At 72.6% G+C, this 57,671-nt stretch carries 47 protein-coding genes and 1 pseudogene (1 of these 48 running past the window's edge); 15 read left to right on the forward strand and 33 right to left on the reverse strand.

Annotation, left to right across the window (positions count from 1 at the left end; genetic code table 11):
• The 6 genes and pseudogenes from ACZ4QV_RS36245 to ACZ4QV_RS36270 form a co-directional block, all read right to left on the reverse strand.
• Positions 1-241: pseudogene (locus ACZ4QV_RS36245) on the reverse strand (hypothetical protein); the annotation flags it as partial.
• A gap of 242 nt (positions 242-483) precedes the next feature.
• Entirely contained in the window at positions 484-645 is a 162-nt protein-coding gene (locus ACZ4QV_RS36250) for a transposase (RefSeq protein WP_467764021.1), read from the reverse strand.
• 397 nt (positions 646-1,042) lie between these two features.
• Positions 1,043-1,285 carry a WhiB family transcriptional regulator gene (locus ACZ4QV_RS36255; RefSeq protein WP_361158813.1) on the reverse strand — a complete coding sequence of 81 codons (243 nt, stop codon included), beginning with the start codon at positions 1,283-1,285 and terminating at the stop codon, positions 1,043-1,045.
• A 216-nt stretch (positions 1,286-1,501) separates the two neighbouring features.
• Positions 1,502-2,530 (reverse strand): SMP-30/gluconolactonase/LRE family protein, encoded by a 1,029-nt coding sequence (locus ACZ4QV_RS36260; protein ID WP_467764022.1) that lies wholly within the window; start codon positions 2,528-2,530, stop codon positions 1,502-1,504.
• A gap of 60 nt (positions 2,531-2,590) precedes the next feature.
• A complete protein-coding gene (locus tag ACZ4QV_RS36265; protein WP_467764040.1) occupies positions 2,591-4,054 on the reverse strand; it encodes an amino acid permease in 1,464 nt (487 codons plus the stop codon).
• 378 nt (positions 4,055-4,432) lie between these two features.
• Positions 4,433-5,779, reverse strand: coding sequence for a DUF5685 family protein (locus ACZ4QV_RS36270; RefSeq protein WP_467764023.1), 1,347 nt, complete (start codon positions 5,777-5,779; stop codon positions 4,433-4,435).
• Positions 5,780-5,977: 198 nt separating this feature from the next.
• On the opposite strand from ACZ4QV_RS36270, the gene ACZ4QV_RS36275 reads away from it, so the two are divergent.
• On the forward strand, positions 5,978-6,112 hold the full coding sequence (locus ACZ4QV_RS36275) for a hypothetical protein (protein WP_361158808.1): 135 nt from the start codon (positions 5,978-5,980) through the stop codon (positions 6,110-6,112).
• Positions 6,109-8,076, forward strand: a complete 1,968-nt coding sequence (locus ACZ4QV_RS36280; RefSeq protein WP_361158805.1) for an ABC transporter ATP-binding protein — start codon at positions 6,109-6,111, stop codon at positions 8,074-8,076. Before ACZ4QV_RS36275 ends, ACZ4QV_RS36280 begins: the two co-directional genes overlap by 4 nt.
• Before the next feature lie 197 nt (positions 8,077-8,273).
• Here the strand turns inward: ACZ4QV_RS36280 and ACZ4QV_RS36285 are convergent, their stop codons facing one another.
• Positions 8,274-9,569 carry a hypothetical protein gene (locus ACZ4QV_RS36285; protein ID WP_361158803.1) on the reverse strand — a complete coding sequence of 432 codons (1,296 nt, stop codon included), beginning with the start codon at positions 9,567-9,569 and terminating at the stop codon, positions 8,274-8,276.
• 338 nt (positions 9,570-9,907) lie between these two features.
• Between ACZ4QV_RS36285 and ACZ4QV_RS36290 the strand changes: the two genes are divergently transcribed.
• The 3 genes from ACZ4QV_RS36290 to ACZ4QV_RS36300 all read left to right on the forward strand — a co-directional run bounded on the left by ACZ4QV_RS36290 (position 9,908) and on the right by ACZ4QV_RS36300 (position 16,098).
• On the forward strand, positions 9,908-10,759 hold the full coding sequence (locus ACZ4QV_RS36290; RefSeq protein WP_361589799.1) for an SCO4651 family lipoprotein: 852 nt from the start codon (positions 9,908-9,910) through the stop codon (positions 10,757-10,759).
• 834 nt (positions 10,760-11,593) lie between these two features.
• On the forward strand, positions 11,594-12,760 hold the full coding sequence (locus ACZ4QV_RS36295) for an exonuclease SbcCD subunit D (RefSeq protein WP_361589802.1): 1,167 nt from the start codon (positions 11,594-11,596) through the stop codon (positions 12,758-12,760).
• The gene (locus ACZ4QV_RS36300) at positions 12,757-16,098 is read left to right on the forward strand and encodes an AAA family ATPase (protein WP_467764024.1); all 3,342 of its coding nucleotides are present in this window, start codon (positions 12,757-12,759) and stop codon (positions 16,096-16,098) included. Before ACZ4QV_RS36295 ends, ACZ4QV_RS36300 begins: the two co-directional genes overlap by 4 nt.
• 22 nt (positions 16,099-16,120) lie before the next feature.
• Here ACZ4QV_RS36300 and ACZ4QV_RS36305 read toward each other — a convergent pair whose 3' ends face one another.
• Complete coding sequence (locus ACZ4QV_RS36305; protein WP_361158790.1) at positions 16,121-16,567, reverse strand: Lrp/AsnC family transcriptional regulator; 447 nt, start codon at positions 16,565-16,567, stop codon at positions 16,121-16,123.
• 121 nt (positions 16,568-16,688) lie between these two features.
• Here ACZ4QV_RS36305 and ACZ4QV_RS36310 point away from each other — a divergent pair, with 121 nt between their 5' ends.
• Complete coding sequence (locus ACZ4QV_RS36310) at positions 16,689-17,558, forward strand: class I SAM-dependent methyltransferase (RefSeq protein WP_361158787.1); 870 nt, start codon at positions 16,689-16,691, stop codon at positions 17,556-17,558.
• A 74-nt stretch (positions 17,559-17,632) separates the two neighbouring features.
• Here ACZ4QV_RS36310 and ACZ4QV_RS36315 read toward each other — a convergent pair whose 3' ends face one another.
• Positions 17,633-19,327, reverse strand: a complete 1,695-nt coding sequence (locus ACZ4QV_RS36315) for a DUF885 domain-containing protein (protein WP_361639741.1) — start codon at positions 19,325-19,327, stop codon at positions 17,633-17,635.
• A 194-nt stretch (positions 19,328-19,521) separates the two neighbouring features.
• Here ACZ4QV_RS36315 and ACZ4QV_RS36320 point away from each other — a divergent pair, with 194 nt between their 5' ends.
• Entirely contained in the window at positions 19,522-20,571 is a 1,050-nt protein-coding gene (locus ACZ4QV_RS36320) for a LysR family transcriptional regulator (protein ID WP_361639742.1), read from the forward strand.
• A gap of 119 nt (positions 20,572-20,690) precedes the next feature.
• Positions 20,691-22,076, forward strand: a complete 1,386-nt coding sequence (locus tag ACZ4QV_RS36325; RefSeq protein ID WP_361639744.1) for a carbohydrate-binding protein — start codon at positions 20,691-20,693, stop codon at positions 22,074-22,076.
• 205 nt (positions 22,077-22,281) lie between these two features.
• On the opposite strand, the gene ACZ4QV_RS36330 is transcribed toward ACZ4QV_RS36325, so the two are convergent.
• Both ACZ4QV_RS36330 and ACZ4QV_RS36335 read right to left on the reverse strand, forming a co-directional pair.
• Positions 22,282-23,691, reverse strand: a complete 1,410-nt coding sequence (locus ACZ4QV_RS36330; protein WP_361158777.1) for a GNAT family N-acetyltransferase — start codon at positions 23,689-23,691, stop codon at positions 22,282-22,284.
• 179 nt (positions 23,692-23,870) lie between these two features.
• Entirely contained in the window at positions 23,871-25,502 is a 1,632-nt protein-coding gene (locus tag ACZ4QV_RS36335) for an alkaline phosphatase D family protein (RefSeq protein ID WP_361158775.1), read from the reverse strand.
• A gap of 260 nt (positions 25,503-25,762) precedes the next feature.
• Between ACZ4QV_RS36335 and ACZ4QV_RS36340 the strand changes: the two genes are divergently transcribed.
• Complete coding sequence (locus tag ACZ4QV_RS36340) at positions 25,763-26,650, forward strand: RNA polymerase sigma-70 factor (RefSeq protein WP_361592693.1); 888 nt, start codon at positions 25,763-25,765, stop codon at positions 26,648-26,650.
• Positions 26,651-26,708: 58 nt separating this feature from the next.
• Here ACZ4QV_RS36340 and ACZ4QV_RS36345 read toward each other — a convergent pair whose 3' ends face one another.
• Entirely contained in the window at positions 26,709-27,497 is a 789-nt protein-coding gene (locus tag ACZ4QV_RS36345) for an aspartate/glutamate racemase family protein (protein ID WP_467764025.1), read from the reverse strand.
• A 219-nt stretch (positions 27,498-27,716) separates the two neighbouring features.
• Between ACZ4QV_RS36345 and ACZ4QV_RS36350 the strand changes: the two genes are divergently transcribed.
• Entirely contained in the window at positions 27,717-28,478 is a 762-nt protein-coding gene (locus tag ACZ4QV_RS36350; protein WP_361158767.1) for a GntR family transcriptional regulator, read from the forward strand.
• Between the two features lie 67 nt (positions 28,479-28,545).
• Positions 28,546-28,914, forward strand: coding sequence for a VOC family protein (locus tag ACZ4QV_RS36355; RefSeq protein WP_361158765.1), 369 nt, complete (start codon positions 28,546-28,548; stop codon positions 28,912-28,914).
• 41 nt (positions 28,915-28,955) lie between these two features.
• Here ACZ4QV_RS36355 and ACZ4QV_RS36360 read toward each other — a convergent pair whose 3' ends face one another.
• Positions 28,956-29,786, reverse strand: coding sequence for an alpha/beta fold hydrolase (locus ACZ4QV_RS36360; protein WP_361591118.1), 831 nt, complete (start codon positions 29,784-29,786; stop codon positions 28,956-28,958).
• A gap of 355 nt (positions 29,787-30,141) precedes the next feature.
• Complete coding sequence (locus ACZ4QV_RS36365; RefSeq protein ID WP_361158760.1) at positions 30,142-31,299, reverse strand: ROK family transcriptional regulator; 1,158 nt, start codon at positions 31,297-31,299, stop codon at positions 30,142-30,144.
• A 305-nt stretch (positions 31,300-31,604) separates the two neighbouring features.
• Here ACZ4QV_RS36365 and ACZ4QV_RS36370 point away from each other — a divergent pair, with 305 nt between their 5' ends.
• Positions 31,605-32,060: a hypothetical protein gene (locus ACZ4QV_RS36370; protein WP_361158757.1), complete on the forward strand. Its 456-nt coding sequence runs from the start codon at positions 31,605-31,607 to the stop codon at positions 32,058-32,060.
• A gap of 161 nt (positions 32,061-32,221) precedes the next feature.
• Here ACZ4QV_RS36370 and proP read toward each other — a convergent pair whose 3' ends face one another.
• The 7 genes from proP to ACZ4QV_RS36405 form a co-directional block, all read right to left on the reverse strand.
• Positions 32,222-33,835, reverse strand: a complete 1,614-nt coding sequence (gene proP, locus ACZ4QV_RS36375) for a glycine betaine/L-proline transporter ProP (RefSeq protein WP_467764026.1) — start codon at positions 33,833-33,835, stop codon at positions 32,222-32,224.
• 240 nt (positions 33,836-34,075) lie between these two features.
• Positions 34,076-34,651, reverse strand: a complete 576-nt coding sequence (gene mug / locus ACZ4QV_RS36380) for a G/U mismatch-specific DNA glycosylase (protein ID WP_361158755.1) — start codon at positions 34,649-34,651, stop codon at positions 34,076-34,078.
• Between the two features lie 12 nt (positions 34,652-34,663).
• The gene (purB, locus tag ACZ4QV_RS36385) at positions 34,664-36,097 is read right to left on the reverse strand and encodes an adenylosuccinate lyase (protein WP_361158752.1); all 1,434 of its coding nucleotides are present in this window, start codon (positions 36,095-36,097) and stop codon (positions 34,664-34,666) included.
• A gap of 196 nt (positions 36,098-36,293) precedes the next feature.
• The gene (locus ACZ4QV_RS36390) at positions 36,294-37,169 is read right to left on the reverse strand and encodes a geranyl diphosphate 2-C-methyltransferase (RefSeq protein ID WP_467764027.1); all 876 of its coding nucleotides are present in this window, start codon (positions 37,167-37,169) and stop codon (positions 36,294-36,296) included.
• 33 nt (positions 37,170-37,202) lie between these two features.
• Positions 37,203-38,267 (reverse strand): family 2 encapsulin nanocompartment cargo protein terpene cyclase, encoded by a 1,065-nt coding sequence (locus ACZ4QV_RS36395; RefSeq protein ID WP_361591115.1) that lies wholly within the window; start codon positions 38,265-38,267, stop codon positions 37,203-37,205.
• 17 nt (positions 38,268-38,284) lie between these two features.
• A complete protein-coding gene (locus ACZ4QV_RS36400) occupies positions 38,285-39,739 on the reverse strand; it encodes a family 2B encapsulin nanocompartment shell protein (protein WP_361591113.1) in 1,455 nt (484 codons plus the stop codon).
• A 270-nt stretch (positions 39,740-40,009) separates the two neighbouring features.
• On the reverse strand, positions 40,010-41,080 hold the full coding sequence (locus ACZ4QV_RS36405) for an alkene reductase (protein ID WP_361591111.1): 1,071 nt from the start codon (positions 41,078-41,080) through the stop codon (positions 40,010-40,012).
• Positions 41,081-41,189: 109 nt separating this feature from the next.
• Between ACZ4QV_RS36405 and ACZ4QV_RS36410 the strand changes: the two genes are divergently transcribed.
• The gene (locus ACZ4QV_RS36410; RefSeq protein ID WP_361591109.1) at positions 41,190-41,558 is read left to right on the forward strand and encodes a MerR family transcriptional regulator; all 369 of its coding nucleotides are present in this window, start codon (positions 41,190-41,192) and stop codon (positions 41,556-41,558) included.
• 169 nt (positions 41,559-41,727) lie between these two features.
• Entirely contained in the window at positions 41,728-42,600 is an 873-nt protein-coding gene (locus tag ACZ4QV_RS36415; RefSeq protein WP_361591107.1) for a polysaccharide deacetylase family protein, read from the forward strand.
• A 32-nt stretch (positions 42,601-42,632) separates the two neighbouring features.
• Here the strand turns inward: ACZ4QV_RS36415 and ACZ4QV_RS36420 are convergent, their stop codons facing one another.
• The 12 genes from ACZ4QV_RS36420 to bioB form a co-directional block, all read right to left on the reverse strand.
• Positions 42,633-43,421 (reverse strand): SGNH/GDSL hydrolase family protein, encoded by a 789-nt coding sequence (locus ACZ4QV_RS36420; RefSeq protein ID WP_361591105.1) that lies wholly within the window; start codon positions 43,419-43,421, stop codon positions 42,633-42,635.
• Between the two features lie 12 nt (positions 43,422-43,433).
• Entirely contained in the window at positions 43,434-44,486 is a 1,053-nt protein-coding gene (locus ACZ4QV_RS36425; RefSeq protein WP_361158714.1) for a hemolysin family protein, read from the reverse strand.
• Positions 44,483-45,826, reverse strand: a complete 1,344-nt coding sequence (locus ACZ4QV_RS36430; RefSeq protein WP_361158712.1) for a hemolysin family protein — start codon at positions 45,824-45,826, stop codon at positions 44,483-44,485. Before ACZ4QV_RS36430 ends, ACZ4QV_RS36425 begins: the two co-directional genes overlap by 4 nt.
• Positions 45,827-46,026: 200 nt before the next feature.
• Positions 46,027-46,455, reverse strand: a complete 429-nt coding sequence (locus ACZ4QV_RS36435; protein WP_361158709.1) for a GNAT family N-acetyltransferase — start codon at positions 46,453-46,455, stop codon at positions 46,027-46,029.
• Between the two features lie 128 nt (positions 46,456-46,583).
• Complete coding sequence (locus ACZ4QV_RS36440; RefSeq protein WP_361591102.1) at positions 46,584-47,486, reverse strand: LLM class F420-dependent oxidoreductase; 903 nt, start codon at positions 47,484-47,486, stop codon at positions 46,584-46,586.
• Between the two features lie 101 nt (positions 47,487-47,587).
• Positions 47,588-50,164: an FtsX-like permease family protein gene (locus ACZ4QV_RS36445; protein WP_361591100.1), complete on the reverse strand. Its 2,577-nt coding sequence runs from the start codon at positions 50,162-50,164 to the stop codon at positions 47,588-47,590.
• 6 nt (positions 50,165-50,170) lie between these two features.
• On the reverse strand, positions 50,171-51,052 hold the full coding sequence (locus ACZ4QV_RS36450) for an ABC transporter ATP-binding protein (protein WP_467764028.1): 882 nt from the start codon (positions 51,050-51,052) through the stop codon (positions 50,171-50,173).
• Between the two features lie 100 nt (positions 51,053-51,152).
• Complete coding sequence (locus ACZ4QV_RS36455) at positions 51,153-52,451, reverse strand: alpha/beta hydrolase family protein (protein WP_467764029.1); 1,299 nt, start codon at positions 52,449-52,451, stop codon at positions 51,153-51,155.
• Between the two features lie 55 nt (positions 52,452-52,506).
• Positions 52,507-53,184, reverse strand: coding sequence for a class I SAM-dependent methyltransferase (locus tag ACZ4QV_RS36460; RefSeq protein ID WP_361158696.1), 678 nt, complete (start codon positions 53,182-53,184; stop codon positions 52,507-52,509).
• A 69-nt stretch (positions 53,185-53,253) separates the two neighbouring features.
• On the reverse strand, positions 53,254-53,946 hold the full coding sequence (bioD, locus tag ACZ4QV_RS36465) for a dethiobiotin synthase (RefSeq protein WP_361158693.1): 693 nt from the start codon (positions 53,944-53,946) through the stop codon (positions 53,254-53,256).
• Between the two features lie 101 nt (positions 53,947-54,047).
• Positions 54,048-55,358: an adenosylmethionine--8-amino-7-oxononanoate transaminase gene (locus ACZ4QV_RS36470; protein WP_361158690.1), complete on the reverse strand. Its 1,311-nt coding sequence runs from the start codon at positions 55,356-55,358 to the stop codon at positions 54,048-54,050.
• The gene (gene bioB / locus ACZ4QV_RS36475) at positions 55,351-56,658 is read right to left on the reverse strand and encodes a biotin synthase BioB (protein ID WP_467764030.1); all 1,308 of its coding nucleotides are present in this window, start codon (positions 56,656-56,658) and stop codon (positions 55,351-55,353) included. The genes ACZ4QV_RS36470 and bioB overlap by 8 nt, the downstream gene beginning before the upstream one ends.
• Before the next feature lie 146 nt (positions 56,659-56,804).
• Here bioB and ACZ4QV_RS36480 point away from each other — a divergent pair, with 146 nt between their 5' ends.
• Positions 56,805-57,671, forward strand: partial view of an 8-amino-7-oxononanoate synthase gene (locus ACZ4QV_RS36480; protein ID WP_361158683.1) — the 5' portion only. 390 nt of this gene lie beyond the right edge of the window; the window shows 867 of its 1,257 coding nt (coding positions 1-867); it begins with the start codon at positions 56,805-56,807; the stop codon falls past the right edge of the window.

The raw sequence follows: 57,671 nt of genomic DNA on the forward strand, positions 1-57,671 counted from the left end.
CGGTCACACCTACAACGAAACGATCGCTTTCCCACAAGCCCCAGCGGAGGTCCAAGCAGCGGCGGCTTGACTTATCCGCGTGGGATGTCTTGTCGGCCAGAACGGCGTCCGGGGTGGTGCGAGGCCGACTACGCTGCCGGGGTGCTCGCAGGCGGGCCATGTCCTGCTCGAAGGCAGGCGCGTCGGCGGCCTGTTCTGCGGTCAGGACGAACACCAGAGGCCGGCAGTGGCCGTCGGCCACCAGGTGGATCTTCGTCGTCAGTCCGCCGCGGGACCGGCCGATGGCGTGATCGTCCAGTTCGCCGGCCGGGGCCCCTATCGCGAGCCCCGGCCGCGTGCTGGTGAGCGCGCACGATGGTGGAGTCCGCCGAGACAGCCCAGTCGAGGTCTTCGTCTCGGCGTCGGCTGGGCCACCACCGCGGTGAACACCCGCTCCCAGGTGTCGTCGACCGCCCACATTCGCAGCCGGTTGCAGATCCCGCGTCAGTTGCCGTACTTGTCCGGCAGGTGGACCCACTGGGCTCCGGTCCGGAACTTGAAGGCGATGGCGTCGATCACCTCACGGTGGTCACGCCACCGGCCACCCCGCCTCGGGGTTCGGTCCGGGAGCAATGGCTCGATCCGCGTCCACTGAGCGTCAGTCAACGGCACACCCGGACCAACGATCAGATGATCCAAACGAAACAGCGTACGTGTGGACGACAGCCTTGGCCAGAGCAGGTGTGATCGCTCCACTGCAAGAGAGCCGTCCAGGGAGCACGGCTTCCATGCCTTGCGCCACTTCTACGCCTCCGAGGAACTGGCGGCCGGCGAGTCCGTCGTCTCCCTGGCGCGGTGGCTGGGGCACTTGGACTCCGGCTTCACGCTGCGGACGTGTTCCCGCTTCCTGCCCCGCGCCGGCGCACGGGGTACCGCCGCCATCGACGCGGTCTTCGCACAGATCGGATTGGGGCGCACCGAGGCCGGCCTTGGCTCGGGGGAGAGCCGGCTGGTCCCGGCCGGTGCGAAAAGTCCCAGAGAAGTCCCACAGCTGCGTCGCCCCTCAGGCTGCCCGGTGTTTGCGCAGGCCAGAGTGCTTGCGGCGTTCCTCCTCGTCCGTGCCGCCCCAGATACCGTAGTTCTGGCCTGTCTGGAGGGCCCATTCCAGGCATTCGCCGGCCACCGGGCATCGGCGGCACACCGACTTGGCGTCCGCCTGCTGCTGGGCGGCGGGGCCCGTCACCCCTACGGGGAAGAAGAGTTCCGGGTCCTCGTCCAGGCACGCTGCTTTTTCCCACCACTCCATGGCTGCCTTCCCTCGTGGAGATCGTCAGGAGGTTGTCTTCTGTCGTCGCAGGTTCCACGGAGTCGCGTACCGGGACAGTGCCCGTACGTGATGACGGCACGCCGGACGGCCCGGCGCCTGGGGCGGCGGGCCGTGGCAGGGCGGCTGGTGTGGCCCCCTGTTGTCCGAGTCCGCACGTGGGAACCTGGATGGCCCGGGTTCCCGTGCGGGCGGGGTTCAATCCCGTGTGGCGGAGGGGAGTTCGCAGACGGCCAGCGCGTGTTCGTGGATGCTTCCCAGGATCAGGTGACCGTCGTGTTCGCAGACGCTGGTCACCATGCGGTAGTCCGGGCTGCGGCGCCGCAGGTCGTGGATGATGCGGCCGGAGGTGTCGACGGCCAGGACGCCTGTGAGGGGGCCGGGCCGGGGGCGGACACGCCGGGCCACGCTCCATGCGGCGTGGCGCAGTGCTGGTTTCGTGCGGTGCAGGCGGTCCAGGCGGGTGGAGCGTGGGCCTGCCAGGGCCACCCAGAACAGGCCGCCGGACCCGCGGGACATGTTGTCGGGGTAGCCCGGCAGGTCCGCGGCGAGTATGTCGTGCTGCCCTGCCTGTGGTCCGGTCAGCCACAGCCTGGTCAGTCGGCGTGAACCGGTCTCCGCCACGGTGACGTAGGACTCGTCCGGCGCCAGGGCGACGCCGTTGGCGAACTGGAGGCCGTCCAGTACGACTTCGGGCTCACCGCCGGGGCGCAACCGGACCAGGTGTCCGGTGCCGGTGTGCTCCAGGATGTCGCCGAGCCAGTCCTCCAGGGGGTAGCGGCGGCTGGAGACGCTGAAGTAGACGGTGCCGTCGGAGGCTGCCGCGGCGTTGCTGCAGAAGCGCAGCGGGGCGCCGTCGACGGTGTCGGCGAGGGTCCGTACCGTCCCGTCGGACGGGTTGACGCGCAGCAGCCCCCGGCGCGCGTCGCACACCAGGACTCCGCCGTCGGGCAGCGGTTCCAGCCCCAACGGGCGGCCGCCGGTACGGGCGATGACTTCGGCGCGGGGTGGGCCGGCGGGGGCGCGGGGCGGCGTACCGGTCGGCTCGCTGCCGGAGCCCTTCGGGAAGGGGTCCAGGCGCAGCACCCTGCCGTCCTCCAGGCCGGTGAGCACCCGCCCGGCCGAGTCCACCACCACGTCCTCCGGCCCTCTCCCGTCGAGCGGTACCGTCCGCAGCGGCGGCAGGGGTTTCGTCATCCGGCTGGTCTCGTCGTATGCGTTGGCCATGACCTGCTGACTACCCGGCGCCGGGGACCTTTACCAGGGGTGGGGGCAGGGGTTGGCCGGTTATTCGGTGGCTCCGTCCGGTGTGTGCTGCGTCGGGGAGCCGGGGGCCGGATCGGGGTCGGGGGCGGTGCCGGTGCCGGTGCCGGGGTCGGGGAGGTGGTAGGTGCGGCGGCCCGCGACGGCCCACCAGACGGTGGCCAGGGTGAGGACGAGGAACAGGGCCACGGGGGCGTAGTTGAAGGTGGCGAGGGAGACGGGATGGCTCTGGGGGAGGCAGAACAGGACGGTGATGAAGGCCACCCAGAGGACGGCGACCCGGCCGACCGGGACGCCCCGGCGGCCCAGGTTCCACGGGCCGGGCCGGAAGGTGCGGCGGTGGCGGAGGCGCAGGTAGACGGGGATCGCGTAGGCCGGGGTGATGCCGATGATGTTGATGGAGGTGACGGCCGCGTAGGCCGCCGAGGAGTAGAGGGAGGGGAGGGCGAGGACGGCGGCGACGGCCACGGAGAGCAGGACGGCCCGGGTCGGTGTGCCGGTGCGCGGGGAGAGGTGCCGCCACCAGGCGGAACCGGGCAGCGCGCCGTCGCGCGAGAACGCGAACACCATCCGGGAGGTGGCCGCCACTTCCGCGTTGCCGCAGAACAGCTGCGCGACGATCACCACCAGCAGCAGCGCCTTCGCCCCGCTGACGCCGAGCGCGTCGAGGAAGATCTGCGCGGGCGGCACACCGGTCGGGGTGTTCTGTACGCCGGTGTAGTCCTGGATGGCGAAGGTCAGCCCGGCCAGCAGGACGAAGCCGGCGACCCAGGACCAGCGGATGGCCCGTACGATCCCGCGGGCCGCGTTCACCTGCGCTCCGGTGGTCTCCTCGCTCAGGTGTGCCGACGCGTCGTAGCCGCTGAAGGTGTACTGGGCCAGCAGCAGGCCGATCAGCGCCACGTACAGCGTGCTGTTCCAGCCGGTGTCGTTGACGAAGGTGGTGAAGACGAAGGAGGGGGACTGGTGGTGGGCGGGCACCAGCCACAGGACGCCGACGATGAGCGCGACCCCGGCCAGATGCCACCACACGGAGACGGTGTTGAGGATGCTGACCAGGCGTACGCCGAAGAGGTTCAGTGCCGCGTGCAGCGCCAGGACGCAGACGTAGATGACCATGAGTGAGCCGGGAGTGGGCTCGAAGCCCCACTGGAGCCCGGCGAACGCGCCCGCGAACAGGGCGCAGCCGTAGTCGATACCGGCGATCGCGCCGAGCAGGCCGAGGAGGTTCAGCCAGCCGGTGTACCAGCCCCAGCGCTTGCCGCCGAGCCGGTCGGCCATGAAGTACAGCGCGCCGGACGTCGGGTAGGCGCTGGTGACCTCGGCCAGCGCGGCGCCGACGAACATGACCATGACGCCCACGACGATCCAGCCCCACATCATGACCGCGGGCCCGCCGGTGACCAGTCCGAATCCGTACAGCGTCAGACAGCCGGAGAGGACGGAGATCACGGAGAAGGAGATGGCGAAGTTCGCGAACGGGCCCATCCGCCGTTTCAGTACGGGGGTGTAGCCCAGCTTGCGCAGGAAGTCGTGGTCGGCCCGGGGGCCGGGCGGGGCCTGGCCGTCGGGGGCGGATCGGCTTACGCGCGTCACGGATGCAGCCTCCAGTACTGGGTGGATGAGCCGTTGGCGCAAGGAAAGGACCAGGGAGGCGGGTGTGTCGAGGCTTTTACGGGTGAGTGTCCGGATCGGTGGCCCGGGGGCGTGATCGTGGCCGGTGGGTGCGGGTCGGCCTGCCCTGTCGGCCCGTGTCGGTGTCGGAAGCGGTATCCGTAGCGGTACGACGCGCCGCACCCGTCACGTCGTTACGTGGGCGTGTCGACGTGACGGGGGCAGCGGAGAAGGGTGAGGCGTCGTGCGGGGTCAGCAGTCGCAGCAACAGCCGTCGCAACAGCAGGAGTCCGGACAGCACGAATCCGGGCAGCAGTTGCAGCATTCGCAGCTGTCACAGCAGTCGCAGTCCCGGCAGCAGCCCTCGCGTTTCTTGCGCGACCACGGCCCCTCGTACTCCTCGGCGCAGCAGAGCTGGCAGGTGCAGCAGAGCCCGATGGCGACCGCGCAGCCGGTCAGGAGGCCGCGGGGCTTTTTCGGCGGGTGGGGGGCGCCGTGTCCGCCCTGCCCGCCGTCACTCCCGTGGCCCCCATGACCCCCGTAACCACCCTGACCACCCGGCGGCACCGGCCCGCCCGCGTACGGGTTCTGCGGCCCGTTCAGGTGCTGCGGGCCGTGGGCGTACGGGCCGCTGGGCGGCGCGTACGAAGGCGCGGCGGGGTACGGCTGAGTCTGCGGCTGCCCGTACGGCTTGCCGGTCCCGCTGTCGTACGGGCCGGCCCCGTACCCCTGGTGCGAGCACGACGCCGTACCGAAGGCGCGGTCGACGGACCGCCGCAGCTCGTGCACGAGCAGGGCGTGCGCCAGTGCCGAGTCGGTGAATTCCACGTCGCGCAGCGCGAGACGGATACCGTGCAGCGCGTCGTCGCACAGCCGGCGGGCCTGCGCGGGAGAGGCGCCGGTGGCGGTCAGCGGGTTCCAGGCGCCCTCGGCGGCGTCCGCGGTACGGTCCTCCACGGCGTCGAGGAGGTGGGCCAGCCGGCCGAAGAGCCGGCCGGCCTCGGCCAGCGGTGCGGCGTTTCCGGGGCGGCCCGCGAGGACCGCCGTGTGGGCGAAGGCGGCGGCGGTCGCCGTCTCGGTGGGTTCGGTGATGACCGTCAACGGGGTGCCGGGGCCCGCCAGTTGCTCGATGCCCACCTGCCGGTCGACGGCGTCGACGAGGACGGACGTGTCGAAGCCGAGGGTCGCGCCGGTACGGGCTCCCGCCCGGTCCCAGCCTGCGGCGACCTTGCGTGCCGCGGCGGCCACCGGGCGGCGGCGCAGCAGTCCGTTCCGGTCGGCGACGTGGTCGCGTATCTTCGCCGAGGCGAGCACCAGCGAGACCGACGCGGCCAGCCGCGCACCCTCGCCCGTCGCCACCGAGGCGGTCCGCATGCCGCGCAGGGGGCAGGGCCCGGCGGTACGGCGCTGCGCCGCCGCCCGGCCGGACTGGGCGTCCGTCAGGACGGACACGATCAAGCCATCGTAATTGGTCACCACCCGGGCGAACTGCCCGTGGTCACCACGCAGGGCGAGGCACAGCCCGCACAGATGGGCCGTCCACTCGGCCTTGAGCCCGTTGGACAGGCGGTGGGTGCAGGGCCTGACGATTCCGAACACGTGAAGAGATCCCCCGTTGGACGACGGTGAAGAACGGTCGTGGCTGGAAATCGTATTACCCGGCGGGACGGGGGCGGCGGTAGCGGCCCGTGCGGCGAGGGTGACCACGGGGTCCGACCGGATCGGGCACCGGGCGTGCCGGGGCGGTCAGGACGGGGCATAGCACGAGGCACGACGACACAAGCCGGAGGAGAAGCCATGAGGGACACCGTGACGGTGACGACCGGACCAGCCGGAGCCCCGGCCCGCCCCGCGCAGGCCCGCCCGCGTACCCGTACCGCCCGCGTCCCCCGCAGCCGCACCGCGTATGCCGCGTGGCCGGAGACACGGTGAAAGGCCGCGGCGTCCGGCCCCGGACCCGGCTGCCCGTCTCCGAGAGCGAGCGGGTGCTGTTCGGCGGTGCGCTGCGCTACGACCTGTCGTTCACGCGGCACGAGATGCCGATCCTGCGGATGGGGCTGTGGTCGATGGCCCGCCAGTTCCCCGCCATGATGAGCGCCGTCGCCAAGGCGGCCTGGCGTGAGGACCGCGTCGCGCTGACAGTGCTGCTCGGCGCCGAGGTCGGCCAAGGTGTCCTGCGGGCCTTCACCTTGGTGGCCACCAACCAGGCGCTCGTGGCGCTGTTCGCGGCCGGGCCCACGCCCGAGCGGCTGCGCCAGGCGCTGCCGGCCCTGGTGGCGGTGGCTGCCGTCGCGGTGCTCTCGACGCTCCTGGCGGCGGTGTCCACGGCGGCGTCCGGGCAACTGGAGCCCAAGATCGAGCGCGTCTGCACGGCCCGCTTCTACCACGGCGTGATCCACGTCGAACTCGCCGCCCTGGAGGACCAGCAGGTCCACCGCACGCTCGACGCGGGCCGGTTCGGCACCGACTCCATCCGGATGATGCTCGGTTCCTCGATCCTGGTCCTCAACGCGCTGACCGGCCTGCTCGCCGCGGCCGGTGTGCTGCTCATGCTGCACCCGCTGCTCGTCCTGATGCTGTTCCTGGTGGCCGCCCCGAAGGGGTGGGGGGCCGTGCTCTCGGCCCGCCGCCAGTACGAGTCCCGGCACACCTGGATCGAGCACCGCCGCGCCATCTCCGTCATCACCCAGAAGCTCACCGACCAGGCGTGCGCCGCGGAGATCCGGGTGCACGGCGCGGGGCGGCTGCTGGTGGACGCGTACGCGGACATGTCGAGGACGGTGGAGCGTGAGCAGCAGCGGCTGGCCCGTGCCGAGGCCGGCACCCAGACCGTCGCCTCGGCGGCCTCGGGCCTGGCGTCCCTGGGCGCCTACGGCGTGCTGTGGCTGCTGCTGACCGGTGGCGGCATGCCGCTGGCCGTGGCCGGTACCGCCGTGATCGCCGTACGGACGTCCAGCGCCGGCCTGATGTCCCTGGTCATGCAGTTCAACCGCCTCTACGAGGAGGCCATGTACCTCAAGGACTGGGAGGACGCGTGCCGCACCGCCAAGCGGCACGCCATTCCCGGCGGGGGTGTTCCGCTGACCGGGCCGCTGGAGGAAGTCCGCCTGGAGAACGTGTCGTTCACCTACCCCGGCGCCACCTCACCCGCCCTGGACAAGGTGGACCTGACGATTCCCCACGGCACGGTCGTGGCGCTGGTCGGGGCGAACGGTTCGGGCAAGTCCACCCTGGCGAAACTGGTGGCGGGCCTGTACCTGCCCAGCGACGGACGTCTGCTCTGGAACGGCACCGACACCCGCGACGCCGATCGTGCGGCGGTCTTCGGTCAGGTGGCGCTGCTGGCCCAGGACTTCCCGCACTGGCCGATGACCGCCCGCGCCAACATCCACATCGGGCGCAGCGACCAGCGGCTCGAACAGTGGCGCGTCGAGCGGGCGGCCGACGGCGCGGACGCGACCGACGTCGTCACCTCCCTGCCGCACGGCTGGGACAGCCTGGTCGTCAAGGGCTTCGAGCGCGGCACCCAGCTCTCCGGCGGGCAGTGGCAGCGCATCGGCACCGCGCGTGCCCACTACCGTGAAGCCCCGCTGCTGGTCGTGGACGAGCCGACGTCCGCGCTCGACCCCAGGGCCGAGGTCGAGGCGTTCCAGGCCCTGCGCGCCCTCACCGACGACGGCACCACCGTCCTGCTGATCACCCACCGGCTCGCCGCCACCGCGACCGCCGACCTCATCTACGTGCTCGACGAGGGCCGCCTCATCGAGCAGGGCACCCATGCCCAGCTGATGGACCTCGACGGCGGCCACTACCGCTCTCTCTACGAGATCCAGGCCGCCCAGTACGCGAGCGCCGTACCCGAGTCCGGGAGCCGCGCCGCGGGGAAGAAGGGATGAGCCTCGCGGGCGGGAGCGGATACGGCCCGGGGACGGGCGCGGCCGGCCGGGGGCGCGAGGTACGCGAAGTACGCGAGGTGTGTGATCGCGGGGCCCCGGGCCGCGCGCGTCCGGGCCCCCGCGACATCCGTTCCTGACGTTCCTGCCGTGCTTGCCGTTCCCGCTGTGCCTGTCGTGCTGTGCCTACGCGGTGGCCGCTATTCGGTCAGCGACTTGGCGAACAGGCCGTAGAGCTTCTTGTACGCCTCGTCCTGCGTCGGGATGAGCACCAGGACGCGAAGGGTCAGATGGCCCTTGGCCGGGACGATGTGGACGCCCTCGGGAGGCGAACCGAGGACGACGTTTCCGTCGGAGCCGTCACTGATGACCATTCCCCAGAAACTCGCTTCGAATTCCGGGGCCAGCACCGAGCCGTCCGGGAGCTGGCCGAAGCCGACGTGCCAGTGTTTCACATCGGTGTCCCCGGCATACAGGGTGACGTCGTAGGAGTGGATGTACTTGTGGGTCTGCCAGTCCTGCCAGGAAGAGTTGAAGGTGCTTTCCACCGTGAGGTTTTTGTTGGCCGCCGTGAAATTCACGGTCTCCGGCGCGGATTCCTGGCTGCCGCGTACGGCCTTCGCCGTCACGCTGTGCTGTCCGAGCGACCAGCCGCCCTCGCGGGCGAAACTCCACAGGTTGCTGGTCACCTTGGCGGTGCCGAGCTGGGTGGCGCCCTCGGTGAGCGTCACCGTGTCGGCGTTGAACGCGACACCGTCGACGGTGGCGCCGCTGTCCACCTCGACGCCTTCCTTGGGGGACCGGATGTCCACGACGGGAGTCGGCAGGACGACGTAGAACCGCAGTGGTGCCTTGCCGGACAGGACGTCGTCGCGCACCGCGATGGCGGCGAGGTCGTGCTGGCCGAGCGGCCAGTCGGTGTCCGGGGTGTACTCCCACGTGCTGTCCTTGACCGGGCAGGTGCCCAGCAGCGTGGTCCCTTCGTAGAGCAGTACCTGCTGGACGTCGGGGGCCGCGTTGCCCTGGATCGCCTGGCGGCGCTCTTGGGACTGCGCGCTGGGCTTCGGCGCGGTGAACACCGGCAGCGGCACCGGCTTGTTGAAGGCCAGGGCGGACTGGGCCTGATCGTTCCAGGTGCTGGTGGGGCTTCCGGACAGCGGAATCCGCGTCAGGTCGGTGATCGAGGAGTTGGCGGGGACGGGTAACTGCGAGCCCCCCTGGTTGGTCCGGGTGAAGAGGATGTTGTCCCGGTCGGTGTTGTTGACGACGCTGCTCACTCCGTCGTCGCTCTGGTCGAACCCGTAATCGCTGAAGTTGTTCGCCGTGCCGTTGGCCGGGATGACGAGAATTTTGGTGCGGGGTCCTCCCACGTTGTAGTTGACGTCGGCGAACAAGGAGAAGGCGTTCTTGGGAGCGGCGTCCTGCCCCCGGCCGGTGATGACATACGGTTCGTCGGCGGACTTGCCATTTCCGTTGGCGGTCACTCGCGTCCTCATCTCGTCGCTGTGGCGGTGAGCGCAAGGCTGCCCGCGGCATGTGGTGGCGTCAATTGCGGAAGGCTTGTTCGACGCTGTTCAGGCCATATGCGGAGCTGGCTCGATTCCGGACGGTGAGGGGCCAGGAAGGAACGTTTGATTCGCCGCTGCCGTCTCATTCGGCGCGACCGGAGGGGCGCGACCGGAGGGGATGGCCGGCAACCGGTATCCGGCGGTCCGCAAAACGCCGCGATTCATCCGTGCACCACGGGGCACCCGCAACGGCACGTCGGCCTGTACGGGTTTGCTACCAGGAGGTCTCAGTGAGAACAGTGAGCAAACGTCCGCGTCTCTTAGCGGTGGCGGCAACCGGGGCGCTGTCCCTGACCTTCGTCACCGGCTGCGGCGGAGGGAACGACCAGGCATCGGACAAGGCCCCCGGGAAGCAGGGCGGAGCGTCGGCCTCGCAGGGCGGGGCGGCGGACGGGCCGCAGGCGGTACGGGCCGCGCACCAGAAGACCACCGCCGCCAAGACAGCCAGGATGACGCTCCTCACGCGGGCCCGGAGTGGCGGCAACAACGCGGAGGTCCGCGGGTCCGGGGTCGTGGACCTGGGCAACGGCAGCAGCGAAATGGTGCTGCGGACCGGAGATCAGCAGATCCGTCAGCGGACGGTGGACGGCGTCCTCTACCAGCAGCCGCCCGCCGCTCAGCGGCAGCAGCTGCCGCAGGGCAAGTCGTGGCTGAAGGTGGATCTGAAGAAGCTGACGCAGCAGTCCGGCGGCAGCTCGCAGTACGCGGATCCGACGTCCTCCTTCAACTACACCAAGGGCATCAGCGACAAGGACGTCACGAAGGTCGGCACCGAGACCGTCGACGGTACGGCCACGACGCACTACAAGGTGTCCGTCGACGTGGCGGAGCTGGCCAAGGGCAACGCCCAGCAGGCGAAGCAGCTCAGGGCGCAGCTCGGCGACCGGCTGCCGCTCGACATCTGGCTGGACGCGCAGGGCCGGGTCCGCCAGGAGAAGGTCGAGGTCAAGCCGCGGGGCGGCACGCAGGGCAGCAGTGGCGCGCGGACCAGTGTCAGCACCACGCTGAAATTCAGCGACTTCGGTACGGACGTGAACGTGACCGCGCCCCCGGCGAAGGACACGGTCGACATCACGGACAAGGCGGCGAAGCAGGGGCAGCAGGCGGCGAAGTCCTGACGGCCCGCTGATGTACCCCGAAGGCGCCGGTGGGTGGACCGGCGCCTTCGGCACGTCCGGAGGCGCTCCGGCGGGCTCCCGGACTCAGCCGCCGGGCACGGATGCCCGACACGGCTGCCCGGCGTGGCCACCGGACGAGCCCCGGGTTCAGTGCAGAAGCTCGTGGAGCGGGCCGAGCATCGCCTCCAGTCCCGCAGGCCGTGTTCCCCCGCCGGACGGGTCCCTTCCGACAGCAGGCCGCGTACGTGCGGCACGATGCCCTCCCCGTACGCGGCGCCCAGCAGCGTCACCGGTTCCCCGCGCTGCTCCGCGCTCTCCCGCAGCAGGCCGGAGAACTCGCGGGACTCCTCGCAGCGCCCGGTGACCAGGTAGGCCGCGCACGGCGCCCGGAGCACTCGGAGGCGGCGCAGGACCCTGAAGCGGTGCGGCGCCAGTGGACTCCCGGACGTATGGAAGAGGCCGAACCTGCTCCCGTGCCCGAAATGGAACAGCGGACGGTGGCGCACGGACGTCCTGGCGCGTTACTGCCTGCCCCTGCCCCTGCCCCTGCCCCTGCCCGGTGCGAGAGCGCGGCTGACATGAACGGGTCAGCGCGGGGCTTCGTCCTCCGGTTCCCGGCGCCGGCGCGATGCCGTGCCCGGCGACGATCCCCGCTGACGAGCCCGCCGACGTTCCCCCCACCGAGCCCGCCGCCCCGGCCCCCCCCCGCAGAGGCCAGTGAGGGACAAGGGGCCCGCAGAGACTAAAGTCGGTCGTGCTGCTATGCAGGCTCGTACCGACCCGGTGCCGAGCCGGTGCCCGAGGAAGGACAACGATGCAGGCCGGAGCGCTGCTGTGAGATTTCTGCACACCTCCGACTGGCACCTCGGCCGCTCGTTCCACCGAGTGAACCTGCTCACCGCGCAGCGCGCCTTCCTCGATCATCTCGTCGAGACGGTCCGTACCCGGCGGGTCGACGCGGTCCTCGTCGCGGGCGATGTCTACGACCGCGCCGTACCGCCGCTGGCCGCCGTGGAACTCTTCGACGACGCCCTGCACCGGCTCGCCGGCCTGGGCGTGCCCACCGTCATGATCTCCGGCAACCACGACTCCGCCCGCCGCCTGGGTGTCGGCTCCGGGCTGATGGACCGGGCCGGTATCCACCTGCGGACCGATCCGGCGGCCTGCGCCACCCCGGTCGTGCTGCGCGACGCGTACGGCGAGGTCGCCCTGTACGGACTGCCGTACCTGGAACCGGCCCTGGTCAAGGACGAGTTCGGCGCCGCGCGGGCCGACCATGCACACGTACTGGGCGCCGCCATGGACCGGGTGCGCGACGACCTGGCGGCCCGCCCCGCCGGCACCCGGTCGGTGGTGCTCGCGCACGCCTTCGTCACCGGCGGCGCGCCCAGCGACAGTGAGCGGGACATCACGGTCGGTGGTGTGGAGTCGGTGCCCGCCGCCGTCTTCGAGGGCGTCGACTACGCCGCTCTCGGGCATCTGCACGGCTGCCAGACGATCACCGACCGGGTCCGCTACTCCGGCTCCCCGCTCGCCTACTCCTTCTCCGAGGAACGGCACCGCAAGTCCATGTGGCTGGTCGACCTGGACGCCGCGGGCGCGGTGACCGCCGAGCGCCTGGACTGCCCGGTGCCCCGCCCGCTGGCCCGCCTCCGCGGCAAGCTGGACGACCTGCTGGCCGACCCGGCGCACGAGGTCCACGCGGAGGCGTGGGTGGAGGCGACGCTGACCGACTCCGCCCGCCCGCACGAACCGATGGCCAGGCTCGCCGCCCGCTTCCCGCACATCCTCAGCCTCGCCTTCGAGCCGGAGGAGGGGGCCGCCCGCACCCTCGCCTCGTACGCGCAGCGGCTGCGCGGCCGCAGCGACCAGGAGATCGCCGAGGACTTCGTCGCCCACGTACGGCCGGGGCGCGGCGTGGACGACGAGGAGCGGGACGTACTGCGCTCCGCTCTCGACGAGGTACGCACCGACGACGTGCTGCGGGAGGTGGCGGGGTGAGGCTGCACCGGCTGTCGGTCACGGCCTTCGGGCCGTTCGGGCGGACCCAGACCATCGACTTCGACCGGCTCGCGCGGGCCGGTCTCTTCCTGCTCCACGGGCCGACCGGCGCGGGCAAGACCTCCATTCTGGACGCCGTCTGCTTCGCCCTGTACGGGACCGTGCCGGGGACGCGGCAGAACGGCCAGGCGCTGCGCAGCGACCTCGCCGACCCGTCGACGCCGACCGAGGTGGTCCTCGAACTGACCGTCGGCGGACGGCGGCTGGAGATCACCCGGCTGCCGGAGCAGCCCCGCCCGAAGAAGCGCGGGACCGGCACGACCCGCGAGAAGGCGCAGAGCCGGCTGCGCGAGTACGTGACCGGCGACCGCGACGGCGGATCGGACGCCGGCGCCGACGGGGCAGCCGCGGACGCGGGCACCGGCGGGACGGCCGAAGACACCGGCGGCGGGGCGGGCAGCCCCTCCGGCACCGGCGGGACGGGCACAGACACCGGCCACGGCGGGCGCTGGAAGGCGCTGAGCCGGTCCCACCAGGAGATCGGCGAGGAGATCGGCCAGCTGCTCGGCATGAACAAGGAGCAGTTCTGCCAGGTCGCCCTGCTGCCCCAGGGGGACTTCGCGCGCTTCCTGCGCGCCGATGCCGAGGCCCGCGCCCGGCTGCTGGGGCGGCTCTTCGACACCCGCCGGTTCGCCGCCCTCGAAGAGCAGCTGGCCACCCGCCGCAAGGCCGCGGCCGACCAGGTGGCCGCCGGGGACGACCGGCTGCTGGCGCTCGTCCACCGGATGGACCAGGCGGCGGGTGAGTCGGCCGACCTCGTCGATCCCTCGGTCCCCGCGCCGGGACGCGCACCGGAAACGGCGCAGCCGGCGCCGGGCCGCCGTGGCGGCACGGGCAGGGGTACGGGTACGGGCCGGGCGGCGCGCGCTGCCGGTACGGCCGCGTCGTCCCGGGATACGGCGACTGCCACCGTGCTCGTACCGGAACAGTACGGGCGGCCGGACTCCGGTAGGACCGCCACCGCTCAGGCCGCCGAGGCGCCCAGCCCCGGCGAGCCGGGCTTCGCCGAGGCCGTACTGGTACGGGCGGCCGTCGCGCGGGCCAACGCGCGCGAGCGGTGCGACATCGCCCGGCTCGCCGTACGCTCCGCCGAGGCGGCGGAGGCCGCCGCCCGCGCGCGGGCGGACGAGGAGCGTGAGCGGGACCGCCTCCAGCGCCGGTACGCCGAGGCCCAGCGGCGCGCGGCGGAGCTGGCCGCGCAGTCCGGTGAGCGGGACCGGGCCCGGGACCGGCTGGCGCGGGCCCGCGCGGCCTCCGAGGTCGCCCCCGCCCTGGCGCTGCACGACGCGGCCTGGCGCGAGCACGGGACGGCGCAGGCCGAAGAGCGGCGCGGACGCTCCCAACTGCCGCCCGACCTGGCCGACGCGGACGCCGAACGGCTCGCCGCCCTGGAACGCGAGCTGCGGCAGGACCTCGGGTCGCTGACGGCGGCCCGCCGGGCCGAGAGCCGCGCCGCCGAGATCGCCGCGGAACGGGCCGGGATCGAGCGGGAGGCGCGGGCCGACGAGCAGACGCTGGTGGACGCCGCCGCGTGGCTCGCGGCCCGGGAGCCGGCGCACCAGGAGAACCAGCGGCGCATCGAGGCCGCCCAGGAAGCCGCGGCCCGCGCCGAACAACTGCACGCGCAGCTCGACCCGGCCCGCCAGCGGCTGGCAGCCGCGCGGCGGCGCGACCACCTCACGGACAGCCTGCGGGCCGCGGACGAGGACGTACTGCGCGCCCGGGAGCGTGCGGCGGCGGCCCACGAACACTGGCTCGACCTCAAGGACCGCCGCCTGCGCGGCATCGCGGCCGAACTCGCCGCCGGGCTGGAGGACGGCGCCGCCTGCGCCGTGTGCGGCGCCACCGAGCACCCCGCCCCGGCCCGTACCGGAGCCGGGCACGTGGACCGTACGGCCGAGGAAGCGGCCCTGGGCGCCTACCGGCAGGCCGAGTCCGCGCGGCAGGACGCCGAGCGCGCCCAGCAGTCCCTGAAGGAGGAACGGGCCGCCGCCGCGGCGACCGCCGGAGACGCTCCGGTCGACGAACTCGCGCGCGCCGAAGAAGAGTTGCGCGCGACCTATGCGCGCGAGCGGGCCGCGGGAGCCGATCTGCATGCCGCCCGGGAAGCGTCCGCGCGCGCCGACCGGGAGTACGAGCGTCGCCGTACCGAGCAGCAGGAGGCCGAGCGCCGCGCTGCCGCGCGTACCTCCCACCGCGAAGCCCTCGACCGTGAACTCGCCTCGCTCGACAGCGTGCTGGAAGAGGCGCGCGGCGGTTTCGCCAGCGTCGCCGAGCGGGCCCGCCGCCTGGAGCGGCAGGTCGCGCTGCTGGCCGAGGCCGCAGCCGCGGCCCGTACGGCCGAGGCGTGCGCCGAGCGCCTCAAGGAGACCGGCGCCCGGCTGTCCGACGCCGCCTACCGTGCCGGATTCGACACCCCGCAGGACGCGTCGGCCGCGCTGCTGAGCGACACCGACTGGAACGCCCTGCAACAGCGCCTCGATCGCCACCAAGCCGAGACGGCCGCCGTGGAAGCCGAGTTGGCCGACCCCGAGGCGGTCGCCGCGGCGGGCCTTCCGCCCGCGGACCCGGGCCGGGCGCACGCCGAACTGGAACACGCCGGCCGCAGACTGCGTACGGCCAGTACGGTCTGTGCCGCCGCGGAGGAACGCTGTGCCGAACTCGACCGCCTCGGCGCACGGGCCCACTCCGACGCCCTCCGGCTGGCCCCCTTGCGTACCGAGTACGAGCGCATCGCCCGCCTCGCCGCCCTCGCCGCCGGTACGTCGGCGGAGAACGAACGGCGGATGCGCCTGGAGTCCTACGTACTGGCCGCCCGCCTCGAACAGGTCGCGGCCGCCGCCAGCGCGCGCCTGCACCGCATGTCCTCCGGCCGCTACACACTCGTGCACTCCGACGAACGGGCCGGCGGCGCGCGCCGCTCCGGCCTGGGACTGCACGTCATCGACGCCTGGACCGGTCACGAACGGGACACCGCCAGCCTCTCCGGCGGCGAGACGTTCTTCGCGTCGCTGGCCCTGGCGCTCGGGCTCGCCGATGTCGTCACCGACGAGGCGGGCGGCACCCGCCTCGACACCCTCTTCATCGACGAGGGGTTCGGCAGCCTGGACGAGCAGACCCTGGACGAGGTGCTGGACGTCCTGGACTCGCTGCGCGAACGGGACCGCAGCGTCGGCATCGTCAGCCATGTCGCCGATCTCCGGCAGCGCATCCCGGCCCAACTGGAGGTCGTCAAGGACCGCGCGGGCTCGACCATACGCCACCGGGTGCCGGACTGACCGGACGGTGGCGCACGCCCCCTCAGGCGCTGACCGGGCGCCGGGGGAGCGGCGAGGAGTACACGACGCTGGTCGTCACCGCGCCCAGCGCCCCGATCCGGCCCGACACCTCCTCCAGGTGTTTCATCGAACGGGCGGCGACCTTCAGGACGAAGCAGTCGTCGCCCGTGACGTGGTGCGCCTCCAGAATCTCGGGCGTGCTCTCCAGCAGGCCGTGGAAGGGCGCGTCGCTGCCGTTCGGGTAGCGCAGCCGGACGAAGGCCAGTACCGACAGCCCGACGCCCGCCGGGTCGACCACCGCGGCGTACCCGGATATCACCCCGGCCTCCTCCAGCCGCCGTACCCGCTCGGTCACCGCGCTCGCGGACATGTTGACGGCGCGGGCCAGTTCGGCGTAGCCCGCGCGGCCGTTGCGCTGCAGGACGTCGAGGATGCGCCAGTCGGTGGCGTCAGGGGAATAGCCGGTCATGGGAGGTGTCTAGCAGTGGAATCCCCGGCGGATCAAGGCTTTTGCCGGTGACCATCACCTCCGCTACCCCAGAAGGGGGGTTCCGGCGCCGAAGCGATGTACCGGTCGCGACCGGGCTGGCATGGTGCTGAAGGTGAGCAATGCGAGCAACGTACGCGAAGTCATCCGATATTACCGTCAGCCGGGATCTCGGCTGGGATACCGTCTCTTTCTGAACGGCACCAAGCATTTCGGCTTCTACCGCGAGACGGATTCCCCGTGGGCCTGGTCGAAAGCGCTGCGCCGTATGGAAGACCGAATGGGTGCGACACTCGCGCAGCCGGCGGGCGCGCGCGTCCTCGACGCCGGATGCGGCGTGGGCGACGTGGCCGGCCGGCTGGCGGGCCGATTCGGGCTGCGGATCCACGGCGTGGATCTGCTCGACGCCCATGTCGTCCAGGCCCGGCGCCGGGCCCGCCGCCGCGGCCTCGACCACCTGCTCACCTTCTCGCACAGCGACTACGCGGCCCTGGACTTCCCCGACGAGAGCTTCGACGCCGTCTACACCATGGAGACCCTGGTGCACGCGGCGGACGCCGAGGCGGTGCTGGCGCAGTTCCACCGGGTGCTCAAACCCGGCGGCCGGCTCGTCATGTTCGAGTACGCCCGGGAGGCCGCCGACCGGATGCCGGCGCCGGCGGCCGAGGTGTTCCGGCAGCTCAACGACTGGGCCGCGATGCCGTCGTTCCAGCGCTTCACCTACGGCACACTGGAACACCTGACCGCCGAAGCCGGATTCTCGGTGCGCGGTGTGGAGGACATCTCCCGCAGCATGTGGCCGATGCTCCGGTGCTTCGCCGTGCTCGGAGCGCTGCCCGGTGCGGGATTCCAGGCCGCGCGGCTGCGCCGGCATTCCGTGAACACCCTGTCGGCCGTGGAATTCTGGCGGCACCGCGCTTTCTGGCGGTACGAGATCCATACCGCCGACAAAGTCCCTACCGCCGGCGAATGAACCGGGCCGGCGGAACGCGGTACGGACGAGTGCGGGGGCAGCGGTGAGCCGCGGCCCCCGCGAAGGCGGGCCCCTCAGATCCGCGACAGCTCGGCCAGCAGATCGTCCAGACCCAGCGAACCCTGCGACAGCGCCGCCATGTGCCACGCCTTGAGGTCGAAGTCCGCGCCGTGCCGCTGCCGCGCCGCCTCGCGCCCCGCGAGCCACGTACGCTCGCCCAGCTTGTAGCCGATGGCCTGGCCCGGCATGCCCTGGTAACGGATGATCTCGCTCTCGACGAAGTCCGCGGGACGGCTGCAGTGCCGGGCGAGGAACCGGTGGGCCAGCTCCGGCGTCCAGCGCTCACCCGGGTGGAACGGCGAGTCCGCCGGAATGACCAGCTCCAGGTGCATACCGATGTCGATGATGACGCGGACCGCCCGCATCATCTGTGCGTCCAGGTAGCCGAGCCGGCGTTCGGCGCTGGTCAGGAAGCCCAGCTCGTCCATCAGCCGCTCGGCGTACAGCGCCCAGCCCTCGGCGTTGGCACTGACCATGCCCACCGTCGTCTGGTAGCGCGAGAGGTCCTCGGCGACGTGCGCCCACTGCGCCAGTTGGAGGTGATGGCCCGGCACGCCTTCGTGATACCAGGTCGAGACCAGGTCGTACGCCGGGAAGCGGGTCTGGCCCATCGTCGGCAGCCAGGTGCGGCCGGGGCGGGAGAAGTCCAGTGACGGACCGGTGTAGTACGGGGCCGCGGCGCCGCCGGGCGGCGCGATCCGCGACTCGACGTGCTTGACCCGCTCCGCCAGGTCGAAGTGGGTGCCGTCCAGCGCCTCGATGGCCTGGTCCATCAGCGCCTGGAGCCACTGGCGGGTCTCCTCGACGCCCACCACGGCCTCACCGTTCTCGTCCAGCCAGGACAGCGCCTCCCACGGGGTCTTCGCGCCGGGCAGGACCTTCTCGGCCTCCTTGACCATCTCGGCGTGCAGCCGGTGGAACTCCGACCAGCCGTACGTGTAAGCCTCGTCCAGGTCCAGGTCGGCACCGTTGAAGAAGCGGGCGAGGAGGGCGTAGCGCTCGCGGCCCACCACGTCCGGAGCGCCCGCGACCGCAGGTGCGTAACGGTCGCGGAACCAGTCGCGCAGCTCCACCAGCGCGCCGGTCGCCAGCGCCGCCGCCGCGTCCAGCTCGCCGCGCAGCGCCGCGGGGCCCGGTTCGGTCAGGTCGGCGAACCAGCTGCGGTTCGTACCGATCCACGTGTCCAACTGGCCGATGACGGTCTCCACTTGCCGCGGCCCGGCGGGGAGGTTCCGCTGCAGGCCGGCCTCCAGCGAGGCGCGGTAGCCCTCCAGCGCGGCGGGCATCGCCCGCAGCCGCTGGGCGAGCGCCGCCCAGTCGTCGTCCGTCTCGACCGGCGTGATCGTCAGGACTTCGCGTGCGGAGTGCAGCGGCGTGTGCAGGTTGCTCACCGTGCGCAGCCCTTCGCCCGACTCGTGCACCGCCAGTTCCGCGGTCAGCCGCTCCCGCAGCAGCCGGGCGCAGCGTCGTTCGATCTCGCTGTCCCCGCCCGGCCGCCGCTCGGCCTCGGCGAGCCGGTCCAGCGTCGTACGGGCCAGTTGGGCCACGGCTTCCTGGCCGGTGGGCGAGAAGTCGGGCAGCCGGCTCGAACTCTCCGGGACGCCGAGGAAGGTACCGGTGATGGGGTCCAGGTCGACCAGGGCGTCGACGTAGGCGTCGGCGACCTGGCGGGGCAGGGGCGCGTGGTCGGAAGCAGTGGTGTGGGACATGCGCCCCATCCTCGTACGGATGCCCCCGGTACGTCATCACCAGCACGCCGTACGTTCCTGTCGGGGCGGCGCGTCCGCGCAGGGCGAACGGGAGCGGAGGGCCGCGGCACCGGCCGCCGCGCCTGCTGACGCGGCCGTCATTGGTCCGGACCGGAGTCTTGCTCCCGCCCGGAGCGGAGCACCAAGCTCACAGAATGGACCTGGAATTGCGGCATTTAAAGACGATCCGGACTATTGCCGACGCGGGCAGCCTGACCAAGGCCGCCGCCCGGCTCGGCCTCGCCCAGCCCGCCCTGAGCGCCCAGCTCAAACGCATCGAGCGCACCCTGGGCGGCCGGCTCTTCGAGCGCGGGCGCTTCGGCGTGCGGGCCACCGCCCTGGGCGAGTTCGTGCTCGAACGCGCCCGCGTGGTGCTGCCCGCGATCAGCGAGCTCCAGCAGGAGGCCGCACGGTTCACCAGCGCGGACGGCGCCGTGGCGGGCCTCCGGCTCGGCGGCACCCACGGCCCGTTGCTCGGCGGCCTGGTGGACCGGCTCGCGACGGTCCGTCCGGGCGTACCGGTGACCACGTTCACCACCTGGTCCGAACGCGAGATCGCCGCGTCCGTCACCGCCGGACGGCTGGACTTCGCCCTGATCGGGGCGTGCGGGGAGAGCCCGGCCCCCGAGCCCGAACGGCTCCGCTGGCGGGAGGTCGCGGTGGACCCGGTCTTCGTCATGCTCGCCGAGGGCCACCCGCTGGCAGGCAGGCGGGAGATCGCCCTGGCGGAACTGGCGGCGGAAGCCTGGGCGGACGTACCGGGCGACGGCTGCTTCGCGGACTGTTTCACCCTCGCCTGCGCCCGCGCCGGCTTCACCCCCACCCGCGTCTACGAGACCGACACCGCGTCCTGCATCCACCTCGTCCAGGTCGGCCGGGCCGCCGGCCTGTGCCGCGCGACGCTGCCCCCCACCCCCGGCATGGTGACCAGACCGCTGGCAGGTACGCCGCTGACCTGGCGCCACCTCGTGGGCTGGCACCCGGCCACCGCCGCCGCCGACTCCGCCGCCGAAGTCGTCGCCCAGGCGCGCGCCGCCCACGCCGACGCCGCCGCGCGCAGCGACAGCTACACGCAGTGGCTCGCCGACCACGGCGAACCGGCCGATCACCGGGACGCGGCCGACCCCGGCCCACCGCGGGGCGCGGAACGCCGGGCGGCGGCTCCCGGCCGCCCCCGCCCGCCGCGGGCCACCGACTACCCATGAGCCCCGCCCGCCATCCATAACACCTGGCAGAAGGACAACTGACATCTTCTCCGGGCCGGCACACGGCACCTACGTTTTCGGCACCTCCACCCCCCCCCGAGACCGAGGAGACCTCCCCCATGCGCCACAGACACGCCCGAACCAGCGCGTGTGCCGTCATAGCCGCCGTCGGCGCGCTCGTGCTGACCGCGCTGCCCGGCTCCGCGACGGCCCAGACCGTACGGGCGGACTCGACGTCCCCGCAGGCCCCCCACCGCTCGGCCGCCGAGACCCTGTCCGTCGGCGCCACGTCCGACGCCGTGTTCCAGGCGATGAAGCGCGACCTCGGCCTCGACCGGGCACAGGCCGAACGCCGCCTGGCCAACGAGGCGGAAGCCGGCGCGGTCGCCGGACGCCTGCACCACGCGCTGGGCGCTTCCTTCGCCGGCGCCTGGGTCAGCGGCACCGAGTCCGCCACCCTCACCGTGGCCACCACCGACGCCGCACGCCTGGCCGCCGTACGGGCAGCGGGTGCGCGCGCCGTCCACGTACCGCACACCCTCGCCCAACTCGAAGCCGCCAAGGACGAACTGGACCGCGCGTCGGCGCGCCGGGCCGCTCCCGAAGCGTCCTCGTGGGCCGTCGACGTCCGGACGAACACCGTGCAACTGCGCGCCGCCGACCCGGCCGCCGCCCGGTCGTTCGTCGCGGCCAGTGGCGCCGACCGCGGCCTCGTCAGCGTCGGCGCGACCGCCGAACGCCCGCGCGCCCTCTATGACATCCGCGGCGGCGACGCGTACTACATGGGCGGCGGACGCTGCTCCGTCGGCTTCGCGATCACCCGCGGCACCCAGCAGGGCTTCGCCACCGCCGGCCACTGCGGCCGCGCCGGGACCTCCACCACCGGATACAACCAGGCCGCCCAGGGCAGCTTCCAGGCGTCCACCTTCCCGGGCCGGGACACCGCCTGGGTCGCCACCAACAGCAACTGGACCTCGACGCCGTACGTCAAGGGACAGGGCGGCCAGAACGTACGGGTCGCCGGCTCCACCCAGGCGGCGGTCGGCGCCTCGATCTGCCGCTCCGGCTCCACCACCGGCTGGCACTGCGGCACGATCCAGCAGCACAACACCAGCGTCACCTACCCGCAGGGCACCGTCAGCGGCGTGACCAGGACCTCGGTCTGCGCCGAACCGGGCGACTCCGGCGGCTCCTTCATCTCCGGCAGCCAGGCGCAGGGCGTCACCTCCGGCGGGTCCGGCAACTGCCGCTCCGGCGGCACCACCTTCTACCAGCCCATCAACCCGCTGCTCCAGGGCTACGGCCTCACGCTGAAGACCACCACGAGTGGCTCCGAGAACCCCGGCCCCGGCCAGCCGGGTGAGACCACCTGGGCCTCCGGCACCGTCTACGAGGCGGGCACCCAGGTCACGTACGACGGCACCACCTACCGCTGCCTCCAGGGCCACCAGGCGCAGCCCGGCTGGGAGCCCGCGAACACACCCTCGCTGTGGGAGCAGGTCTGAGCGACAGCACGCCGGGTCCTCGGCGAGCCGCTGAGGACCGCGGGACGGGCTGAGCAGTACAGCACCGGCAGAACGGCCCAGAGCCACTGAGGTACGGCACCGATCCGCACCGGTCTCCGTACCGCCGGGGCCGGCTGGTACGAGCGCTCGCGTACCGGCCGGCCCCACATTCCTTCGCGCACCCCGGCGCTGCGCGGTCACGCCGTCACGGCACCTGCGGCCCGGGCCCCGGCACGACGCGGGCCGCCGCGTCCGGCCGTACGGGCTCCCGCCGGGCAGGCAGTCCCTGCGGGCGGGCGCTGATCACCAGCGTCCCTTCCTCGACCTGGTAGTCCAGCGGCAGCCCCAGGCCCCGCATCGCCGCCACCATGCCGGTGTTCGACGCCTGCGTGATCACGTACACGCTCGCGCAGCCGGCGTCGGCCGCCATGCCGACCAGCCGGCGCAGCAGAGCCGAGCCGATGCCGCGCCGCTGCCACGCGTCCTCCACCAGCAGTGCGACCTCCGTCTCCTCGCCGTCCCACAGCAGGTGGCCGAGGGCCACCAGCCGCCCGGACGCCGTCTCGACCGCGAGGGTGCGGCCGAAGCGGGGGCTGAGCAGGTGGTCCAGATAGCGCTCGGCGTCGGCGACCGGGCCGTGGTAGCGCATCGCCAGCGTCCGGGCCGAGCAGCGGTCGTGCATCTCACGGGCCGCGGCCAGGTCCGAGGGGTCGGCGCGGCGGACCGTGATGGCGTTGCCCTCGGGCAGGGTCAGCACGTCGCGGCGCGGCGGCACCCGCTGCCCGAGCCGCGCGTCCAGCTCGACGAGCGCCCGTACCCGGGCGAACTCGGTGGGCGTGAAGGGCAACTGCGGGCGTTCGATGGTGACGGTTCCCCCGGACGGGTCACGGAACTGCATGCGGTGCTCTTCGAGAATCCCCTCGTCCGGCACCTGTCCGGCGGGCGGGCGCCCTTTCAGGGCTGCCGCGGGCACCGAACGGATGGTGCAGCGGCCCAGCAACTGGCGCAGCGCGAGCGGCAGTTCGGCGGAGTCCAGTGCCGTACGGGTGGCCAGCCCCAGCATCCGGGTGGGGGCGTCCACCAGGTCGTGAGCGTCCGCGCGCTCCAGCCAGGTGCGGGAGCCGCCCGCCGCGGCGACCGTCCGGGTCAGTTCGGCGGCGGGCAGTGGTACGGGGGCGCGCAGCAGGAACTCGTCCACCGTCCCGTCCGACAGCGGATGTGTCTGCAGGCTGAGGATGTCCACCCGGTGCCGGGCCAGGGCCGTGCACAGTGCGGCGAGGCTGCCCGGCCGGTCCCGCACGGTCGTACGCATCCGCCACAGCGCCGTCTCCCGCGGCTCCCCTTCGGGAACGGCCGGAGCGGTGGGCGCTGCGGCGCCCGTATCGGTCGGCGGCGGAGCGTGCTCGTGGCGCCGTGACCACCAGGTGTGGAACCCGGCCGTGGCGATCAGGACGACCGCCGAGCAGCACAGCAGCACCGGCCCCGACGGGCCGTGCACGATGGTGTTGGCGACGGCGTCCGCCACCGACACCGCGGTGAACAGGGCCGCCAGCTCGACCAGGTCCCGCCGCCAGTGGTGGCGGCGGGCGCTCTTGGCAGATGTCGCGTCAGTCATGCAGACCAGCGTTGCCGACGGGTGTTGCCTGATCGCGAACGCTCTGTGACCGATGGGTAAAGGACGCAATCGCGGCAAAGGCGGCGGGTCGCGGTTCGCGCCGGCCACCTCGTCCGGCGCGGCGCTGCCCGGCACGGCGCCTTCCACCCGCCCGGCGCTTCCTGCCTGCCCGGAGCGTCCTAGCGTCCGGGCTGCCCCACCCGTCCCGGTTGCAGCGACCGGCTGAACAGGACCTGCCCGCTGTCCTGGCGCAGCCGCACGGTCAGCTCGCCGCTGCCCCCGTCGATGTCCACCTCGCCGAAGTACTGCGGACTCTCGGCGGGGGAGACGTTCGCCCGCCGCGGTGCCTTGACGAAGGGCTGGGCGGGGCCGAACGTGCCGTCCAGCGGCACGGCCGGGAAGCCGCCCGCGTTCAACGGGCCCGAGACGAACTCCCAGAACGGCGCGAAGTCCTTGAAGGCGGCGCGCGACGGGTCGTAGTGCTGGGCGGAGGTGTAATGCACGTCGGTGGTCAGCCACACCGTGCCGGTGACGCGGTGGTGCTTGATGTGCCGCAGCAGCTCGGCGATCTGCAGCTCCCGGCCCAGCGGCGCGCCCGGGTCGCCCTGCGCCACTGCCTCGAAGTCCGTCCTGCCGTCCGCCACCACGAGTCCCAGCGGCAGGTCGGAGGCGATCACCTTCCACACGGCACGGGACCGCGACAGCGCCCGCTTGAGCCAGGCCAGCTGCTCGGCGCCCAGGATGCCCTGCCGGTCGTCGGTCTGCCGGTTCGGGGAGTTGGCGTTCCGGTACGTGCGCATGTCCAGCACGAACACGTCCAGCAGCGGACCGTGGTTGATCACCCGGTAGACCCGCCCGCCCCGGTCCGACCGGAGCGTACGGATGGGGAAGTACTCCCGGAACGCCCGCAGCGACCGGGCCGCGAGCACGTCCACGTCCTTCTCCGTGTACCGGGCGTCGTCCAGGATCTGGCCCGGGTACCAGTTGTTGCGCACCTCGTGGTCGTCCCACTGGATGATGGTGGGGACCTGTGCGTTGAAGCGGCGCAGATGCGCGTCCAGCAGGTTGTAGCGGAAGGCGCCGCGGTACTCCGCCAGCGTCTCGGCGACCTTCGATTTCTCCTCGGTGGTCACATTGCGCCAGATCCTGCCATCGGGCAGTCGCACACTGGCCTCGATCGGACTGTCGGCGTAGATGTTGTCACCGCTGCACAGGAAGAAGTCCGGATCGCGGCGGCGCATCTCCTCGTAGATCCGGTAGCCGCCCAGCTCCGGGTTGATGCCCCAGCCCTGCCCGGCGAGATCGCCCGACCAGGTGAAACGCACCCCGTCGCGACGCCGGTCGGAGGCGGTACGGAACGTGCCGGTGACCGGCTCGCCCGTACGCCGGTAGTCGTACGGGTCGGCCAGCAGCACCCGGTAGTGGATCTGCTCGCCGGACGGCAGGCCGTGCAGCGCGGTGGTGCCGGTGAAGTCCGTACCGGGGCCGAGCACCGGGCCGTGCCAGGTACGGGCGTTGCGGAACGACTCGGTCGCCGCCGTCTGCACGAGCATCCGGGCCGGCCGGTCGGAGCGTACCCACACCAGCCCGGAAGAGGCCGTCACATCCCCGGCCTGCACACCCCACGGAGCACTCGGCCGCCCGGCACGCGCCTGCGCCGGCGCCCCTCCCGTACGGGGCCCGGCGCCCGCTCCGGAACCGCCCGCGCCCGCGGCGTGCGCGGCGGCGGGAAGGGCGAGTGCCGCGGTGCCGAGCGCCGCACCGTGCAGCACCGACCGCCGGTTGACGGCTCTGCCGGGTCCCTGCGCCATGTGAAACCTCCCGTAATACGACCGATCTTGGTGACGTTCCCGTTCGTACCGGCACCCGGTGCCCCGCCGCCGAACGGACGGTGAACTCCAGGAGGCTTGCAGAGTACGGCGGGACGGGCGCCACGGCGGACACTCCGGGCCCGGTTCTTCCGTCCGGTGCCGCACACCACACCCGAACCGGCCACGTCACGGACGTCCTCGCTGGACGACGCCCGGCAGGCCCGCTGGACAACGGCGGGCCGGCCCGCTGGGATGAAGGCGTGCGAACCGACCCCGCGACCGACGTCTTCCAGGAACACCGCCCCGTACTGCTGGGCGTGGCCTACCGGATGCTCGGCCGGGTGGCCGACGCCGAGGACGTGGTGCAGGAGGCGTGGCTGCGCTGGTCGTCCGCCGACCGGCAACAGGTCCGAGAGCCGCGTGCCTACCTGGTGCGCGTCACGACCCGGCTGGCCATCGACCGGCTGCGGCAGGTCCAGGCGCGCCGCGAGGCGTACGTGGGCCCCTGGCTGCCCGAGCCGCTGGCCACCGACTTCGGCGACACGGCCATCGACACCGCCGAGCGCGCCGTCCTCGCCGAGTCCGTCACCTTCGCCGTCCTGGTGGTGCTGGAGTCGCTGTCACCGCTGGAGCGCGCGGTGTTCGTGCTGCGCGAGGCGTTCGGCTACCCGTACGCGGAGATCGCCACCGTCCTGGAACGCGGTGAGGCGGCGGTACGCCAACTCGCGGGCCGCGCCCGGCGGCACGTCGAGGAACGCCGCCCGCGCTTCGAGGTCGACCCGGTCCGCCAGCGTGACCTGACCGAGCGCTTCCTCGCCGCAGCGGCGGGCGACGACCTGCAAGGGCTGCTGAGTCTGCTGGCCGAGGACGTACGGCTGGTCGGCGACAGCGGCGGCAAGGCCAAGGCGCCGCTGCGGGTCATCGAGACCGCCGACAAGGTCGGCCGCTTCCTGCTCGGCGCGGCCCGGGCCGGCATCCCGTCGGCCGAGTTCGTCTTCCGGGAGCTGAATGGTGGAGTCGCGCTGCTGGTGCTCTCCGGGGGCAAGCCCGATGCGGTCTTCCAGGTGGATGTGGTGGACGGTCGGATTCAGACCGTGTACATCGTCCGTAACCCGGACAAGTTGGGGTCGCTTGCCGGGTCGGGGTGAGCGTCCCGGCTGCCCGGCATCGGGCCCGGCCCCGCCCGGGGAGCTTGCCCGCTTCCCGTCAGTTTCCGCCCGTCAGTTCCCGTACGGCTGCCCGCAGGCCGAGGCGCGGACTCGACAGGACGACTCCGTACGTGGACCGGGAACCGTCCGTCCCGGTACCGCCCGCCGGGGTGTCGTCCACCGCGGCCTCGTCCACCGCAGCCCCGTCCCGCGCGGTCTCGTCCAGCGCGACATCGACCATCGCCGTCCCGTCCGCCCGCTCCGCCGCCGGGGCCATCGACGCCTGAGCGAGGACGATCGCGTCGGCACGCGCCTCGCCGCCGCCCGGGAACGCCTCGCGCCGCGCGGCACGGACGGCCGTGGCGACGGCATCGTCGTACCCCTCCTGGTCGCCCGCCTCGAAGAGGTCCCAGGCGCCCGGCACGACCCGGGTGACGACGGTGACCTCCCGGTCGGCGCGTACGGCCTCCTCGGCGATCAGGTCCGCCGTCGGCCGCAGGGTGCTCTCCACCGTGGCGAGCACGGTGACGCGCGTTCCGGTCGCGACGGCCGCGGCGGCCATCGGCCGGTCCACGCGCAGGACGGGCACACCGACGGCCGCCGCGGCCTCCTCGGCGACCGCGCCGATGGTCGAGCACGTGCACAGGATCGCCGCGGCCCCTTCCCCGGTGGCCGCCGCGAGCACGTCCCGTACCGCCGTACCGACCGCCTCCGGCCCTCCCGCGCGGGCCCGGTCCAGCAGATCCGGGTGGACGAGGTGCCGGAGGGGCGTACCGGGGGAGTCCTCGTCGCGCAGCGCGTCGAAGACCGGGACGTGAACGGAGGAGGTGTGCAGCAGCGCGAGCATGATCGGCAGGCTAACCGATCGCGGTCACCGGTCACCGGCCGTGAACGGATCGGTCGATTGGTCTTGACCAAGGGTGGGGGCGGCCATATCGTCACAGGGATACTGCAACAACCTTTAATAAAGAAGCGCTCACATCCGGGCGCACGTACGGGCTCGGCACGGGCCCGCACTCCGGCGGGGACCACCTCCGCCGGGACGACGGCCATGGCGGAGGACAGGGTGGGGACCACGCAGCTCGAAACGGCGCCGGAGCCGAAGTACTGGCACCTCAAGACCGTGCTCAGCGAGGCGCTGGACTCGGAGTTCTCGGTCGGTGAGATCCTGCCCAACGAGCGCGAGCTGGCGGCACGGTTCGGCGTCGCGCGCGCCACACTGCGGCAGGCACTGGAACAGTTGGAACTGGAAGGCCGGCTGCAGCGCCGTCGCGGAGTGGGCACGACCGTCGCGCCGCCCCGGGTGGGCGTGGCCGTCGATCCCGCGCGCCACACCTGGCCGGGCGCGCCCGGTGACGACTGGCAGCCCGTCGACGCCGTCGAGTCGCAGAACGTGCCCGCGGCCGTGGCCCGCCAGCTTGAACTGGCGCCCGGCGAGCAGGTGCACGTCGTCCACCGCAGCCGCGTCACGCACGGCCAGCCGGTCGCCGCCGAGCAGCTCTACGTGCCCGCCCGTTCCGTACCGGAAGCCGAAACGGCCACCGGCGCCGCCGTGGACGCTCCGGCGCGGGCCCGCACCGTCCTGCGCGAGCTCCAGCAGCTCGAACTGGAGGGCCAGGACCGGGCCGTGGAACTCGGCTCGGCCCGCGCGGACGACGCCAAGGAACTGGACCGGTTGCCCGGCGCCCCCGTCCTCGTCGTCACCACCCGCTACTTCGCCGGCGGCCGCACCGCGGCCGTGGCCCTGTCCACCTACCGCGCCGACACCTGCCGGCTCACCTTCGGCGACAACGTGACCGACGCGGGCGTCACCGTCCTCGCGAGCTAGGACGCACGGCGGCGTCAGGACGCACGGCGTCCATGCCGCCGGAGCGCCGCTGCGCGACAATCGGTCCATGCTGAAGATCGGGTCGGTCGTGCTGGGTGCTTCGGACGTGCGGCGTGCTGCCGCCTTCTGGGCGGACGCCTTGGGGTATGCGCCACGCGAGGAGGCGGAAGACGACTGGGTGGTGCTGAAGCCGGCGGAAGGAACCGGTGTCCAGGTGTCGATCGGCCGGAGCGAGACACCCGCGCAGGAGCATCCACGGGTCCACCTGGACCTGTACGCCGGTGACGCCGCCGCCCAGGCCGCCGAGGTCGAGCGTCTGGTGTCCCTGGGCGCCCGGCGGGTCGACTGGGACCGCTACCCGGACGACGCCGACTTCGTCGTCCTGGCGGACCCCGAAGGCAACCGCTTCTGCGTGATCGACACCGGACGAGGCTGAGGGGGAAGCGGGGGAGCGGGAGCGGCGCAGGGGCTCATCGGTCACCGGGCTCCCTCCGTCGTGCCGGTCGGCGACGCGTCGGCCTGCGGCGTCAGGAAGGCCCGCACCATCGGCACGACGAGGTCGGCGCGCCGCGGCAGGTTGCTGTGGGTCGTCCCCGGGAGCACTCCGAGCTGTGCGCCGGGGATCAGCTCGTGCATCTCGACGGCGTGTTCCAGCCGGACGAAGTCGGTGTCCCCGACCAGCAGGAGGACGGGCGCTTCCAGGCCGGCCAGCGTCCGGGCGGGCCACCCCTCGAAGGCGTGCACCGTCGGTTGCAGCTTCTCGGCGAACGCCTCGAAGCGGTCGGGGTCGGGGGCGACCTTCGCGTAGGCCTCGTACATCTCCTGGAAGTCGCTCTCGGTGGGCATCCGCCGGGAGCCCGGCTGCGCCCGCGGGTCGAGGATCTCCGGGTGGTAGCCGTCGGGCCGGTAGTGGGTGGAGGCGAGCACCAGCCGGTTCACCCGCGTGGGCCGGGTGAGTGCCAGCTGAAGCGCGGTCAGGCCGCCGAGGCTGAACCCGAAGAAGTCCGCCCGGCCGATCCCGAGGTGGTCCAGCAGTCCCACCACGTCGTCGGCCAGGTACGCGAGAGTCGGATCCCGGTCGATGTCGCCGGTGTGCCCGTGCCCTTGCAGCTCGACGGCGACGACCTGCCGCGTCGCGGCGAGCGCGGGGAGTATGCCGCCGAAGGTCAGGTCGATGGTGAGCAGTCCGCCGTGCAGCAGGACCAGCGGCTGTCCTGTGCCATGGACCTCGTAGTAGAGATCCAGGCCGTTGACCCGCGCATATCCGGCGGACGACGGATATGCGCCCGACTCCTGCCCCTCGCTCATCGCGCTCTCCCCGGTTCGGCCCCGTGACCGGCCCTGTGACGCCTGCTCGGCCGGTCTCCGAGGTAACTGTCAGCACACTAGCCGGGGGGTCTGACAACGCCGCCGCGTCACGCCGGGGACCGGGCCGGAGCCTTCCGTTTCGAGCATCGGTCAAGGCATGCCGGGATTTCGTCAGGGACTGCCGGGGTGCGAATCAGGGCCTGTCCGAGTATGTGAGGAGGGCGCGGACGCGGCGGTTGTCGCTGTCGTCGGTGACGCCGGGTCTGCCGAACACGGAAGTGGTATTCGCTGATGGTGCTCCGGCGGGGGCAGGGCCCCGCCCGTCTGGCTCACCCGTCCGCCTCGCCCGCGCCTCTCAACGCCGTGCCGTGACCGTTGCGTCCACCGCGAACAGTTCGCCCTCCACGTGGTCCAGCGCGAGCCGCAGCGCGCCCGTGGCCACCGCCGCCTCACCGAGCACGGACAGGGCCACCCGGGGCGGCCGCAGGCAGTAGCGGGCCAGCTCGGCGCGGAGCGGTTCCAGTACGTCGTCCAGGCCGGCGGCCCAGCCGCCGACGACCACCAGTTCCGGATCGAGGGCGAGCACCAGCGCCGCGACGTCGTGCACCAGCCGCCGGAGGAAACGGTCCATCGCGTCCCGGGCCCGCGCGTCACCGTCGCGTGCGAGGGCGAACACCCGCGCCACCTGCGCCTCGTCCAACGGGTGCAGCGGCTGCCCGGTCGTGGAGAGCAGCTTCTCCGGGGTGGCCTCGCGCCCCAGCAGGTGCAGTGCGCCGATCTCCCCGGCGGCACCGCCGAAGCCGCGGTGCAGCCGCCCGCCGATCAGCGCGCCCGCCCCCGGGCTCAGCCCCGCGAGGACGAACACGACGTCGTCCGAAGCGGCGGCCGCGCCCTTCCAGTGCTCGGCCACGGCGGCGGCGTTCGCGTCGTTCTCCACCAGGACGGGGCACCGGAAGGAGCGGCGCAGCCGGTCGCCGAGCGGCAGGCCGGTCCAGCCCGGGAGCGCCGTGCCCAGACGTACGGTGCCGTCCGCCTCCACGATGCCGGGGCTGCCCACCCCGACCGCCCGCAGCGAACTGCGGGCCACGCCCGCCCGCCGCAGCAGCTCGGCCACCGCGGCCCGTACCTTCTCCAGCCGGTCGTCGGCGAACGCCGACTCCTCGACCGCTCGCTGCGCGGAGCCGAGCACCCGTCCGCCGAGGTCCGACAGCAGGGCGGCCACCCGGTGCGGGCCGATCTCGATGCCGAGCAGATGCCCGGCCTCCGTACGGAAGCGGAAGCGGCGGGCCGGGCGGCCCTGGCGGCGGGCGGTGCTCTCGTCGGCAGGCGCCTCGGCCACCAGGCCGGCCTCGATCAGGCCCTCGACCACGCCCTCGACGGTGGGCCGGGACAGGCCGGTCACTTCCACGAGGTGGGTGAGCGTCGGGGAGTCGGCGGCGCGCAGCGCGTGCAGCACCACCGCGGAATTGATCCGTCGCAGCAGGGAGGGGTCCCCGCCGGTTAGCCGCCCCAACGTCCGTCTCCCTCGCATTGCGTGTGTGGCGGATCGTAGCCGGTCAGCCGGTGTGCGGCGAGTCCCGGGCACCGTGCCGGGGCCACCCGGCGGGCTGTACGGTCAGCGGTACGGCGGCTGTGGGCCGGTACTCGTGCCGCTTGCCGCCGGTGTCCTCTGTGCCGGTCGCCGATGTCCCGTTCGCCGAACTCGCGGTGCCCGTTTCGTCGATCTCCGGAGCCCGGCCAGAGCCGCCGAGGCCCGCCGAGGACCCCCGCGAGCCTGACGCGGAGCCAATTGTCAGACCCTGGCGGTTTACTGACGGCATGACGCACACGACCACCACCGCACAGCATCTCACCGCCATCGACCTCCTCCGCGGCCGCGACTTCCCCGACGAGCCGGTCCGCTCCGCCATGGTCCAGAGCGGCCCGGGGTTCCACGTCGCGCAGCTCCGCGGCGACGAGCAGCTCTGGGACGCCGACCCGGCGGACGTCGAGGAGACCGCGCAGGAGTACCGCGCCGACCTGGAGGGACTCATATCGGCTCTCTGCTTACGGTGGGGCGAGCCCGAGGTGCTCGACCTCGCGGGCCATCTGGAGCGGGTGGCCATGGGGATGCCGGTCCGGCCGCCGCTCGACGTCCTGTGCGGCCAGGTCCCGCGGGTGCACACCTGGTGTGCCGGAGGGCGGTGGATCGCGGTCGGCCTGGGGGAGGGCGGGCCCGGGATGCCGGTCTTCCAGTTGCTGGCGGCGGTCGGCCGGGCGGATGCGGTGCGCTGAGCACGGGGAACGGGTGGCGGCACCGGTGCCGCCGGCCCGGTGCGGACCGGCGGCACCGCCACCACCACCCGTTCCGGGGCCGTGGGGTGCGGGGGCCGCGCGCCGACCGTACCGGCGCGGCCGCCCCCGCATCAGGTTCCGGGCTGTCCGCCCGGCTCGTCCTACTTGTTCTGGTCGCCCTGCTCGTCGCGGTGGTGCGCCCAGGGGTGGCGCAGCCGGATCCAGATGTCCCGGGCCTGGCGTCCCGCCTCGGTCCGGCTGTGCGCCACCAGCTCGCGGGCCTGTTCCGGGGTCTCGACCATCGGGCCGGAGCCCCGCAGCGGCTTGCCCGCCGTCTCGTGCAGGAAGAAGGCGGCGATGAAGCCGATGACACCCGCGATCATCAGGTAGTACGCGGGAATCATGTGACTGCCCGTGGACGCCACCAGCGCGGAGGCGACCAGTGGAGTGGTGCCGCCGAAGAGCGAGACGGAGATGTTGAACGCGATGGACAGCGCTCCGTAGCGCAGATGGGTGGGGAAGAGCGCCGGCAGCGTCGAGGCGGAGGTGCCCGCGAAGCACACCAGCAGCAGACCCAGAATGAGACACCCGAAGGCCGGCAACAGGATGCCGCCTGCGCGGATCAGCAGGAACGCCGGATAGGCCAGCGCGACGAGCGCGATGCTGGCAGCCATGAACACCGGGCGACGGCCCCACCGGTCCGAGGTGCGGCCCACGGTCGTGATCGTCAGGGCGACGACGACCATCGTGCCCAGGACCATCAACTGGGCGGTCGTGGCGTCCTCGCCGAGCGTCTCGGTCATGAAGGTGGGGAGGTAGGACGTCACCATGTAGTTGGTGACGTTGTACAGCAGCACCAGACCCATGCAGATCAGCACGGCTTCCCAGTGCCCGGTGAAGATCTCCTTCAGCCGGCCCTTGCCGGACTGCCGGGCCTCCTCGACGGGCGTGTCGCCGGAGCTCGCGTTCTCGGCCTCCTGCCGCGCGGCTTCCGCCTCCTGCTTGAAGGCCGGGGTCTCCTCCAGCTTCATGCGCATGTAGAGACCGATCAGGCCGAGCGGCCCGGCCACCATGAAGGGAATGCGCCAGCCCCAGCTCTCCAGGCCGTCCGTGCCCAGTACGGCGGTGAGCACGGTGACCAGGCCGGAGCCGAGGGCGTAGCCGACGAAGGTGCCGAAGTCGAGCCAGCTGCCGAGGAAACCGCGGCGCTTGTCCGGGGCGTATTCGGCGATGTAGGTCGTGGCACCGGCGTACTCACCACCGGTCGAGAAGCCTTGCACCAGTCGGCACAGGAGCAGCAGCAGAGGCGCCGCGAAGCCGATGGAGTCGTAACCGGGCAGGAAGCCGACCGCGAAGGTGCTGATCGCCATCATGATCATGGTGGCGGCCAGCACCCGCTGCCGTCCGATGCGGTCGCCCAGCGGTCCGAAGACCAGACCGCCGAGCGGCCGCACGAGGAAGGCGGCGGCGAAGGTGGCGAAGGTGGAGACCAGCTGGGCGCCGGGGGAGCTGGACGGGAAGAAGACCTTGCCCATCGTGGCCGCCAGGTAGGCGTAGACCCCGAAGTCGAACCACTCCATCATGTTGCCGAGGGCGGCCGCCGTGACCGCGCGGCGTACCTGCGGTCTGTCGGTGACGGTGACTTCCTCGACACTGAGCTGGTGTTTGCGGCGGCGCAGCAGGGTGCGCAGCAGCCGGTCGGTGTCGGAGTTCCTTCCTCCGTCCGACCGCTTGTTCCGCCGGACGCGCGGCGGCTGAGGCTGACCGGTAGTCATCTCGTCCTGTCGCTAGGGGCTGAGCGGCACATCGGTAACTCCGAGTATCAACGTAAAGGTCGAAATCGGCATAACCAGCATAGGAGCGACACGAATGGGGCTAACGGAACGCCGGGCGGACTGTCGGCTCACTGGCCGTATCCACCCGGCGCAACGCTCCCGAACGGGCTAAACGCTCGGCACGGCCCCACCATCCCGTGCGCCCTACACATAACGCACGCCTTACCCGTAACGCGCGACTCACACGTCCCGCGCGTCACCTTCCTCGGCCTCGTCGGCGAAGGCCACCGCGCGCAGCCGCCCGTACTCCTCCGCCAGCGCGGCCGGCGGATAGTGCGCATTGAGCCCACTGGGGTTGGGCAGCACCCAGACGCGGGTTTCGCCGATCGTCCGCTCCTGCGGACCGACCTTGGCGTGCTTGTCGTCGAAAGCCACCCGATAGGCCGTCACCCCGGCCACCGCGAGCCATGCCGGGCGCAGCCGCCGCACCTTCTCGGTGAGCTGCCGCCCGCCCTCGCGGAACTCCTCGGCGGTCAGCTCGTCGGCCCGTGCGCTCGCCCGCTCCACGACATTGGTGATGCCGATGCCGTACGCCAGCATCTCCTCCTGCTCGGCGGGCTTCAGAAGCCGGGGGGTGAACCCGGACGCGTGCAGGACGGGCCAGAAGCGGTTGCCGGGCCGGGCGAAGTGGTGCCCGGCGGCGGCCGACATCAGCCCGGGATTGATACCGCAGAAAAGCACCCGCAGGCCGGGCGCCGCCACGTCGGGGACGAGGCGGCCGCGCGCGGCCTGCAGTTCCTCGGGAGTGAATCCCATCTCAGCGGGGCCTCACAGGATCGAGCCCGGCGCGTACGCCGCGGCCTCGGGGTGCTGCTTGGTGATCTCCTCGATCCGCGACACGACGGCGGCCACCTGGTCGGCGGCGGCGCCGGTGAAGGACAGCTTGTCGGCCATCAGCGCGTCCAACTGCGCACGGTCCAGCGGAATCCGCTCGTCCGCCGCCAGCTTGTCGAGCAGTTCGTTGCGCTCCGCGCCCTGCTCGCGCATGGCGAGCGCCGCGGCGACCGCGTTCTCCTTGATCGCCTCATGCGCCACCTCACGGCCCACCCCGGCCCGTACGGCACCCATGAGCACCTTGGTCGTGGCGAGGAAGGGCAGATAGCGGTCCAGCTCCCGCGCGACGACGGCGGGGAAGGCGCCGAACTCGTCCAGCACGGTCAGGAACGTCTCCAGCAGACCGTCCAGGGCGAAGAAGGAGTCCGGCAGCGCGACCCGGCGCACCACCGAGCAGGAAACGTCGCCCTCGTTCCACTGGTCGCCGGACAGCTCGCCGGCCATCGAGGCGTAGCCCCGCAGGATGACCATCAGACCGTTGACGCGCTCGCAGGAGCGGGTGTTCATCTTGTGCGGCATCGCGGACGAGCCCACCTGGCCGGGCTTGAAGCCCTCGGTCACCAGTTCGTGGCCGGCCATCAGCCGGATCGTCTTGGCGATTGAGGACGGCGCCGCGGCGAGCTGCACCAGCGCGGTGACCACGTCGTAGTCCAGCGAGCGCGGGTAGACCTGCCCGACGGAGGTGAACGCCTGGCCGAAGCCGAGGTGCCCGGCGATCCGCTGCTCCAGCTCGGCCAGCTTCGCGGCGTCGCCGCCCAGCAGGTCCAGCATGTCCTGCGCGGTGCCGACGGGGCCCTTGATGCCGCGCAGCGGGTAGCGGGCCAGCAGGTCGGTCAGCCGCCCGTAGGCCACCAGCAGCTCGTCGGCGGCGGTCGCGAAGCGCTTGCCCAGCGTGGTGGCCTGCGCCGCGACGTTGTGCGAACGCCCCGCCATGACCAGCTCGGCGTGCTCACCGGCGAGCCGGCCCAGCCGCGCCAGGACGGCGACCGTACGGTCGCGCATCAGCTCCAGCGACAGCCGGACCTGCAGCTGCTCGACGTTCTCGGTCAGATCACGGGAGGTCATGCCCTTGTGGACCTGCTCGTGCCCGGCGAGGGCGTTGAACTCCTCGATGCGGGCCTTCACGTCGTGCCGGGTGACCTTCTCCCGCTCGGCGATCGAGGCCAGGTCGACGTCGTCCAGCACCCGCTCGTAGTCGGCGAGCGCCTGCTCCGGCACCTCGACCCCGAGGTCCTTCTGCGCACGGAGCACCGCGAGCCACAGCTTGCGCTCCAGCTTGACCTTGTACTCGGGGGACCACAGGACGGCGAGCTCCGCGGAGGCGTAGCGGCCGGCCAGGACATTCGGAATGCGGGGCTTGGCAGTCACGTGACGAGAGTCTACTGGTCACCCGACAGCCCCGAATGCCAACCCTCTGACCTGGGAAAACCGCTCTTTTTCTTGATCGAATGGGTGGGAGGGCGGGAACCGGGGGCAGCCAGAGGTCCCCCGCGGTCCGGTCCCGGGAGACGCGGCGGCCCCGCCGGGCGGCTCAAGGCCGGGCCGGCGGGCTCCGGGGCGCTCCTCAGATCCGGTCGGCGGCGATCAGCAGGTACTGGAAGCTGCCGTTGCGGTACGCGGTCAGAAAGGTTTCCTCAATGCCCGTGACCAGGTGGTCGGCCTGGCTGCGCAGTTCCCAGTACGGCAGCGTGGCCTCGGTGAGGTCCTCGACGTGCACGGGGACCAGCCGGTGGCGGGCCATCGCGCGGAAGTACGCCGACCGCGGATGGATGTCGCAGATGTAGTGGGCGTTGATGAGGGACACCTCGCGGGAGGCGCGCCCGTAGGCGTCGTTGTAACAGCCGGTGATCACCACATAGCGCCCGCCGCGCCGCAGCAGCCGCGCGTGCTCGGCGAACAGCAGGTCCAGCTCGACGTACATGGTCGACTCGTTGTTCCAGGACGCGGCGTACGCGCCGGTGGTGAAGCCGGTGTCGAGCATGTTGCGGTGGTGGTAGCGCACCTTGTCGTCGATGCCGCGCCTGCGGGCCTGCTCGTTGGCGAAGTCGGCCTGCTTGGCGGAGATGGTGGCCCCGTCGGCGCGGCAGCCGTGGCGCAGGTGCGCGACCACGCTGCCGCCGCCGCGTCCGCACCCGGCGTCGAAGACGCGGTCGCCGGGTGTCAGCGCGCCGAGGTGGGAGGCGAGCAGCTCGGCCTGGGCGTGTTCGAGGCGGTGCAGTTCGCCGGTGAGGCGTTCGCGGCGCCGGACGGGGTCCGGCTCGTCCAGTACGGACCGGTCGGCCTCCCCGATGCCGTAGTGGTGGTGGTACAGGTCGTCGATCTTGCCGAGCTCCAGGTTGACCGGGTTCTCCTCGGTGTTCCAGTAGTCCGCGACGCGGGCCTGGTACGTGGACTGGGTCGGCATGAGCGGGCGTGCGGTGGGGACGTGCGCAGTGGTCAACGGAGACTCCTTGCCGTGGTGCACTGGATCGGCCTACCAGTAGTTGGGCAGGTGGTAGCGGTCGCTGTTGGTGGCGTGCCATGCGTGGTTGCCGGACACCCAGTCGGACAGGCTCCGGGTGTAGCGCTCCACGAGGGGGGAGGTCCCGGCCAGCTCGGCCGCCTCCGTCTCGTACGCCTCCATGATCTGGTTGTGGATGTCGACGCTCTTCAGGTAGGCGGCCTTCAGGCCGCGCCGGTCGTTGGCGGCCACCACCTGGGGCAGGTTCAGGTGGTCCGGATCGCTCGCCAGCTCCTTGGTGAAGGAGTACAGGTCGTTGACGATGGTGGTGGCGTTGCAGGCCAGGGCGGTGATCCGCTGGATCTCCGGACGGGCGTACACGGCCTCGGGCAGCTCGTAGCCGTCCACGGCGTCGACGATCGACAGGCAGGGGCGGAAGTTGTTGAACTGCCGCATGACCAGGTACTCCCAGACACGCGGCATGTGCCGTGCCTCCGCCCAGGACGCCTCGGCGAGATAGCCGAGGTGCAGCCGGGCCATGTCCTGGACGAACCGGTCGGCCTGGCTGGGGGTCGCCAGCGCCGCGTAGTCCTTCAGGGCCCAGTAGTACGAGCGCAGGGGCCCGTCGGCCTGCACGCCCTGGCGCCACTCCTCCTCCGTCTCCGGAGTTCCGTGGAACGGGTCCAGGGCCGACTGGGCGATGATCAGCCGGCCGCCCAGACCGCGGCGTGCGCCACCCTTGCCCTCGTCCTCCTCGCAGTAGCAGGTGTCGACGATGTTCTCGGCCAGCAGCAGTTTGCCCGCGGCGGTGAGGCGTTCGAGGTCGGCTGCCGCGGGGTGCTGCAGGACGACGGCCCGGCCGAACTGGAAGCCGGTGAAGTCGCCGGACCACTGCGCGGGGAACAGGTCCAGACCGCGGGCCCAGTCCTCCAGTCTGCGGTCGATCTCCGCGGCCTTCTCCGGGTCGGCCGGGGCGGCCGGCCGGTACCTCAGCCCGGGGACGGCGCCGCCGCGCCGGGTCGGCCGGGTACGGGCGAGGCTCGGCGGGCCGGGCATCCGGAACGCGGCGGTGGTGGTGGCCGTACTGGATGTGCTCATGGTCCGTACTCCACTGGTCAGTCGGCGGTCCGGCCGAGCTGGACGTTCTCCAGGACACCGGCCGCGTCCGGCACGAGGACGGCCAGCGAGTAGTAGGCGGTGACGAGGTAGTTGGTGACGGCGGCCTGGTCGATGCCCATGAAGCGGACGTTCAGGCCGGGCTGGTGCTCCTCGGGAAGACCGGTCCGGTACAGGCCGACGACACCCTGGTCGTCCTCGCCGGTCCGCAGCGCGATGATGCTGCTGGTGTGCGTGTCGCTGACGGGGATCTTGCCGCACGGGAAGATCGGGACCCCGCGCCAGGCCGGGGCCTGATGTCTGTCGACGTCTGCCGAGCCCGGTACCAGGCCGCGTTTGTTGCACTGCCGGAAGAAGGCGGCGATCGCCTTCGGGTGGGCCAGGAACAGCCGCGTCTTACGGCGCATGGACAGCAGCTCGTCCATGTCGTCGGGGGTGGGCGGGCCGGTGTGGGTACTGATGCGCTGTCCGTGGTCGGTGTTGTGCAGCAGCCCGAACTCCCGGTTGTTCACCAGCTCCCACTCCTGGCGCTCGCGGATCTCCTCCACGGTGAGCCGGAGTTGCTGCTGCGTCTGGTCCATCGGCCCGTTGTAGAGATCGGCGACCCGGGAGTGCACGCGCAGCACGCTCTGGGTCAGCGAGAGTTCGTACTCCCGCGGGGTGAGGTCGTAGTCGACGAATCCGCCGGGCAGCGTCGGTTCGCCGACATGTCCCGCCTGCACCGGTACGTCCGCCTCGCCCCGGCGGTTCATCGGCCGCCGCTGCCGCTCCGCGTACGCGGCCAGGTGCGCGGCCAGGGAGGGCGCGCGGTCGGTGACCTCCCGGATCGTGTCCCCGGGCAGTGCCAGTAGGACGCCCGCGGTCTCGGCCCGCACCGATGTCGGCCACCGCGGGTCGGGGCGGCCGATCGCCTCGTCCCCGATCTGGTCGCCGTCCGTGACGACACCGACGACCTCCTCCTCGCCGTACTTGCCGGGCGCGTAGCGGGCGAACCGCCCGTGGACGACGAGGTACGTCTCGGCGGCGGGCTGCCCCGCCTCGCAGAGGACCTGACCGGGCCGGACCTCCTGGACCCGGAAGCGTCCGGCGAGTTCCTTGAGCACCTCGGCATCGGAGTAGCCGCGCAGGACGGGCAGCTCGGTGAGGGTCTGCGGGATCACCTTGATGTCGTCCGCGCCGTTGTGCTCGAACTGGACGCGGCCACGGCCGGTACGGAGTCGCAGGCGCCGGTTGACCCGGTAGGTGCCGCCTTTGACGTCCACCCACGGCAGCATCTTCAGCAGCCATCGGGAGGTGATGGCCTGCATCTGGGGCCGGGTCTTGGTGGTGGTCGCCAGTTGGCGCGCGGCCCGGGTGCTGAGGCTGGTGAGCACGCCGTCCGCGGACGGGGCGGGAGCGCTGTCTTCGACTGCGGACCCGGGGACACGGTCGGGGACGCGGTCCGGTACGGCCACATTTCCTCCGGAGGTGAACAAGAGTGAGGCGAACGGCCGTTGGTGAACAAGGGGGGCCGTGTGCGGCAATAAGCGAAACAGGTGGAAGTGTGCCGCCGGTACGGCGTGAATGGGGGCGCCCTTGCGTCCGCGAGGCGTAAACATCCGGTGGTTGGCAAAAGGGGCGCAGGAGTGACGATGTGCGCCCCCGTGGAGGGCCGGGCGTCGTACCGGTCAGCGGCCCCGGGCCTGAAGTCCGGGGCCGCGTGAGCCGGTTGCGCCGTCCGTGGGTCAGTACTGGTGGCTCGGGAAGTCGAGGTACCCGGTGTCGCCACCCGTGTACCAGGTGTCCGGGTCGGTGTCGCGCAACGGCAGTCCGGCACGGAAGCGTTCCACCAGGTCGGGGTTGGCGAGATAGGCACGGCCGTAGCTGATCAGGTCCGCTCCGAGGCCGAGCCAGTGTTCGCCGCTCTCCTGGTCGCCCGGCCGCGGACCGATCTGACCGCCGGGGTTGAGGATGAACGCGTTCGGCCACGCCTTGCGCAGCGCGACGAGCAGCTCTTCCTCCGCCGTGGCCAGGAGATGTACGTAAGCGAGGCCGAGCGGGGCGAGGGCGTCGAACAGGGCGCCGTACAGTCGCGGAACGTCGTCCTCGGTCATGTCCCAGACGGTGCCGCCGGGGGAGAGGCGGATACCGACGCGGTCGGCGCCGATGGCGTCGGCGGCGGCCTCCGCGGCCTCGACGGCGAAACGGATGCGGCCGGTGACGGAACCGCCGTAGGCGTCGGTGCGCCGGTTCGCGTTCGAGGAGAGGAACTGCTGGATGAGATAGCCGTTCGCGCCGTGCAGCTCGACACCGTCGAAGCCGGCGTCGACCGCTCGCCGCGCCGCGTCGGCGAAGACCCGTACCTCGCCCTGGACCTCGGCTGTCGACAACGCGCGGGGGACGGGGGCGGGCAGCCGCCCCTTGGGGCCGGTGAACAGCTCGGCCTTCAGGGCGACCGCGGACGGTGCCACGGGGTGGTGCCCGACGACCTCCGGGTGCCCGACCCGGCCGCCGTGCATGAGCTGCGCGAAGATCCGGCCGCCGTTGGCGTGCACCGCCTGGGTCACGGGCTGCCAGGCGGCGACCTGTGCGTCGTTGTGGAGGCCGGGGGTGTACGGGTTGGACTGACCCTGCGCGCTGGGCTGCACACCTTCGCTGACGATCAGTCCGGCGGTCGCCCGCTGTGCGTAATAGGCCGCCGCCGTGCTGTTCGGTATGCCGTCGGCGGAGGCGCGGGCCCGCGTCATCGGGGCCATCACCAGACGGTTGGGCAGCCGGAGGGCGCCGAGCGGGAAACTGTCGAAGAAGCTGGTCACAGGGGTGTCCTTTGCTCTCACAGGGGGAATGGGGCGTGCGTTCGCCACGTTAAGAGCTGACGTTGACGTCAGAGGCAAGCTGTGTGAGCCGGAACACCTGGGGGACACGATGCGGATCGGTGAACTCGCCACGAAGACGGGCGTGAGCGTGCGCGCTCTGCGCTACTACGAGGAGCAGCAACTGCTCGCCTCGGAGCGCAGCCCCAGTGGTCAGCGGCTCTACCAGGATTCCGCGGTGGACCGCGTCCAACTGATCCGTCAGCTCTACGCCGCCGGGCTGCCCAGCAAGTCGATCCGGACGCTGCTGGCGTGCGAGAGCGGCGTCGCCACCCCGGAACTGCTCACCTGGTTCTCCGGCGAGCGGGACCGCATCGACCGGCAGATCGGTGGCCTGATGCGATCCCGGGAGCGGCTCGACGGCCTCATCGCCACCGCCACCGCGGCGGTGCGTGCGGGGGGTGTCTGCCACCCGTCGTGAGTGCGGGGGAAGGGGAGGTTCGCCGGGCGACCGGAGCCGCCGCCGGAGGCGTGGGTGTGACGGGGGTCACGGCGCGGCCGGATCATGTTCGCGATAGCGTGAACATCGAGCGCGGGTGCCCCGTACGGACGCCCCGCGCGGACACCGGACCAGCCCGAGGCGGGGGACGATGGACAACGAACTCTTCGACTACAGCCCGATCGTCGAGCGGGAGCCGATCCACTGGCCGGGCGGCGCCCGCGTCGCCTTCTACGTGGGGCTGAACGTCGAGCACTACCGGATCGACCGCCCCTCCACCAGCATCTTCCCGGGTACCGCGGCCCTGGCGCCCGACCCGCTCAACTACGGCTGGCGCGACTACGGCCCCCGGGTGGGCATCTGGCGGCTGATCGAGAGCCTCGACCGGTACGGCCTGCGCGCCAGTGTGATGCTCAACTCCGACGTCACCCGCCATTACCCGCAGATCGTCGAGGCGGGCCGGGCGCGCGGCTGGACGTGGATCGCACACGGCCGGGACAACTCCACCTTCCAGGCCGACATGAGCGTCGAGGACGAGCGCGCCTACCTGACGGAGGTCGTGCACACCATCGAGAAGGCCACCGGCCGGCGCCCCCGCGGCTGGCTCGGCCCGGCGCTCACCGAGACCTTCCGTACACCGGGACTGCTCGCCGAACTCGGCCTGGACTACGTGCTCGACTGGGCCAACGACGACCAGCCGTACCGGCTGAACGTACCGGGCATGCTGAGCGTGCCGTACTCCATCGAGGTCAACGACATCAGCCTGTTCGTCGGCAAGAGCCTCAGCGGGCCGGACTTCGTCCGGATCGTCAAGGACCAGCTCGACCAGTTGTACGCCGACTCCGCGACGAGCGGCCGGGTCATGTCCCTGGTCCTGCACCCCTTCGTGATCAACCAGCCGTTCCGGCACAAGTACCTGGACCAGGCGCTCGAACACATCGCGAACCACCCCGGCGTGTGGCTGACGACCAGCGACGAGATCGCCGAGCACTACGCACGGACGACGGACCGCGCGGGGGAGTGAGGGCGCTCGGGCCGGACTCCTGACGCGGCGGCTCAGTCCTCCCGCTGCCGCACGTCCTCGTACGGCAGCAGGTCGGGACGCTTCGGCGCGCGGCCGTCCCCGCTGGACCGGCCGGTCAGGCGCCGGCCGATCCACGGCACCAGATGCTGCCGCGCGAAGCGCACGTCCGAGGTGCGCCGGGCCGTCCACCCCGGCGGGACGAAGGCGGGCAGCGGCGCGTCCCAGTCGGACTCGGCGGGGAGGCCGAGCGCCTGCCAGACGGCCTCGGCCACCCGCTCGTGCCCCGCCGCGTTCAGATGGAGCCGGTCCTCGGCCCACATCCGGGGGTCGGCCAGCGCCCGGGAGGAGAAGAGGTCCACCACGATCGCGCCGTGCTGCACGGCCAGCGCGTCGATGTGGGCGAAGAGCTGTTCCATCCGGGGCCGGAACCGCTCCAGGACCGGCCCCTGCCGGCCGGGGCTGCGCATCAGGACGAGCTGTCCGCAGTCCTTGGCCAGCCGTCCCGCGGCCTCCTCCAGGAGGCCGCAGACCCGGTCCACGTCGCACTTGGGCCGCAGTACGTCGTTCAGCCCGCCCACCAGTGTGACCAGGTCGGCGCCGGTCGCGGCCGCCGGACCGGTCTGCTCGTCGAGGATCTGCCCGATCAGCTTGCCGCGCACCGCGAGGTTGGCGTAGCGGAAGCCGGGGGTACGGGCCGCGAGCCGGGCGGCCAGCAGATCCGCCCAGCCCCGGTACGAGCCGTCCGGCAGGGCGTCGGACATGCCCTCGGTGAAGCTGTCGCCCACCGCGACGAAACTGGTGTAGGTGGCATTGATCTCCATGGCGGAGGAATCCTACCTCCGGGACGCCCCCGCGGCCGGTGCGGTCTTCTGGGGCTGCTGCTGGAGCACCAGCTCGCGCAGCACGTCCTCCATCGTGACCAGGCCCGCCAGGCGGCCGTCGGTGCCGATGACCGCCGCCAGATGCGTACGGGAGGCGCGCATCGCCGACAGTACGTCGTCCAGGGGCGTCCCGGCCCGTACCCGGGCGATCGGCCGCAGCGCGGAGAGCGGGAACGGCAGGTCCCGCGGCGAGGCGTCCAGCGCGTCCTTGACGTGCAGGTAGCCCAGGATGCGCCGGGTGCTGTCGACGACCGGGAAGCGCGAGAAACCGGACGTCGCGGTCAGCTCCTCCACGCCTTCCGGCGTGATGCCCAGCCGGGCCGTGACGACCTTCTCCACCGGCACCACCACGTCGGCGACCGGACGGCGGCCCAGCTCCAGGGCGTCCCGCAGGCGCTCCTTCGCCCGGTCGTCCAGCAGCCCGGCGGCCTGCGAGTCCTCGACCATCTTCGCGAGCTGGTCGTCCGAGAACGTCGCGGCCACCTCGCCCTTCGCCTCCACCCGCAGCAGGCGCAGCAGCGTGTTGGCGAACGTGTTGATCGCGAAGATCACCGGCCGCAGCGCGCGGGTCAGCGCGACCAGCGGCGGCCCCAGCAGCAGCGCGGTACGCACCGGCTCGGCCAGTGCCACGTTCTTCGGCACCATCTCGCCGAAGAGCATGTGCAGATACGTCGCCACGGCCAGCGCGAGCACGAAGGAGACGGGGTGGACCAGGGCGTCCGGCATGCCGACCGCGTCGAAGACCGGTTCCAGGAGGTGGGCGATGGCGGGCTCGGCGACGGCACCGAGCACCAGGGTGCACAGGGTGATGCCCAGTTGCGCGGCCGCCATCACGCCGGAGACGTGCTGGAGCCCCCACAGGACCCGGTCCGCCCGGCGGTCGCCGTCCTCGGCGTACGGCTCGATCTGGCTGCGGCGCACCGAGATCATCGCGAATTCGGCGCCCACGAAGAACGCGTTGACGACCAGCGTGAGCAGGCCGATGAACAACTGGAGCGCGGTCATCGGGTCTCCTCCCCGTTCTCGTCGTCATCGCTGTCCGGCAGTGGCGCGTGCAGCAGTACCAGCGCCGCGCGGTGGCCGGAGGCGTCCAGGACGTCCATCCGCCAGCCCGCGGCCTCCAGGCTGTCCCCGGCGGCCGGGATCCGGCCCAGCTCGGTGGCGATCAGGCCGGCCAGGGTCTCGTACGGGCCCTCCGGCAGCTTCAGGCCGATCTGCTCAAGCTGGTCGGTGCGGACCGCGCCGTCCGCCTCGTAGCGGGCCCGGCCGTCCGCGTCCTCGCCTGCCGGGGCCAGGTCCGGTGTCTCCATCGGGTCGTGCTCGTCGCGTACCTCGCCGACGACCTCCTCGACGATGTCTTCCAGGGTGACGACGCCCGCCGTACCGCCGTACTCGTCAATGACCACGGCCATCGTCTGCCGGCCGGACAGCCGGTCCAGGAGCCGGTCGACGGTCAGCGTCTCCGGTACGAGCAGCGGCTCGCGCAGCAGCTCGGCGACCGGGTGGCGGAAGCGCCGCTCGGCGGGCAGGGCCAGCACGTCCTTGATGTGCGCGACGCCCACCACGGTGTCCAGGCTGCCGCGGTAGACGGGGAAGCGGGACAGGCCGGTGGCGCGCGTCGCGACGGCCACGTCCTCGGCCGTGGACTGCACGTCCAAGGCGGTGACCTGCACGCGCGGTGTCATCACGTTCTCCGCGGTCAGGTCGGCCAGGGCGAGGGTGCGGACGAACAACTCGGCGGTGTCCGGCTCCAGGGCGCCTTCCCTGGCGGAGTGCCTGGCCAGCGCGACCAGTTCCTGCGGGCCGCGGGCGGAGGCCAGTTCCTCGGCGGGCTCCATGCCCATCCGGCGGATCATCCGGTTCGCGGTGTTGTTCAGGTGCCCGATGAGCGGCTTGAAGGCGGCGCTGAAGCCGCGCTGGGCGGTGGCGACCCGGCGGGCGACGGGCAGCGGACTGGAGATGGCCCAGTTCTTGGGCACCAGCTCGCCGATGACCATCAGGAGGACCGTGGAGACGGCCGTACCGAGGACCAGGGCCACGGAGTCACCGGCGGCGGGCGGCAGACCGAGGGCGTCGAGCGGGCCGGCCAGCAGGGCGGCGATCGACGGTTTGGCGAGCATGCCGATGACCAGACCGGTCACGGTGATGCCGAGCTGGGCGCCGGACAGCTGGAACGTCAGGCTGCGGACGGCCGCGAGCGCGCTGTCCGCGCCGCGTTCGCCGCGCTCCGCGGCGCGTTCGAGGTCGCTGCGCTCGACGGTCGTCAGCGAGAACTCGGCCGCGACGAAGACGCCGCAGGCCAGGGTCAGGAGCAGGGCCACGGCCAGGAGGAGCAGCTCGGTCATCGGGTCACCTCCGTCCCATGATCGAACAGGACCGGGAGGTTCGCGCCTCGGACGCGGACGGAATGACAACTGGGAGGCTCGCCCATGGCTGGACGCTCACTCCTTTCATCGGGAAACGGGAAGCATCCATGGTAAAGGATGCGCAAAACAGGTGGCGGACTCCGGCGCGGAGGGGGCGGAGCCGGGGGTGACGGGGCGGATCAGGGCCGTGCCAGCGGCTTCACCCAGCGTCGCCAGTGGTCCTCGCGCCGGTAGCCGGCGGCCGACCACGCTCGCTGGGCCCGCTCGTTCGATTCCAGGACCATGGCGTCCCCGCGCCTGCCCCGCACCGCCAGGAAACGCCGCTCGGCCGCTTCGAGCAACGCCGTCGCGACCCCCTGCCGACGGTACGGGGGCAGCACCGCGAGCCGGTACAGCGAACACCGCCAGCCGTCGTACCCGGCGATGACGGAGCCCACCAGGGTGCCGCCGGACTCCGCGAGGATCAGGGCCTGCGGGTCCCGCCCGATCAGCCGGGTCACCCCGTCCACGTCGTCCGTGACGGAGGTGCCCTCCGCGGCCTCGCGCCAGAAGGCGAGCACGGCCTCCGCGTCCTCGGGTACGGCCGTCCGGAGCTGTAGATCGATCATGTGCGTGAGCCAAGCACGGAACAGCGGGACGCCGCCATCGGCTTCCGGACTCCGAGACGCCGTACCCGTACGGACCGGAGGCCGCGCGTCCCGGTCCGTACGGCGGGCCGCGGCCGTACCGACGGTTCTCACCGGCCGCGCTGACTGCCCTTCAGTTCCTCGATGACCGGCGCGAACGCCTCCATGGAGGGATCCAGCACGGTGATGTACGAGAAGCCGTAGCGCTCACGGTGCTCGCGGAGCTGTTCGGCCATCTGCGCGGCCGTGCCGAACAGGAACGTCGGGATCCGCAGGGCCTGTTCCTCGTCCACACCGATGCCGTGCGCGGCGATCTCGCGTGCGGAGGCGCGCCGGTCGCCGGTGACCGTGACCCGCTGGACCAGGATGTTCAGTTCGGCCGGTGCCGGACGGTCCGCGGCGGCCTGGTGGTACACGGTGAGCGCGGCGTCGAGCCCGTCCGGCGTCAGGAGTTCGAGGGTGCCCTCCGGTTTGCCGGGTGCGGCCCGGCCGCCGGTGAAGGCCGCGATGTCGGCGTGCCGGGCGGCGAGGCGCAGCACGCGCGGGCCGTTGCCACCGATCAGCAGGGGTGGCCGGGGCCGCCGGGCCGTCTTCGGCGCGTGCTCGGGGTCGCCCAGCAGCCGGTCCAACTCCTCGACCGTACGGACGAGGTGGTCCACCCGCTCGCCGGGGGTGCCCCAGGGCAGGCCCGCCTGGTCGTGCTCGGCACGTACGTAGCCGGTACCCAGGCCCAGTTCGAGTCGGCCGTCGGTGAGCAGATCGGTGGTGGCCACCTCGCGGGCGAGCAGGGCCGGGTTCCAGAAGCCCGCGTTGAGGACGAAGGTGCCCAGGCGCGGGCGCTCGGTGGCCTCGGCGGCGGCGACCAGTGCGGGAAAGGGCGCGGGCCGGCCCAGGTGGTCCGGTACGAGCAGCACGTCGTAGCCGAGGTTCTCGGCCCGGCGGCACTTCTGCCGCCAGGCGGGCCCCGACTCGATGGTGAGCATGTTGACGCCGAAGCGGAACGGGCGTGGCACGGGGCCCCCTCGGGATGCGGGATGCGGGATGCGGGATGCGGGATGCGGGATGTGGGATGTGGGGAGCGGGACGGAGCCGGACGGAGTGCGGGCGCGGCCGGTCACTCATGGGCGATGGCGGCCAGTACGTCGAGCCGGGACGCGCGGAGCGCGGGCAGCAGGGCGGCCAGCAGCCCGACCAGGACGGACCCGACCACCACCGCGGCCACCGTGGACCACGGCACCGCGAACGCCGTCAGCCCCTCCAGCGCCAGCACCCGCTGCGTGGCGACACCCCAGACCAGCCCGAGGCCGAGCCCGAGGACCGCGCCGAACAGGGCGATCACCACCGACTCCAGCCGGATCATCCGGCGCAACTGCTTCCGGGACAGGCCGACGGCGCGCAGCAGCCCGATCTCACGGGTGCGCTCCACGACAGCCAGCGCCAGCGTGTTGACGACGCCCAGCACCGCGATCACGACGGCCAGCCCCAGCAGCCCGTACAGCAGGTTGAGCAGTCCCTGGATCTGACCACTGACCAGCTCCTTGTAGTCGGCTCGGTCGTGCACCTGGACCTGCGGGAACGGTTTGAGCGTCCGCTCCAGGGCAGCCCGCAGCCGCGTCGGGTCGGTGCCGCCCGCGGCGTTCACGTACAGGACGGAATTCTGCCCGCCCGGCTCGTACTTCTCCAGGGTGGCCGTCCCCATGAAGACACCGCCCCGGATGCCGGGCGCGGAACCGGAGTTCTCGGTCAGCGCACCGACCGTGAACCGGGCGGACTTCCCGGACGGCAGCACCGCGTCCAGCCGGCTGCCCACCCGCAGGCCGTGTTCCCGCGCGAAATCCGCCTGGATGCCGACCCGTCCGGGCGCCAGCGCCGCCGCGGTGTTGCCCACCGTGTACGTCACCTTCGCCACGGCGTCGAAGTTCCGGTCGAAGGCCCCGGCCACCGTCGTGACCGACCGGCCGCCCGGCAGCCGCAGCTTCAGGGGGACGATCCGCTGGCGTACGACCGTGCCGGCTCCCGGGGCCGCGCGCACCCGGTCGGTGACCTCGTCGGAGAACGGCGCGAACGACGCGTTCTGCACGACGAAGTCGGCGCCCAGCGTCCGGTCGATCTGCCGGGCGATCGAAGCGGCCGCCGACGCCCCGGCGACCGACAGCCCGGCCACCAGCGCCAGCCCCACCATCAGGGCCGCCGCCGTCGCCCCCGTACGGCGGGGATTGCGCAGCGCGTTGCGGCGGCTCATCCGCCCCACCGCGCCGAACGCCGGCTCCAGGCCCCGCCCGAGCAGGCGGATCACCGGACGCACCAGCAACGGCCCCGCGATCACCCCGGCCACCAGCGTCAGCAGGACCCCGAGCGCCAGCAGCGACCCGGCCACCGCCGTACGGTCACTCAGCACACAGCCCGCCAGCGCGGCCAGCCCCGCCGCGCCCACCAGCGACCCGGCGGCTGCGCGCAGGCGCAACGGCCGTCCGGAGCCGGAGAGTTCCAGGTCGGCGAGGGCGGCCATCGGGGAGATCCGGCCCGCCCGCAGCGCGGGGAGCAGCGCCGCGACGAAGGTCACGCCCACCCCGACGGCGTACGCGACGACCACCGTCGGCCAGTCCAGCACCAGGTCGGCGGCGTCCAGCCGCAGCCCGAACCAGCCCATCGCGACGACCAGCAGGACCGCCAGACCGACGCCCGCCGCGAGCCCGGCCGTGGCACCGGTGACACCCAGCAGCAACGCCTCCAGCAGCACCGAGCGGCGCACCTGGCGGCGGTCGGCGCCGAGCGCCCGCAGCAGGCCCAGCTCCCGGGTGCGCTGCGCGATCAGCATCGAGAAGGTGTTGACGATCAGGAAGACGCCGACCAGGACGGCGACCCCCGCGAAGCCCACCATCATGTACTTCAGCACGCTGAGGAAGTCGCCCAACTGCTCGGCCTGCGTCTTCTTCTGCTCGGCCCGCGTCCGGATGTCGTACGCGGCGGCCTCGGCCCCCAGCGCGGCGCCGATCCGCCGTTCGAGCACGCGGTCCGGCACACCGGGCGCGGCGTCCACGGACACTCCGGTCGCCTGGTGCGTGCTGCCCAGCAGGCCGCGCTGGGCCGTCCGGGTCTCCAGGAAGACCAGGGAGGAGCCCGGGTTGGTGGTGGTGAAGGCGGCGATGCCGACGACCCGTACGGGGAAGGTGCCCGGCGGGGCGATGACGTGCAGCGTGTCACCGATCCGTACGCCTGCCCGGTCCGCGGTGTCCTGGTCGACCATCGCTTCGCCCGGGCCGCGCGGCGGGCGGCCCTCGGCCACCCGTACCGGACTGTGCTCGCCCGGGGCCCAGTTGGTGGCGGTGGACGGCGCGTTCCGGGTCGGCCCCACCGGTGTGCTGCGGGCGTCGGTGACGGTGACCCGGTCCACCTGTACGTCGAGCTGTGCGTCCGCCACTCCCCGCACCCCGGCGACCCGGTTCCGCAGGGCGGCCGGCACGGTCGGGGTCGCGGCCGAACCGATGCCGCCCGGTGCGTCGAAGTCCTGCCGCGGCGTGATCTGGACGTCCGAGGCGGTCGAGGCGAAGAGCCGGTCGAAGGTGGCCCCGGTGGTGTCCGAGAAGATCAGGCTGCCCACCACGAACGCCACCGAGAGCACCACGGCGAGGGCGGAGAGCAGCAGCCGGCCCTTGTGCGCGAAGAAGCTCCGCAGCGTGGCCCGCAACACGGCGGGTCAGCCGTTCGGGAGCGGGCCGGAGCCGGAGCCGGGGCCGGGGCCGGGGGCCGGACCCGGGCCCGCCGCGAAGACCTGCATCCGCGCCAGCACGGACTCCGCGGTGGGTTGCGCCATCTCGTCCACGATCCGGCCGTCCGCCAGGTAGAGCGCGAGGTCGGCGTGGGCCGCCGCGTTCGGGTCGTGGGTCACCAGCACGACCGTCTGCCCGAGGTCGTCCACCGCCTCCCGCAGGGTCTGGAGCACCTCCCGCCCCGAGCGGGAGTCCAGGTTGCCGGTCGGCTCGTCCGCGAAGATCAGCGCGGGGCGGGCGGCCAGGGCCCGGGCGCACGCCACCCGCTGCTGCTGCCCGCCGGAGAGCTGGGAGGGCCGGTGCCGCAGGCGGTCACCGAGCCGGAGGGTGCTGATCACCTCGCGCAGCCACTCCCGGTCCGGCTTGCGGCCCGCGATGTCCATCGGCAGGGTGATGTTCTCCTCGGCCGTCAGGGTGGGCAGCAGGTTGAACGACTGGAACACGAAGCCGACATGGTCCCTGCGCAGCCGCGTCAACTGCCGGTCGTCCAGGCCGGTGATCTCCCGACCGCCCAGCCACACCCGGCCCGCGGACACCGTGTCCAGCCCTGCCAGGCAGTGCATCAGGGTGGACTTCCCCGAGCCGGAGGGCCCCATCACCGCCGTGAACCGCCCCCGCCCGATCGACACGTCGACGCCGTCCAGCGCCACGACCTGGGCCTCGCCCGTCCCGTACGTCTTGACCAGCGACACCGCCCGCGCGGCCGCCTCGCCGCCGCCCGCGGCACCCTCCGCCGTACCCGGGACCGGTGTGAACACGTCAGCCTCCCGCCGTCGGCCCCGTGCCGTACGGGGCGGCAACTCCCCCATGGCCCACGACAGTAGGACAGCTTGCCTCGTCCTGGCATCCCCCGTGGGGCCGCTTCCGGACGCCGCTGCCCGGGCCGGGAACCGGCGGACGGGTCGACGGTCAGCGGGCGGGCGGGGTGGACGGTGCCGGACCGTGGAACTTCACCTCCGGGTTGCCCGTCGTGGGGCCTTGGAGGAGGCGCTGCGGTATGTGCCGCAGATGCCGGTCGAAGAACGCCGCCACGTAGGTGCGGGTGAGGGCGACCGAGCGCTGTCCGGACAGCGGGGGCTGTTGGGGCGTGGAGGCTGTGGGAGCCGTGGTGTCGGTCATGTCGGTGGTGTCCGTGGTGGGCGGTGTGAGCGCGTCGGTGATGACGGGGGCGTCACTGAAGGTGAGATGGTCGGCACCGGCCACGGTCAGCCAGCGCTTCCATCCGTCCAGACGGCTCCAGGCCTGGTCCCAGGTACGGTCCCGGCCGCCCGGCCGGTGCACCTCGTTGTCGGCACCGAGCATCAGGAAGGGGCGGGAACCGAGGCCGTCGGCGGGTACCGGGTCCTGGAACGCCCCGTCCATGTTGACGCCGGCCCGTATGCGGCTGTCGCGCGCCATGGCGGAGACGGCGCTCGCGCCGCCGAGCGAGTGTCCGGCCATGCCGATGTGCCGTGTGTCGATCAGGCGGGAGTAGCGCCAGGCGGAAGCGTGCCCGGTGAGCCGGTCCAGCACGAACGAGACGTCCTGGCCCCGGCCTGCCGCTGCCCGCCGGAAACCGTCCTCGGTGCCGTACACCTGCTCACAGGCGGCGCAGGTCAGTGTCCGGCCGCCGGGGAAGGCCGTGCCGGTGCTCTCGTAGGCGTGGTCGACCGTCGCGACGACGTAGCCCCGGGAGGCCAGATCCTCGGCGAGGCCGGTGAGGGAGTAACCGGGCGCGGAGAAGCCGGGCGAGACGATCAGCAGCGGGTACGTGCCGGACACGGGGCGGGCGTCCGTGCGGCTGTGTACGGCCGTGGCGCTCAAGGCTTCGGGAGTGAGCGCGTTCTCCCAGCCCTGGGCCTTGATCAGGTGCCGGCTCTCCTCGACGGTGGCGTACCGCGCGGACGTGCCCGTGCCGCGGCGCGCCGGGTAGTGGAGGCCGACCATCAGTTCGCGGGACGTCGCGGTGGGGACCCAGGGGTCGCGGCGGCTGTGGTCGGTGAGCGGCAGTGTGACGCGGCCGACCGCGTACGGCCCGGTGGGGGCGGGCAGGCGCGGCCGGGTGGCGGCCTTCGGGGCCGTGACGTCCCTGGCGTCCCTGCTGCCCGTGGCGGACGGGGACGCGGCCCGGGACGTGTCCGCTGCCGCGGCGAGCGGCTGGGGGAGCAGGGGGAGGGCGATTAACAGGGACACGGCGGCGACTCCGGCCGCCCGGAAATGTCTGATCATGTGCCAGACGTTAGGGACCGGCACCGGCCCGGCGCGTCAGCCTCAGGTCTGGTCGTCAGCCGCCGTCCTCATCCTGTGGGCCCTCCTCGGCCGGTCGTGCCACGCCCAGCACCGTCCACGGCAGCGCGGGACCGGGGCCCAGGATGCGGCTGCGGCGGTAGGTGCTGACGGTGAAGCCGGCGGCGCGCAGTTCGGCCAGCGGGTCGCGGGCCAGGTGGCAGTTGCCCATCAGCAGGGGCCAGACCGTACGGTCCAGGGCGCGCTGCACGGTGGCGGGGCCGTGGCGCAGGGAGCGTCCGTGTTCGAAGAACCGCAGTTCGCCGCCCGGCCGCAGCACCCGCCGCAGTTCCGACAGGGAGCGCTGCACGTCACGGACCGAGCAGAGGACCAGCGACAGCACCGCGGCGTCGAAGGCTTCGCTCTTGACCGGCAGGGCCTCCGCCGTGGCGGGCACGACGTCCACCGGGATGCCGGCCCGGGCCGCCTCGGTCAAGGCCCGCTGCCGCAGGGTGCGTTCGGGCTCGACGGCCACGACCTCCGCGACGGTCCGGGGATAGTGGGCGAAGTTCGCGCCGGTACCGGCACCGATCTCGATCACCCGGCCCGAGAGTCCGGCCAGCATGTCGCGCCGCAGGCCCGTGAGCCCCGTGCGGTGGTCCGCGATCCGCGCGTACCACCGGGCGAAGACCGGATGGTGCACGACTCCCCGCTCGACCCTCGTGCGCTGTGACATGGCTGGATCCCTTCGCCGTACGACGTCCGCCGGTTCGAGTGTCCGCCGTGCCGCGCCGGGACACCACTGTCAAAGCGCGGCGGTGCCGCCCAGGGCGGGAGCCAGCCAGCCCGGAGCCTGCGCGCGGAACCGCTCCGGCGGCAGGCTCCCGGCGCCCTCCGGCACGCGGCCCAGCAGCGGCGCGCCGGCCGCCCGAGGGAAGTCGTCGAGGTTGCAGCGGGCGGCGAGTCCGGGAGCCGAGGGCCAACTGCCCACCACCACCCCGGGGGAGTCGATCCCGTGGGTGCGCAGGGCCAGCGCGGTGAGCGCCACCGCGTTGAGCGCCCCCAGGCCCGCCTGGGCCACCACCAGTACGGGCGCTCCGGCCAGGCGCGCCGCGTCGGCGAGCGTCGCGCCCCGCTCGTCGAACCGTACGAGCAGGCCGCCCGCGCCCTCGACCAGGACGAGGTCGTGCGAGGCCGCCAACTCGGCCGCCTTCTCCGCGATCTCCTCGGGCCGTACGGGCGGCAGGCCGGCGCGGCGCGCGGCGGTCTCGGGAGCCAGCGGCTCGGGGTAGCGCGCCAGTTCGGCGGTGGTGACCCGGGGGCCCGCGAGCCGGGTGACTTCCGCCGCGTCGCCCGGTTCGTTGGTGCTGACTCCGGTCTGCGCCGGTTTGAGCACCGCGACGCTCCGGCCCTGGGCGAGCGCCGTCGCGGCGAGGGCCGCCGTGGTCACGGTCTTGCCGATCTCTGTGCACGTTCCGGTCACGAACAGCACCGACACGTCGGGTTCTCCTGTCGTAGAGCATGGTTGCCATCCCGGGGGGGGCTCCGCGTACGGAGCCCCCCCGGGGCCTGAGGGATACGGGGCCGAGCCGGGGCCGCTCAGCCTTCGCGCGCCACCGCGCGCATCGCGGCGCAGATCCGTGCCACGTCCTCGTCCCCGGTGATGTACGGCGGCATCGCGTACACGAGGTCGCGGAACGGGCGCAGCCACACGCCCTCCCGTACGGCCGCGCGTGTGGCGGCCGCCATGTCCACCTCACGGTCGAGCTGAAGGACACCGATCGCGCCCAGGACCCGTACGTCCCGCACCCCTTCGACGGCGGTGGCGTCGGCGAGGCCGTCCCGCAGTCCGGCCTCGATCCGCTTGACCTCCTGTGCCCAGTCCTGGGACAGCAGCAGGTCCAGCGAGGCGTTGGCGACAGCGGCGGCCAGCGGATTGCCCATGAAGGTCGGCCCGTGCGCGAGCACCGGCACCTCGCCCCGGGAGATCCCGTCCGCCACGGCCGGCGTGCACAAGGTCGCCGCCATGGTCATGTACCCGCCGGTCAGGGCCTTGCCGACGCACATCACATCCGGTGTGACGCCCGCGTGCCCGGCGGCGAACAGTGATCCCGTACGGCCGAAGCCGGTGGCGATCTCGTCGAAGACCAGCAGGACGCCGTGCTCGTCGCACGCCTCGCGGAGCACCCGCAGGTAGCCGGGGGAGTGGAAGACCATGCCGCCGGCTCCCTGGACCACCGGCTCCACGACGACCGCCGCCAGTTCGCCGGCGTGCCGTGCGACCAGCTCGCGCAGGTGCGTCTCGTACGCGGGGTCCGGCGGGGCGTCGAACCCCGGAGGCGGCGCGTCCGCGAACAACTGCCGGGGCAGGGCACCCTGCCAGAGCTCGTGCATCCCGCCGTCCGGGTCGCACACCGACATCGGCTGCCAGGTGTCGCCGTGGTAGCCGCCGCGCCAGGTCATCAGCCGCTGTTTGCGCGGTTTTCCGACCGAGCGCCAGTACTGGAGGCACATCTTCACGGCGACCTCGACCGACACCGAGCCGGAGTCGGCGAGGAAGACGTGCTCCAGGCCGTCCGGGGTGATCTCCGCCAGCCGGGCGGCGAGCCGGACGGCCGGCTCGTGGGTGAGCCCGCCGAACATCACATGGCTCATCCGGTCCAACTGGCCGCGGGCGGCCTCGTTGAGCACGGGGTGGTGATAACCGTGCACCGCCGACCACCAGGACGACATTCCGTCGACCAATTCGGTCCGGCCTTCGACCGGTTCGGCCAGCCGCAGTCGTACGCCGGATGCCGACGCGACGACCAGCGGATCGTCCCGGCCGGGCATCGGGCCGTACGGGTGCCAGACGTGCTGCCGGTCGAGGGCCAGCAGTTCGGGGACGGAGAGCTGCGCGGCCTCAGGCATTCGGCGGCAGCTCCGTACCCGCGCCGCGACGGCGTACGGAGACCAGGTCCGTACGGGCCTCACCGGCCGGGGCGGCAGCCGTGGCGGGAGCGGCGGAGGGGACGCCGGCCGGTGCCTCCTCGGTCCGTGCCTCTACGGCCTGTGCCCCTTCGGCCCGCGCCTCTTCGGGCTGCGACGGGGCGGTCCCGGCGTCCGCACCGGCCCGCTCGGCCGGTTCCGCCGCCGCGTCGCCGTCCCCGCACGGCCCGCAGCCGCCCCCTCCGTGGCTGCCGCAACCGCCGCCCGTGAGCGCCCCCGCGCGGTGCTCCGGCAGCGTGGTGGTGTCCATACCCTCCACCTCGAAGCCCGTGTCGGCGATCATCGCCAGGTCGTCCTTGCCCGCCTGGCCCTCGCTGGTCAGATAGTCACCGAGGAAGATGGAGTTGGCCAGGTGCAGCGCCAGCGGCTGCATCGACCGCAGGTGCACCTCGCGCCCGCCGGCCAGCCGTACCTCCACGTCCGGGCAGACGAAGCGGACCATCGCCAGGATGCGCAGCGCGCGCTGGGGCGTGAGGTTCCACTCCTTGGCCAGTGGGGTGCCCTCGAAGGGGATCAGGAAGTTCACCGGCACCGAGTCGGGGTCCAGCGCGCGCAGCGCGAAGACCACGTCGACCAGGTCCGCGTCGCTCTCGCCCATGCCCGCGATCAGACCGGAGCAGGCGGACAGCCCCGCCGCCTGTGCCTGTTGGACCGTTTCGACCCGGTCGGCGTAGGTGTGGGTGGTGGTGATGTCCCCGTAGGTGGCCTCGGAGGTGTTGAGGTTGTGGTTGTAGGCGTCCGCGCCCGCGGCCCGCAGCCGGGCCGCCTGGCCGTCCGAGAGCAGGCCGAGGCACGCGCACACCTCGACGCCCTCGTTCTGCTTCTTGATGGCGGCGATGGTCTGCGACACCCGGTCCACGTCCCGGTCCGTCGGCCCGCGGCCGCTGGCCACGATGCAGACCCGCTTGGCGCCGCCGGCCACCCCGGCCGCGGCCGCCTCGGACGCCTGTTCCGGCTTGAGCCAGGTGTACTTGAGGATCTCGGCCTTGGAACCGAGCCGCTGGGAACAGTACGAGCAGTCCTCGGGGCACAGCCCCGACTTCAGGTTGACCAGATAGTTCAGCTTCACCCGCCGCCCGAACCACCGGCGGCGTACCTTTCCGGCCGCGGCCACCACGTCGAGCAGGTCGTCGTCGGACGTCGCCAGCACGGCGAGCGCCTCTTCGCGGGTCGGCGTTTCGCGCCGCAGCCCCTTGTCCACCAGCGTTGTCAGCAGATCCATGGCGACGATCCTGGCGTACGCCCACGACCCGCGACCATGGAGGAACCCAACAAGGGCGCCGATCCGGGGTGTGTGCATGGCCACACCGTAGGACGGTGTAACGACCGCTAACGTCTATCGACAGCCCACAAACACCAAGGAAGCTGATGCATCAGGACGACCCCGCGCCGCCCCTGCTCCGCGACGTGCCGGCGCCGCCCCACGACGGGCCCGCGGGGACACCCGCACCGGGGCGCGGCTCCGGGCCGGGCGCCGACGCGCGCACCGCCGCTTTCGGCTGGATCGATGCGGCCCGCGAACAGCGCCGCCGGGCGGGACTCGTCCGTACGCTGCGGCCCCGGCCCGTCGAGTCGCCGCTGCTGGACCTGGCGAGCAACGACTACCTCGGCCTGGCCCGGCACCCCGAGGTCACCCGCGGTGCCGCGCAGGCCGCGCACCGCTGGGGCGCCGGCGCCACCGGTTCCCGGCTGGTGTCCGGCAGCACCGAGCTGCACGCCCGGCTGGAGGCCGAACTCGCCGAGTTCTGCGGCTTCGAGGCCGCCCTGGTGCTGTCCTCCGGCTACGCGGCCAACCTCGCCGCCGTCACCGCGCTCGGCGGCCCGGGCGGCCTGATCGTCTCGGACGCGGGCAACCACGCGTCGCTCATCGACGGCTGCCGGCTCGCCAGGGCCAGGACCGTCGTGGTCCCGCACTCCGAACCGGACGCGGTACGCAAGTCCCTGGACGGGCACGCCGGCCCGGCGCTCGCCGTCACCGACTCCGTCTTCTCCGTGGACGGTGACGCCGCGCCCCTGCGGTCCCTCGCCGACGCCTGCCGTGCGCACGGCGCGGCCCTGCTCGTCGACGACGCGCACGGGCTGGGCGTCCTCGGCGACGGAGGGCGCGGCGCGGTGCACGCGGCCGGGCTGGCCGGGGATCCGGACGTGGTCGCCACCGCCACCCTGTCGAAGTCGCTCGGCAGCCAGGGAGGTGTGGTCCTCGGCCCGGCCCGGGTGATCGAGCACCTGGTCAAC

The sequence above is a fragment of the Streptomyces sp. NPDC026394 genome (assembly GCF_055567735.1).

Coding starts and splice junctions, on each gene's coding strand:
- proP (WP_467764026.1), bottom strand. CDS start 33,835: ATGACTACCGGTCAGCCTCAGCCGCCGCGCGTCCGGCGGAACAAGCGG.
- mug (WP_361158755.1), bottom strand. CDS start 34,651: ATGGGATTCACTCCCGAGGAACTGCAGGCCGCGCGCGGCCGCCTCGTC.
- ACZ4QV_RS36275 (WP_361158808.1), top strand. CDS start 5,978: ATGAGGGACACCGTGACGGTGACGACCGGACCAGCCGGAGCCCCGGCC.
- ACZ4QV_RS36325 (WP_361639744.1), top strand. CDS start 20,691: ATGCGCCACAGACACGCCCGAACCAGCGCGTGTGCCGTCATAGCCGCC.
- ACZ4QV_RS36460 (WP_361158696.1), bottom strand. CDS start 53,184: ATGTCACAGCGCACGAGGGTCGAGCGGGGAGTCGTGCACCATCCGGTC.
- ACZ4QV_RS36265 (WP_467764040.1), bottom strand. CDS start 4,054: ATGGGCCCGTTCGCGAACTTCGCCATCTCCTTCTCCGTGATCTCCGTC.
- ACZ4QV_RS36370 (WP_361158757.1), top strand. CDS start 31,605: ATGACGCACACGACCACCACCGCACAGCATCTCACCGCCATCGACCTC.
- ACZ4QV_RS36395 (WP_361591115.1), bottom strand. CDS start 38,267: ATGAGCACATCCAGTACGGCCACCACCACCGCCGCGTTCCGGATGCCC.
- ACZ4QV_RS36450 (WP_467764028.1), bottom strand. CDS start 51,052: ATGGGGGAGTTGCCGCCCCGTACGGCACGGGGCCGACGGCGGGAGGCT.
- ACZ4QV_RS36345 (WP_467764025.1), bottom strand. CDS start 27,497: ATGCTCGCGCTGCTGCACACCTCCTCCGTTCACGTCCCGGTCTTCGAC.
- ACZ4QV_RS36435 (WP_361158709.1), bottom strand. CDS start 46,455: ATGATCGATCTACAGCTCCGGACGGCCGTACCCGAGGACGCGGAGGCC.
- ACZ4QV_RS36260 (WP_467764022.1), bottom strand. CDS start 2,530: ATGGCCAACGCATACGACGAGACCAGCCGGATGACGAAACCCCTGCCG.
- ACZ4QV_RS36410 (WP_361591109.1), top strand. CDS start 41,190: ATGCGGATCGGTGAACTCGCCACGAAGACGGGCGTGAGCGTGCGCGCT.
- ACZ4QV_RS36420 (WP_361591105.1), bottom strand. CDS start 43,421: ATGGAGATCAATGCCACCTACACCAGTTTCGTCGCGGTGGGCGACAGC.
- bioB (WP_467764030.1), bottom strand. CDS start 56,658: ATGGATCTGCTGACAACGCTGGTGGACAAGGGGCTGCGGCGCGAAACG.
- ACZ4QV_RS36255 (WP_361158813.1), bottom strand. CDS start 1,285: ATGGAGTGGTGGGAAAAAGCAGCGTGCCTGGACGAGGACCCGGAACTC.
- ACZ4QV_RS36305 (WP_361158790.1), bottom strand. CDS start 16,567: ATGACCGGCTATTCCCCTGACGCCACCGACTGGCGCATCCTCGACGTC.
- ACZ4QV_RS36335 (WP_361158775.1), bottom strand. CDS start 25,502: ATGGCGCAGGGACCCGGCAGAGCCGTCAACCGGCGGTCGGTGCTGCAC.
- ACZ4QV_RS36415 (WP_361591107.1), top strand. CDS start 41,728: ATGGACAACGAACTCTTCGACTACAGCCCGATCGTCGAGCGGGAGCCG.
- ACZ4QV_RS36355 (WP_361158765.1), top strand. CDS start 28,546: ATGCTGAAGATCGGGTCGGTCGTGCTGGGTGCTTCGGACGTGCGGCGT.
- ACZ4QV_RS36425 (WP_361158714.1), bottom strand. CDS start 44,486: ATGACCGCGCTCCAGTTGTTCATCGGCCTGCTCACGCTGGTCGTCAAC.
- ACZ4QV_RS36430 (WP_361158712.1), bottom strand. CDS start 45,826: ATGACCGAGCTGCTCCTCCTGGCCGTGGCCCTGCTCCTGACCCTGGCC.
- ACZ4QV_RS36285 (WP_361158803.1), bottom strand. CDS start 9,569: ATGAGGACGCGAGTGACCGCCAACGGAAATGGCAAGTCCGCCGACGAA.
- ACZ4QV_RS36320 (WP_361639742.1), top strand. CDS start 19,522: ATGGACCTGGAATTGCGGCATTTAAAGACGATCCGGACTATTGCCGAC.
- ACZ4QV_RS36360 (WP_361591118.1), bottom strand. CDS start 29,786: ATGAGCGAGGGGCAGGAGTCGGGCGCATATCCGTCGTCCGCCGGATAT.
- ACZ4QV_RS36310 (WP_361158787.1), top strand. CDS start 16,689: ATGGTGCTGAAGGTGAGCAATGCGAGCAACGTACGCGAAGTCATCCGA.
- ACZ4QV_RS36315 (WP_361639741.1), bottom strand. CDS start 19,327: ATGTCCCACACCACTGCTTCCGACCACGCGCCCCTGCCCCGCCAGGTC.
- ACZ4QV_RS36330 (WP_361158777.1), bottom strand. CDS start 23,691: ATGACTGACGCGACATCTGCCAAGAGCGCCCGCCGCCACCACTGGCGG.
- ACZ4QV_RS36455 (WP_467764029.1), bottom strand. CDS start 52,451: ATGATCAGACATTTCCGGGCGGCCGGAGTCGCCGCCGTGTCCCTGTTA.
- ACZ4QV_RS36470 (WP_361158690.1), bottom strand. CDS start 55,358: ATGCCTGAGGCCGCGCAGCTCTCCGTCCCCGAACTGCTGGCCCTCGAC.